We start from the raw sequence: 57,671 nt of genomic DNA on the forward strand, positions 1-57,671 counted from the left end.
GTTGCTCTAGAAGCGATGGCCTGCGGAGTGCCTACCGTCGGCTCTACGGCAGGCGGGATTCCCGAGTTGATAACACATGGCGAAACCGGGTATTTGGCTCCTATCGGAGACACCTATTCGATGGCTCAGCATGTGCTTGAAATTTTAAAGGATGAAGCGCTTAGTGAGCGGCTGCGCAAGGCTTGTCTGCATCGTTCCAAGACGATGTTCTGCAATGAATTAATACGAGGCAAGTACGAAGAAATATATTACCGAGTATTGGGACGGGAGGTTAGCGAGCTGAAGCCGGTCTGCGGCTAAGCTCGACCCTCTCGTTGTTTTTCGGGTAAAGGAACGGGAAACTATGGCAGATATGTTTAATTCAATACGATGGCGCAACGCGGATCCCGATATGGCCGAGCGGAGTGCGGACGTGATCCGGACTCTGCTTCGGCATGGACATGAAGCGTATTGGGTCGGAGGCTGTGTCCGTGATGAATACATGGGACGCAGGGTCAGTGATATGGATATTACGACCTCCGCCTTGCCGGAAGTCACCTGTTCCGTCTTTCCCAAGGTCATTCCTACAGGAATCAAGCATGGGACCGTAACGGTGCTGATGGAAGGCCAGTCTTTCGAAGTGACGACTTATCGGGTGGAGAGCGGTTATGAGGATCACCGTCATCCAACGGAGGTCGCTTTCGTCAGAGAAGTAAAGGAAGATTTGAGACGGCGCGATTTTACGATGAACGCAATGGCTAGGGGGATTGATGGATCCTGGGTGGATCCGTTTGGCGGACGAGCGGATATTGACAGGCAGGTAATCCGCTGCGTAGGCGATGCGCGTCTCCGTTTCCGTGAAGACGCCCTGCGCATGGTTCGCTGCATCCGTTTCGCCTCTGTGTTCGGTTTCTCCATCGCGCAGCATACATGGAGAGGGATTCTCTCGGAGAGAGACACCTTAAGCTGGATTGCGATGGAGCGCATCCGCAGTGAATTTGAAAAGATATTGACAGGGCCGGCCCCCTTACGAGGATTGGAGATGTTTGTCCGCAGCGGCTTGTACACCCGAATGAAAGCGCCGTTTCCGTATACCGGGCATGACACGCAGGCGATAGAAGCAATGAATCGGATCGAGCCGGAGCAATCTACGATCCGCTGGACGCTGCTGCTGCTTGCCTGCGGCATTTCAGCCCAGGCAGCAGAGGGACTGCTGCGATCATGGACGTTCTCCAATAAGCAGCGGGAAGCCATCGTTAAGCAGCTGGCGCTTCATGAATCCTATCTGCAAGAGAAGGAAGAGGAAGATACCAAGAGCGCTAGGCTCCAGTGGATTAAGCTGGTTCTTTTCCACGGAGCCGAGGCAGCTCAAGGCTGGCTGCATTTGCAGACGGCGTTGAACCAAACGGGAGCGGCGTCTGCCTCACTTAGCGTAATCGAGCAGCTTGACGGTTGGCTCCGGGAACTCCGAATTCGGAGTTTGAAGGATTTGGCCATCACCGGAAACGAACTGCTTGAAGCGCTGGACAAGCGCGGGGGCCCATGGCTAGGCGAACTTCTCGGGCAATTGCTGGAGAAATCGGCAGCAGGTTTAATTAACAACGATAAGGAATCGTTGATTGAAGAAGCAAAGCGGGTGGTAATTCATAATGAAGGATTATGATCAAGACAATGCACTTCTGAAAATGTTCCAGGAGCATTCCGGCCAGTTTTTGTCCGGAGAAGAGATCAGCCGTAAATTGTCCATCAGCCGGACGGCCGTATGGAAGCAGATCAATAAGCTTCGTCATTTGGGTTATGATTTCGAGGCCGTTCCACGGCTTGGCTACCGCATGATGGATGAACCGGACAAACTGAGCGTGGAACAACTGACAGCGGGGATGACCAGTCAAACCTTCGGGAAACCGCTGAAGCTGCTTGACAAAACGGCGTCAACGCAGGAAGATGCCCGGCAATTGGCGGAAGAAGGGGCAACCGAAGGCACGCTTGTGATCTCGGAAGAGCAGACGGGCGGCCGCGGGAGAATGGGCAGGAAATTCCACTCCCCGAGAGGCAAAGGCATATGGATGAGCCTGGTGCTCAGACCGAAGCAACCTCTGCATTTAACCCAGCAGCTCACCTTGTTGACAGGCGTAGCGGTATGCCGTGCGATCACGAAGTGCGCCGGTGTGCAAACCGATATCAAATGGCCAAACGACATTCTGTTTCAAGGCAAAAAGGTGTGCGGCATTCTGCTGGAGTCTGCAACAGAAGACGAAAGGGTGCGCTACTGCATTGCCGGTATCGGCATCAGCGCCAATCTGAAAGAGTCGGATTTTCCGGAGGAGCTGCGCAGCGTTGCGACTTCGATTCGCATGGCTGGCGGAGCAACCGTTAATCGGACAGAGCTGATCCAGTCCATCATGGCGGAGATGGAGGTTTTATATGAATTGTACAACGAGCAGGGCTTCGAGCCTATAGCCTCTCTCTGGGAAGCTTTATCCGGCACGGTGGGCAGGGAAGTTCAAGTGCAGACGGCCCTTGACCGTTTTAGCGGGATTGCCACAGGACTCAACCGAGATGGTGCGCTGCTTGTCCGCAATCAAGATGACGAGCTGATCCCCGTATATTCCGGTGAAATTCTTTTTTAATACCAGGTAAATGAAACATGGTGAAATCGTAGTTGGATTTTGTTATACTATGACCAAGAGGCGGTATCGCCATGAGCGAATTGCACTCTACAGCAAGTGGTATTGAACAGCATTATTTTTTAAGAACACCTTCATAACTGTTATGCCGGTTACGTTGGATTCTGCTCTGAGCCGAAAGGACCGAGACAGAAGGGACGATCGCGAGTGACTCTTTTTTGCCTTTCGGACTTTTTAGCAAGTATGTGCTAAAAGGTTTTTTTTATTGTGTCTAACTTATTTACACAAAGGAGGCTGTGTCACAATGACAGGCAAACAACCACTGAACATCGTGAAGATGAAGAACATGAAGAAGAAGGGTATACCGATCACCATGCTGACCGCGTACGATTATCCTTCCGCCAAGCTGGCGGAGGAAGCGGATATTGATATGATATTGGTAGGCGATTCCCTCGGCAATGTCGTGCTCGGCTATAACTCCACAATTCCGGTAACGCTGGACGACATGGTATATCATACCCGTGCCGTCGCTCGTGGAGCGGAAGAAACTTTTATCGTAGCGGATATGCCGTTTATGACCTATCACGGAGATATTGATGAAAGTCTGCGCGGGGTGCGGAGATTGATGCAGGAAGGTCATGCGCATGCCGTGAAAATGGAGGGCGGCGAAGAAATCGCCGGCACCGTGAAACGGATCGTACAGTCCGGCGTACCGGTACTGGGTCATATCGGGCTGACGCCTCAGTCGGTGAATCAAATTGGAGGCTACCGGATCCAAGGCAAGGATGCCCAAGACGCTCAGCGGCTCATGAATGATGCAAAGGCACTTGAAGCGGCTGGAGCATTCGCAATTGTATTGGAGCTGGTTACAGAAGAGGCTGCGGCGGAAATATCTAAAGCGCTGAGCATACCGACGATTGGCATCGGAGCGGGTCGTTACTGCGACGGTCAGGTTCTGGTATTCCATGATTTAATCAAATATGCGTCTCCCTATCGGGACAAACGCTTCGTGAAAACATACGCTGATGTAGGCTCCGTCATCCGTGAAGGCATTACGCAGTATGTGAAGGAAGTAAAGGACCGCTCATTCCCGGCAGAGGAGCATGTCTTCAAGGCCGAGAAACATGAGGCTTCCGAAACGACAACAACATTATATGGAAGCAAAAAGGAAAAGGTGGGCACGACATCATGAAAGTGATTCGCACCATTGCGGAATTAAGATCAGAACTTAAGGACCGCTGGGAATCCGGCAGTGGTTCGGTAGGACTTGTGCCTACGATGGGTTATTTGCATGAAGGACACGCCAGCCTGATGCGTAAGGCGCGAGAAATGGCAGGTACGGTGGTTGTCAGTATCTTTGTCAATCCGATTCAATTCGGACCGGGTGAGGATTATGAGACCTATCCCAGGGATGAGGCACGCGATCTGGCGTTGGCGGAATCCGAAGGGGTGAATGTGGTTTTTATTCCCACGGTTCAGGAAATGTATCCCCAGCCGACCAAAACCAAAATCACTGTATCGGAAATTACGTCTTTGTTGTGCGGGGCCTCCCGTCCCGGGCATTTTGACGGTGTTACCACCGTTGTTAACAAATTGTTTAATATCGTAAAACCTGACTATGCTTTCTTCGGAATGAAGGATGCCCAGCAGGTAGCCGTCATTGAGCAAATGGTTCAAGATTTGAACATGGACGTAACCATCGTGCCTTGTCCGATCATCCGCGAATCTGACGGCCTTGCTCTAAGCTCACGCAACGTGTATTTGAAGCCGGAAGAGCGGGAACAGGCACTTGTGCTGTCGGGCTCTTTGCGGACCGCTCAGGAGATGATCCAGCAGGGACAAGCGACAACGGCAGGAGAGATCCGTGTTCATCTTCGGGATTCTATATCCCAGTCCCCGCTCGCTGATATTGATTATGCAGAATTGCTCACTTTCCCGGAACTTGTTCCCGTGGAAGATTCATATCGCATTGCGGATGAAGGCAGAACCGTCATTATGGCGCTGGCCGTACGATTTGGCCGCACCCGTCTCATTGACAATGCGTTACTTCAACCAAAAGTAGGGGGATCCCATGTTTAGAACAATGATGAAATCCAAAATCCACCGCGCAACGGTGACGGAAGCCAATCTGAACTATGTGGGCAGCATTACCATTGATGAGGATCTAATGGAGGCTGCAGACCTTTTGGAGAATGAAAAAGTTCAAATCGTGAACAATAACAATGGCGCCCGTTTGGAAACGTACGTGATCAAAGGCGAACGCGGCAGTGGTGTGATTTGTCTGAACGGGGCAGCTGCAAGGCTTGTACAGCCTGGCGACAACGTCATTATCATTTCTTATGCCATGATGTCTAAAGAGGAATACGACAATCATACCCCGACGGTTGTGATCGTTGACGAAATGAATAAGCCGGTTAACACGGAATATCGTGAGGTTCACGCCGCGGTTCTCTAAACGGTCTCCTAAGAGCCAAAATGTGTCGGGACCTTAAAGGGATGAAAAGACCGACTTCTACAGAAAATGAGTTCAGGTCGACGCACTGATCTCATTTTTCCGCTAAGGGTGGGATGCAGCTATGTTTCAACATGTATTCGCTGAAATGAACAACATGTTAGATGAAATTGTGAAGCATTACCCTTCTGCTCAAGGTCCCCAAAAACAGGCGCTGGTACAAAACTGGAACATGCTCAAAAGCATGAGCGAGGGCATTATCGAGGAATGGCTCCATTTTGAAGAGAAGATGGCTATCTTCCGCGAGAGTGCCGCCTCACCTCCTGTTTTTCCACCGACCGAAGCGCCTGAACTGCAGCTTGATGCATTCATTCGCGGCCAAGGTTATTACAAGTTGTTGATGTTCCAGCCGGCTATACAGCAATTTGAGGTGGCCGCCACGGTATTTCCGGATAGCCTTCTGATCAAGCTGTATATTGCGATGTCCCATCTTTATTTGGGGCAAACCATACCAGCGTCCGATGTATTGGTGTCCATCCTGCCCCTGGCAGACAACAAGAAGATGCGAGCGATGATTTACAACGCGCTTGGATGCATCGAGGTGTTGAATGGACAACAAGGGAAAGCCGAGGAGCATTTTGCACTGGCGATTCACAGCGACCCGACACTTCCTGACCCCATTATCAATTTGGAGGTCTGCAAGCAGAATCGCGGTGAGCTCCAATACGGCAGCCAATTGATCTCTTTGCTGTAGAAATCAAGCCATTACAAGAAGCGATGCCAGAGCTCATTACTGAGACTTTGGTATCGCTTCTTGCCGTATGGAGCGATGGAGGAGAAACGGGGGATTTTTTACCCGGAATGTTCAAAACCCGCAACTTCTGGTATGCTGTTAATTAGTCTGGAGGAAAGGGATTTTATCGAAATGAAATTTGCCGTATTGGATTTTGAAACCACGGGCAACCAGTCAGCAGATGAGATCATTCAGGTTGGACTGGCCATCATCGAAGAGGATCGAAGCATCTCCCGCGTATACGGCACCTATGTCAATCCCGGGATTCCGATCCCTCCTTTTATTACCGGTTTGACCGGCATTTCCGACAGTGATGTAGCGGATGCTCCGTCATTGGAAGAAATGATGATGGAACTCGTGCCCATGCTCGACGATGTCGTATTGGTTGGGCATAATGTCGCTTTTGATTTTAACTTTTTGCAAAATGCACTCGATCGCTGCGGCTATTTACCGTTCAGCGGCCGAATTCTAGATACGATGCACTTCTTAAAAATATGTTTTCCCTCGCTGCCTTCTTATCAGCTCGGGATGGTCTCTTCTCATTTCGGTCTGGAGCATGACCGTCCGCATCAGGCGGACAGCGATGCGCTTGCCACAGCCTATGCGCTGCTGAAATGCCTGGAGGAGATCGATGAGCTTCCTCTCCTTACCGTGCAGCGGTTAAGCGACCTGTTTGCCGACGAGGACAGCGACTTGGCCTGGTTCTTTGACGGCATCCGTGCTGACAGGGAGTTCCAGGCTGTACAAGCCGGAGACACCCATACGTACTATCGTCAATTTGCCCTGGCCGTTGACGATTGGAACGATATTGCGCCTGCCAGGGATGAGTCGGAGCCTAATCCGCTGGCGGATGTAAGCTTCGAGCAATACATGAATGATGTCCGTGAACGTCTAAAGGAAACGCTGCCTCATTATGAGAGCAGGGATGCCCAGGACATGATGTTTCAGGAAGTGATGCAGGCCCTCGATGACAATAAACATTTATTGATCGAAGCCGGCACGGGAACAGGCAAATCCCTCGGGTATTTGCTGCCGTCGATTTATCAAAGCGTGAAGCAGGAACAGAAGGTTATGGTGAGCACGCATACAATCAACCTTCAAGAACAGCTGCGTGACCGGGATATTCCCCTGCTCACCCAGGTTGTTCCTTTTCCTTTTAAAGCGGCTATTTTCAAGGGAAGAGGCCATTATTTGTGTTTGAGAAAATTTGAACATAAAATAAATAGAAGAGATTTTCATTCCCCGAAGGAAGATGTGATCACCGCGGCGCAGATGCTGGTCTGGCTGACCCAGACGGAGAACGGGGATGATGAAGAACTGAACTTTGGCGGTCGCGGAGGGGATTTCTGGGAGACGATCTCCAGTGATTCGGATTCCTGCCTTGGCCGTGCCTGCCCATGGTTCCGCAAATGCTACTATCACAGGGCCAAACATGAAGCGGGCATCGCGGATGTTGTCATTACGAACCATTCGAAGCTGTTCACTGACGTAAAAGCGAATCATCAGCTGCTTCCGAGTTATGAGCGTCTCGTCATTGATGAAGCGCATCATCTGGAGGACGTCGCTGGCAAGCACCTTGGCTTGCAGATGAAATATTTTTCGGTGGTCCATACGTTGACTCGTATGTACAAAGACAGCCGCAGCGGTCAGCTTCCGGCTCTTCGCCAGCTGCTGCAAGCATCGTCGCATGAGAAGGCTGTCGAGTGGTCCTCCATCATAGACCGGATTTATCCGGATCTGATCACCGCAAAAGAGAATTGGGACCGGCTCAGCGATCAATTGTTCGGACTACTTCCGGAACGCGGAGACGCGACTCCGGGGGATGCCGGTCAATTCTCGCTTCGCTTATCGCCTCTGAAGAAGCCGAAGGATTGGGATTCGCTGGCCGAGTTGGAGCATCAAATTCATGTGACGCTGGGCGATGTCGTTCGCAAGGGTGACAAGCTGATCGCCGAGATGAAGGAAGATCTGGACGATTACAGCGCGGACAGTTTGTTAACAGACCTATCGGGTCTGTTTAAGGACCTGGCCGCACACCGCGAGGACCTGAGGTCCTTCATGGCTCTGAATGATGAAGGCACGGTATACTGGATGGAGGCTAACGGGAATTTCCGCGGCAAATCGCTGCAGCTTTATGCAGTGCCTGTCGATGTTAGCACCCACTTGAAGGAATTGTTTTTTGACAAGAAACAAAGCGTGATCCTGACATCGGCGACCTTGTCGGTGGATAAATCGTTTCAGTTCATGATCGAGAACTTGGGTCTTCAGGAAGCGGCAGATAGCGGCAACTTGAACACGGTTCTGCTGCCGTCCCCGTTTAATTACAGGGAGCAGGCCCTCCTTGTCGTGCCGCGCGATTTTCCGAGCGTGAAGGGCTCGGTCGGGGATGCACTCTTTGTGAATACACTTGTGCAATCATTGGCCGATACGGCAATCGCTACGCATGGCCGCATGCTTGTGCTGTTCACTTCGTACCGCATGCTGCGTCAGGTTCACGAGCCGTTGAAGGAGGCGCTGGCATCCAGCGATATTACGGTACTGGGACAAGGGATGGACGGAACCAGCCGTACCAAGTTAATCCGGAGATTCCAGGATAGCAGTGCTTCGGTCCTGCTGGGTACGAGCTCCTTCTGGGAAGGGGTAGACATACCCGGGGAGGCGCTCACTTGCCTTGCGATCGTCCGGCTGCCGTTCCAGCCGCCGAATCATCCCTTGGTCGAAGCCAAGAGCGAATTGCTGCAGCAGCAGAATAAGAACCCGTTCATGAAACTTTCGGTTCCGCAAGCGGTCATTCGCTTCAAACAGGGATTTGGCCGACTGGTGCGGACCGCGCAAGATAAGGGGATTGTCATTGTCTACGATACCCGGGTCATTGAATCCTATTACGGGAAATATTTCTTATATTCTTTGCCGGGGCCGAAGATGGAGCATATGCCGACAGAGGGGATCGTTCCCCGAATTTCGGAATGGCTGCAGGAAGAGGCAGGCATAGAGAACCAAGCTGAATAAAAGTGAAACAATGAACGAAATGATCTGTCACAAAAAAATGTAGTTATTAACCTATTATTAGGGGGAGCATGAATGAAATCGGAAAAAATTTCGGAAGCCGTGGTCCGCAGATTACCTGTATACTTGCGCTATTTGAATGAGCTTCAGAAAAGGGAGGTCTCCACGGTTTCCTCCCAGGAACTGGGACAAAAACTGGACCTCAATCCTGCTCAAATTCGTAAGGACCTAGCGTATTTCGGTGATTTTGGACGGAAAGGGATCGGATATGACGTATCTTATCTGATCGAGAAAATTCGCCAGATTCTAAAGCTGGACCAGAAGATCAATGTCGCATTGATTGGGGCCGGTAATCTTGGACATGCATTATCGAATTACAATGCATTTCTGAAGGACAATATGAAGATTGTGGCGGTTTTCGATTCGTATTCTCCCAAAGTTGGTATGAAAATTAACAATTTGGTTGTACAGCCGATGGAGGAACTGGAGAAGACGGTTCATGAGTACGGCATTCGTATCGGGATAATCACCGTTCCGGATTTTGAAGCGCAGAATGTAGCCAATCAGCTTATCGCCGCAGGCATCGAGGCTATCCTGAATTTTGCGCCAACCATCCTGAAAGCCCCATCCCATATCCGGATTCATACGGCTGATTTCACTACGGATTTGCAGAGTTTGGCCTATTATTTGGATAACGGCAAGGAGGATGCAGCACATGACGACAACGAAGTGGATGGTTAAGAACGGAACGTTTGCGGTACTAGAGGAAGGAAGATCCGTGCTACGCGGATATATGGTTGTGGAGAATGACCGGATAACCTATCTGGGTGAAGAAGAGCCAACCGTCCAAGAGGGAATAGAAGTTATCGATGGAACTCATCTATTTTTCCTACCTGGGTTGGTGAACACGCACGGACATGCGGCGATGTCGCTGCTCCGCGGTTATGGCGACGATCTGGCACTGCAGGTATGGCTTCAGGAAAAAATGTGGCCTATGGAAGCCAAATTCACGGCCGACGATGTATACTGGGGAACCGCACTCTCCGTGCTGGAGATGATCAAAGGCGGAACCACGACATTTGTGGATATGTATGATCATATGGATCAGGTTGCCAAGGTTGTGCAGGACTCAGGAATGCGCGGCGTCCTAATGCGCGGCGTCATCGGATTGTGTCCGCCTGAGGTGCAGCAGCAGAAGCTGGATGAGGCGGTGGCATTCGCGAAAGACTGGCATGGCAAGGCTGACGGGAGAATTACGACGATGATTTCACCGCATGCACCTTATACGTGCCCGCCGGATTTCATCGAAAAATTCGTTCAGGCATCCCATGATTTGAATCTGCCTTTGCATACGCATATGTCCGAAACGGAAACGGAAGTAGCTCAGAATGTAAAAGACTACGGACTTCGCCCTGTTGCCCATTTGGAGAAGCTTGGCATGTTCTCCCGGCCAACGCTGCTTGCGCATGCCGTCCATCTGACCGATGAAGAAATCGAAATCCTGGCCAAGCATCAAGTTATGGTGTCGCATAATCCAGGCAGCAATTTGAAGCTTGCCAGCGGCATCGCTCGCGTGCCTGCACTGCTGAAAGCCGGCGTAACGGTGTCGCTGGGTACCGATGGACCTGCGAGCAATAATAATCTGGATATGTTTGAAGAGATGCGTCTGGCGGCATTGATCCATAAAGGGGTAAGCGGGGATCCAACCGCAATTCCTGCATCCGAAGCGCTTCGCATGGGTACAGAGTATGGAGCCAAGTCAGCCTTCCTCAACGATATCGGCACACTTGCGGTAGGAATGAAAGCAGATATGATCGCACTGAACACGGATCAAGCGCACTTCCTTCCACGGACCGATTATATTTCACACGCTATCTACTCAGCCAGTGCGAAGGATGTAGAGCATGTATGGGTTGACGGCAAGCAGGTAGTGAAGAATGGCGCGAGTCTTACTCTTGATGAGGAACGTATCCGCCGGGAAGCGCAGCGTGCATTTGAGCGTCTTACAACCCTCTAGGGAATAATCAAGGGGAGCGAGGAGACGGATTTGAAGAAAAAAACGAAGTGGATATTGCTGAGTGTGTCCAGCGTGCTGCTGTTGCTGCTTGGTTTACAGCTCTATTATTCATATGTTATGAAAGATACTTGGAATGAAGAAAGAATGGCAATTGTTGCCGCGAAGCAGCATGGCCAATTGGTTACATCCGGGAAGACCTATAAATCGGTGTGGGGCGAGGATAATAACTATTGGGTGGTAAGCGGGAAAGATCAAGACAATCAAGATCGTATGGTATGGGTGAAATTTACGGATGACAACGTACCTGTTGAAGGTGCTGACGCTGTCCAGTCCGTTTTATTGAAAACGGGAATGTCAGAAGCCCAGATGCGGGATCAGATCTATAACGAATTGCCTGGCGTTGAAATTAAGCGGCTGCTGCCTGGAATGTATGAGGGTGAGTATGCATGGCAGCTGCAGTATGAACACAACGGTCAGCGCGGCTATCGGTTTTATCGTTTTCAAGATGGTAACACCATCGGGAATGACATTATTCTTCCAAATCAATAAAAATGCAGTAAGAGAGGCGCCCTTTATAGGGTGCCTCTCTTTTTCTCCAACATGTAAGCGCATTCAGAAAAAATATGGAAAAACTGTTCTAAATATTTTCACAGACATGCATGAAAAAGTATATAAGATGTGATATACTCGTACTTGTACAAAACGAGCATATAAAATACATGCATCGCAATATATCGTTGTTATATGTATTATTGTGTTACAGAATGATAGACAAAATTTCATATAGGAAATGAAGGAGGAACTTCATGAAACTACGCATTGTACCTATCATGCTGACTGTCGTGATCTCAGCATCGGTTCTCTTTGGCGGATGGTTTCTGTATCGGCAGATGGCTTTGCAAAATCCGCTGGCAAATGTTGTGTCGCAATATGACGGCGTGAAGGATTCTCATATAGATATTAAACAGAATACCGTTACTTTGAATCTTGATTTGGCTCCAGATACAAATTTACAAGGTTTGGTTCAGCATATTAAGAAGGAAGGCAAGTCTGTGATTGGCAAGCGGGAATTGAAAATCCAGGTGGAGGACCATTCCTCGGAAGCACTGGATCAATGGTGGGAGAAGGCCATGCTCTCAGTCGCCGAAGCAATGGATAATAAGCAGTATACTGATATTCAATCATCGCTCGAGCAGCTTGCTGCCCAGTCGCCGAATTTGAAAGCAAAAGCAACCATCGATGACACCAATGTCTATGTCAGCTTGTCAGACGGCAAGTCTGGTAAATTTATAATCTTGCCGCGTCAGCCTGGCAGCATGGAGGTGTGGAATCATGCCTAAATTAGCTAAAGAAATCATGTTAGGCTTTATTCCCGTATTACTGGTATTCCTTGTATTTGCCGGTGTGAACATCGTGCCCTTGCTCATCGCTGCAGGACTTGTAGGCGGCTTGTTGTTTATCGCTAAAATGAAAGGCGGTATTGCTGTAGGCGCAGGGAATGAGCGCAAGCGGAAAAAGAGCGGACCTGCCAAGCTGACTTTCGAAGAAATCGGCGGGCAGGATAATGCTAAACAAGAACTGCGAGAAGCATTGGATTTTCTGATTCGTCATGAAGACATTAAGAAATTTGGCATTCGTCCATTGAAGGGCATTCTCCTAACCGGGCCTCCGGGAACAGGGAAGACGTTGATGGCGAAAGCCGCTGCCCATTATACGGATTCGATCTTTGTTGCTGCATCCGGCAGTGAATTTGTTGAGATGTACGTCGGTGTTGGTGCGGGGCGCATCCGGGATTTGTTTAAGGATGCCCGGAATCGTGCGACAAAAGAAAACAAACAAAACGCCATCATCTTCATCGATGAGATCGATGTCATTGGCGGTAAACGCGAAGGCGGCCAGCAGCGCGAGTATGACCAGACACTGAATCAGCTGCTAACCGAGATGGATGGCATCTATTCACAGGATACTCCTCGCATTCTGGTTATCGCCGCAACAAACCGGAAAGAAATGCTGGATAGCGCACTGCTGCGTCCAGGCCGATTCGACCGTCATATTCAAGTAGATCTTCCGGATAAGAAGGGACGCACTCATATCTTGAATCTGCATGCTGGTAATAAGCCGCTGCATGAAGATGTTGACTTGGAGAAAATCGCCGAGGAAGCTTACGGCTTCTCGGGTGCACAGCTTGAGAGCGTCATGAATGAAGCGGCCATTTATACGATGCGTGAGAATGAGCAGTTTATCCATCAGCGTCACTTGTCCATGGCGATTGACAAGGTCATGATGGGTGAGCGTTCTGATCGCGAATCGAATTTGGAAGAGAAGAAGCGCGTTGCCATCCATGAATTGGGACATGCTATCATGGCAGAGCTGGTGCGTCCCGGCAGTGTGAAACAAGTTGCCCTCAGCCCGCGTGGTAAGGCACTTGGTTATGTTCGTCATAACCCGCAGGAGGAACAATATCTGTACACAAAATCCTTCCTGGAAGAGCAAATTATGATCGCGCTTGGCGGTGCGGCCGCCGAAGAGATCTTTTACGGGGGTCGAAGCACAGGTTCAAGCAATGACTTTGAGCAATCGCTGAACATCGTGGAGACGATGATGAAGTCGGGTTTGACGTCGCTGGGCATTGTTAACATGAATATGGTAACAACTGAAGAGTTAATGAAAGAGAATAATGTGATTTTGGAAGAGTTAATGAACCGCACTAAGAATCTCTTGGGACAAAAACGGCCAATATTCGACAATTCTCTTGATATCCTTTTAAAGGAAGAAATCCTCTCTGGGGAACAATTTCGTTGTCAATTTCGTGAAAACGCGCTTTTACCAGCATAAATTGTTATGCTGGTTATTTTTTTTTACTTTTTTGTCGTGCTAAGATATTATTATACTTTGTGCTCTGAAAATGTATTTTTCGACAAATGGGGTACAATAAAGTATAGAGATAAGGAAAGGGTGGAGTAGAAACCATGTACTTCAAAAAAATCGGCGTTGTAGGCGGCGGGACTATGGGGCAGGGCATTGCGGAGATGCTGGCAGCCAAAGGTCTTGACGTACTGCTCGTAGAGAAAACTCCAGAGAAACTGGACTATTCATACCGAATGATCGAGACCAGTCTAGATAAACAATTGGAGAAGTGGGGAATTACCCAGGCAGAGAAGAAACTTATACTGAACCGGATTCAAAAAGTAACTCATTTTGCCGAGCTTAGCACCTGCGATATGGTGATTGAGACCATAATAGAGGACTTGGAAGCGAAGAAAGAGGTATTTTCACAGCTTGATCAAGTATGTCCGAGCCATGTGATATTAGCAAGTAATACATCCACGCTTAGTTTGACGGAGCTCGCCAGCTCTACCAAATATCCTGAGCGTGTTATTGGCATGCACTTCATTCATCCTGTTTCCAAGGTAGACCTTGTTGAAATCATCCGCGGCCTGAAAACTTCGGAACATACGTTTACAGAAACAAAACGCTTTGTTGAAGAAGTTTCGGATAAAAAAGGCATCATGGTGTATGAGTCTCCAGGTTTTGTTACAACCCGCATGATTACCCTCATGATCAACGAAGCGATGCATCTGCTGCAGGAAGGCGTGGCTTCGGCGGAAGATATCGATGACGCGATGAGAATCGGATATAACTTCCAGCATGGACCGCTAGAGATGGCCGACCGTTTCGGCCTGGATTCCATCCTCGCTGCGCTGGAACGCATGTTCCGCGAGTACGGCGAACTGAAATACCGTCCATCGATTGTCTTGAAGAAACTGGTCCGCGCAGGGCAACTGGGCGTCAAAACCGGAGAAGGCTTTTTCAAGTACGATAAGGATGGTGACCGGGTATGAATATTCTCGTAATTAATGCAGGTAGTTCTTCACTGAAGTATCAACTGTACAACATGACGGATGAATCCGTATTGGCAAAAGGCTTGGTTGAGCGGATCGGTATGGATTCCTCGATTCTGACGCATAAGCCGACGGGAAAACAGGATGTTACGGAAGTCAGCGAAATTCTGGAGCATACCACGGCGATCCGCAAAGTGCTGGGCATGCTTACAAACGAGGAGCACGGTGTGATCGATTCTATCGAAAGCATTCAGGCCGTTGGACACCGCGTAGTGCACGGCGGGGAATCTTTTAAAGAATCCGCGCTCGTTGACAGTGATGCCAAAGCGGAAATCCGTCGCTTGTTCGATTTGGCTCCGCTGCACAATCCCGCATCGATGATGGGGATTAAGGCAGCAGAAACCAATATGCCGGGCGTTCCGCAGGTCGTTGTATTTGATACGGCGTTCCATCAGACGATGCCGGAGAAATCATACCTGTACGCTATTCCGAGAGTACTTTATAATAAATATAAAGTACGTCGTTACGGTGCGCACGGTACATCTCACGCCTATGTCAGCCAGGCAGCGGCAGAATTCCTGAACCGGCCACTGGAGGATCTGAAGATCATTACCTGCCATATCGGTAACGGTGCTTCCCTGACAGCAGTAAAAGGCGGGAAATCCATCGATACTTCCATGGGGATGACCCCGCTGGAAGGGCTCATGATGGGTACGCGCAGCGGTGATTTGGACCCGGCAATCGTACCGTTTGTAATGAACAAGGAAGAGCTGACCGTCAATGAAGTGAACTCCATGCTGAACAAGCATAGCGGACTATTGGCGATCTCCGGAATCAGCAGTGATATGCGTGAGATTACGGAAGGCATGGAAAAAGGCGATCCGAGCTCCACGTTGGCCTTTGAAATGTATGAGTATCGTGTTCGTAAATACATCGGGTCTTACGCTGCTGCCATGAATGGCGTGGATGTTATCGTATTTACTGCGGGCGTCGGCGAGAATTCGATCGTCCTTCGTCAAAGAGTGCTTGAGCAGCTTACCTATCTCGGAGTAGAATTGGATGAGGAGCTGAACAGCATTCGTTCCGGCGAGCCACGCCGTATTTCTGCGGCGAATTCGAAGGTCGAGGTACTTGTGGTCCCTACCAACGAAGAACTGGTTATTGCTCGGGATACGCATCGTATCGTACAAGCTTCCAACCGTTAAATAGTAGTGATATAAGGGAGAGATTTAAGCATGGCCACCAAAAGTGTGATTCGTAACGTCAACCAGCATGTCGGTGAGACCGTCACGATCGGCGCCTGGATCAACAACAAGCGTTCCAGCGGGAAGATTCAATTCCTGCAGCTTCGTGATGGCTCCGGATATATCCAGGGTGTTGTTGTGAAGAGCGAAGTATCCGAACAAGTATGGGATGACGCGAAAAGCCTGACACAAGAAAGCTCTTTGTATGTGACGGGTGTTATACGTGAAGAGCCGCGGAGCCAATCGGGTTATGAGATGACGGTTACCGGCATTGAAATTATACATCTTACGGAAAACTATCCGATTACGCCTAAAGAGCATGGTGTCGATTATTTGATGGACCATCGTCATCTGTGGCTTCGTACACAGAAACAACGTGCGATCATGGTGATCCGTGCTGAAATTATCCGTGCGGTTCAAGATTACTTTGATACCAACGGATTTACGCTTGTGGATCCGCCGATTTTGACCCCAACGTCCGCGGAAGGTACAACCAACCTGTTCCACACGAAGTATTTTGATGAGGATGCCTATTTGACCCAGAGCGGACAGTTGTACATGGAAGCTGCCGCCATGGCGCTCGGTAAGGTATACTCCTTCGGGCCGACGTTCCGTGCCGAGAAGTCCAAAACCCGCCGTCACCTGATCGAGTTCTGGATGATTGAGCCTGAGATGGCCTTCACAGACCATGAGGAGAGTCTTCAGGTGCAGGAGCAGTTCATTAGTCATGTGGTGCAATCCGTGGTTAAAAACTGCCGCCAGGAGCTTGAAACGATCGGTCGCGACATTTCGAAGCTGGAGGCGATCCAGGCACCATTTCCGCGGATTACGTACGATGAGGCTATTGAATTCCTGCATACGCAAGATTTTGATATTCCTTGGGGTGAAGACTTTGGCGCGCCACACGAAACAGCTATTGCTGAGAAGTATGACAAACCGGTCTTTATTACGCATTACCCGGCGGGAATCAAGGCTTTCTATATGAAGCCGGATCCGAATCGTCCGGAAGTCGTACTTTGTGCGGATATGATCGCTCCGGAAGGTTATGGCGAGATTATTGGCGGATCGCAGCGGATAGACGATCCACAGCTGCTTGAAGAGCGTTTCAAGGAGCATGATCTGTCGATGGAAACCTATCAATGGTATATGGATTTGCGTAAATACGGCACCGTGCCTCATTCCGGCTTCGGTTTAGGTCTTGAGCGTACCGTTGCCTGGATTTGCGGCTTGGACCATGTGCGTGAAACGATTCCGTTCCCACGGACCCTGTACCGGTTGTATCCGTAAGCCGTGAGAGGTAAGTCTATGGACCACGACGGTAACGTGGACACGGATGTGAATGGCTGGACGGCCGGCGCCGCTGCCGGCATGAGCCAAGGAATGGCGATCATTCCTTACGCCTTGCTCCGGCATTACCGGTCACTTGGGTTAAGCGACCGTGAAGCGATGCTGGTGATCCATTTGATTGGTTATCAGCAGGTGGAGTTCAAGACGTTTCCTTCGCTGGAGGAGCTTGCGGAAGTGACGGGGGCTCCCACCGGACTCATCGCTACCAGCTTGCAGCGCTTGATGAAGGTAGGGCTGATCGGAATTGATGAGTATGTGGACGAAACACAGGGGATTCATTACGAGCGCTACAATCTCCACGGATTGTATGAAAAGCTTGCTTCGTGCCTGGCTGAAGAGCACAAGGAAAAGACCCCTGATGGAACCAAGTTTGCGTCTCCGCTGTTGAATGCCCGTCCTGCTACCGACAAATCAACTGCATCGGGGAATCCCCTTCCTGAGAAGGAAGAGCGGAATTTGTTCACCATTTTCGAAAAAGAGTTTGGCCGTCCGTTATCGCCCATGGAGCTGGAAACGATCTCCGGCTGGGTTGATGCGGATCGCTATCCGGACGAGTTGATCCTCTTGGCTCTGAAAGAAGCGGTGTTTGCGGGCAAACTGCATTTCCGCTACATTGACCGGATCCTGCTTGAATGGAGCCGCAATCGGGTGCGTACCGCACAGGATGCCAAGGCCTATACGCAGAAATTCAGAAATATCGGAAGATAGATGAGAAGCACGTCCTTATGGGCGTGCTTTTTTATGTGTAATATCTATTCTATATGTAACGCAGTTTAAGTCCCATGATTAGCAGGAGAACCTTTCCGGATTAGCGAATGCATATAGTTGCAGCATCGGCCGGAAGGGGAGTTGGAGATGAGATACAAGGCCATTATTTTTGATCTCGATAACACATTGTTGGATTATAGTCAGAGTGAAAGGACATGTATGCAGCAGGCTCTGGAACAATACCGTCTGCATGAGGATTTGACGTGGGAGGAATTCTGGAGCACGTTTGGACCGATTAATTTTAATTATTGGATGAACCGAATTCAGAACAATCACGATATCAGGCAGGTGCTGGAGCATTCCTTCACGGACACATTCCTGAGGTTGAAGCGGGAATTTCGTCAGTTCCGGGAGATCTCAGAAACCTACTGGGGGTTGTTTTGCAGTTCCAACCATATGGAGCCGAATGCCGATCTTATTTTAGAACACCTGCATGGCGATGTTACGCTAGGGGTGATATCTAACGGCATTGGCGAAGCACAGCGTAAACGCCTGACAACAGGAGGATTGTTTCATTATTTTGACTCCTTTATCATTTCGGATGAGGTGAAGTGCTGGAAGCCGGACCCGCAGATCTTTGAACTCGCTTTGCAGGAATTGGAGGTGGGTCCAGACGAAGTGTTGTACATAGGGGATTCGCTTACGGATGATTATGAAGGAGCAACGAGAGCCGGAATTGATTTTTGTTATTATAATCGCCGGGGGGCCGTTTTAAGTGATTATCATCGACCTGCTTATACGATCAGGGATCTCCTGGAAATCAAGGATCTGGCTTAGGAATCATGTTTGAAGGAGAATGATCGAATGAGATACAATCATATTCTATTTGATTTGGATGGCACTTTGACGGATCCGCGTGAAGGCATTACGAAAGCCGTGAAGTACGCACTCGGTAAACATGGGATTAATGTAAGTGATCTTTCCGAGCTGGAATGTTTTATCGGTCCCCCGCTCCAGGCGTCATTCATCGAGAAATATCATTTTAGTGAAGCCAAGGCATGGGAAGCCGTTCTTAGCTACCGTGAATATTACAAGGACACCGGCCTTTATGAGAATGAGGTGTATGGCGGCATACGCGAATTATTGGATTTGTTGTTATCCCAAGGGCGCCGCTTGTATGTCGCTACCTCCAAACCTACGGATTTTGCCGAAACGGTTCTAGAGCATTTTCAGCTATCCGCTTATTTTTCCATGGTGTGTGGAAGCGAGTTGGACGGCACCCGGTCCGCCAAGACCGAAATCATTCAACATGTTCTGGATACGTGCCGTATTCAGACGCCTGGAGCCGTTATGATTGGAGACCGGAAGCATGATCTGATTGGAGCCCGGAACTGCGGGATACACAGCATCGCTGCAGGCTATGGTTATGGTTCCGAGGAAGAGCTGGCGGCATGCCAGCCAACCTATTGTTTCAACACTGTGGAGGAGATGTTTCGGTCGTTTGCCAGCTTGGCGGTTTGAAATCGGCTTGTAGATGAGACAGATCACTTCGATTTTTCGCGTAACATCGGTTATAATGGTCATAACCAGTCGGAATGTCATTATTTTGAAGGGAGGGCCTGAACATGAAGGGAAGATTGACAATGAGCTCTATGCAAAGTCTATTTGATGAACAACGGCGGTTGTTTGCATGGAGCGATGAGAAAGTTACCGCCTGATTACCTCGTGTAGAGAGGCCGTTTATCTAAATGGACTTTGCATCCTTAAAACCTTTATTTTAATTTTAAGGAGCAGAGCTACCATGAAATATATAAACGCGGATATTATACTTCCAGAGGAACTGTTGAAGGAAGTACAGAAATATGTACAGGGCGGGATGGTGTACATCCCTAAACCTGAAGGATTGCGCAAGAAATGGGGAGAAAACTCGGGCAGCCGGGTGTATTTGAAGAAAAGAAACCTGGAAATCCGGCAGTTGTTTGCGTCGGGCGCTACGATTGATCAGCTTTCTTCTCAATTTTGTTTATCCTGCGATTCCATCAAGAAAATCGTATATACCAAAAACAAGTAATACAAAGTCACATTGGAACGATTCTGATGTGGCTTTTTCTTATGTATAAAAGTCATTTTAAATCAATCCTTATATAGGAAGGGCAGATGCTGGGGAATTATAATCATTGGAAGAACGTTCAAACGATAGAGCAGAGGTGAGTTCATGAATGATTTTTTTCAACTTGCAACAGAAGAACAACGGTGTGCGCTGCTCGCTAGGGCCAAGAAAGTTGCGATATCGGCACTTCAGCAGTATAACCTGAGATGGGTTGAGATTGAGTTTATCGGTATTTCGGACACGATTACATATCAAGTAAGGAACAACTTAAATGAAACATACTTATTGAGAATTCATTCGGATCGACGGTCCAGTAATGAAATAGACCTGGAGCTTCAATTCCTGGATGCCCTTATTACCGCAGGTATCAAAGTGCCGTCAGGTATAACCACTCCAAATGGATTAAGAATGTTGAAAATCGGTACGGAGCATGGATTCAGATCTCCTTATGTCACCGTGATGAAGTGGGTGGATGGTCTGCATGCCCATGAAAGACTTACAGAAGATCAAGCATATCAGGTAGGTGTCTTGATAGCCAGACTACATGAAGTGGCACTTGGCTTCGAAAGTTCATCTGATTTCCGGAGACCCATATGGGGGATGAACAGCTATAGAGAAGCACTCGCCAAGTTGGAGCGATATGCAGGAACTTTTTTGTCAGAAGTCTCATGGTCACTGTATCAACTCGCAGCTGAAAAGGTTTTATCCCAGCTTGATCAGATGAAGACTGATGATTGCAATTATGGCCTCATTCATGCCGATTTACATCTGGGGAATGTGGTGTTTGAAGGTGGCCTTCCTCACCCGATTGATTTCGGTAGGTGTGGCTACGGTTTTTTTCTTTACGATCTGGCAGCGGTGATGTTGTCACTTGTTCCGAACCAACGATTTAAAGTGCTTCAAGGATATGAAAGCGTACGGAAGTTGGGCTCGGATTATATTCAGTCTCTGGAGTGCTTTTTCATCATGATTATGATGGAGAACTACAGCCACCATGCCTCCAATCCAAGAGAGACAGAAAGTCTGAAGAGTGAGCAAATCTATGCGCTAGCCTATATCCGTGAATATTTGAGCGGGCGTTCGTTTCTGCTAAATGTGGTGGAGCCATTAGAAATAGATGAGGTGCAAATCTCTAGTTGATCCGGTCATTATAGAAGGGTATCATGATATCATAATACGTATTACAGAATGGGTGAGAAAAGCTTGCAAGTAACGAATCGCCCAGGTGGGTTTATCACCAGCTTCATCATCATGATTGTCACCATCGTATGGGTTCAATGGACTTCATTCCATCTATCTATGGCGTGGCTATTCGTTCGAAAGGTCTAGTTCCCGTGATGGTTATGCATTTTGTGATGAATGTTCTATTTGTTATTAGCGGCATGATCCTGTCAATTTCCAAAGGGCGTCGATAGACGTTCTTTTTTTGTTTTCGCCGGTATGGGCAGACTATGGGACAGGCTGTATTGGTCTTTTTTTTATATTATCCAAAATTTTTTTTCGAAAAAAGTGCAGGGGCAGCTTTCAAAGCTGACGTCTATGTATTTGGGAAGGAGGGGAGAGTTATTGATGCTGAAACGTTAATCACGCGCATCCTGCAAGGGGATCAAGAAGCCTTTCGGGAACTGGTGAACCACTACAGCCAGCACGTGTTCCATACGGCATACTCGGTCCTGCGGGATGCCAAGGAAGCGGAAGATGCGTCGCAGGAAGTGTTTATTCAAGTATACAAAGCTCTCCCCCAGTACCGATCTGAAGGGTTTAAAACCTGGATTACACGCATCACGCTAAATAAAGCGATTGATATGAAGAGGAAGCTTTCCCGTAAACCGCCGGAGCAGCTGCACGGCGAACATGATGAAGTGCTGGATAAACTCCCTTCCCGGGACGAAGACGTGGTTTCTCTGCTCGTACAGAAGGAGAGAAGAGAGGAACTTCGAGAGAAAATTAAACAATTGCCGGACAATCACCGCGCCATTATAACGGCTTTTTATTTGGAAGAGAAAAACTACGAACAAATCGCAGCCGAGATGGATGTCACGGTCAAGACGGTGGAATCGAAATTATACCGGGCCAGACAATGGATTCGGAAATCGTGGAAGGAGGAGGAATGGAAATGAACGTAAAGGGTAACGAGCTTAAGATGCTGACGGAACGATATGTTAGAGGAGAAGGCTCGGCAGAAGAACGGTCTTCTTATGAAGAGCTCATGTTATTGGATGACAGCGTGCTGGAGATCTATATGCAGGTACTGGCGGAGCTTGATTCCGAACTCCCTAGCCTCTCAGACGTGGAAGCATTTACCCAGCAGGTGGTGGAACACGAACAAATTAAGCCTTACACCCATAAAGCACCGCTGCGGATTCAGGAACGTCCAAAGCGATGGTACGAACGCGCGATCGTTCACTACACCATTGCCGCTTCCATTACCATGCTGTTCCTCTTCACCGGGGCATTTGACCGACTTCTTCCCGGCGATATGAACAGTGAGGTTCCATTATCCGAAACACCTTCTTACAGTAAACAATGGGTGGAAAAAACAACAGGCTGGCTTGACCAGCTATTATCCCGATAAGAAAAATGAAAGGAAGATGCCTTGTGCAACCGCAAAAAAGTAAAGGGTTTGCCTTTATATTAAATATCCTTCCGGGCCTCGGCCATTATTATTGGGGGAGAAAGGGACGTGCCCTGCTATATCCGTTCTTGTTCTTCGGTAGCTTGTTTGGCGGATTTGTGCTCGGGATCATGACGGCTTCCGATGCGGCATTTGCGCTCGGAATTCTCGGAGCATTAATGATCTGGGGGATTAGCATGCTCGACCTGCTAATTGCCTTAATCCGATATACGCCTGTAACGATTATACACGATGAATATGGACGGCCGATGGAGATTCGCCAGGATAAGAGTGATGAGTCTGAACGCTTTTATACCATACTGCTGTCCTTCATTCCCGGTTTAGGGCATTTTCAACTGGGATTGATGCAGCGCGGGTTGTCGTTCCTGATCGCATTCTTCGGACTTGGGACGATTCTGCTGTTCTTGACGGGCTTGACTCACGAATCGGTATTCCTGCTGTTCCTGGGCATGCTGCCCATCATTTGGCTCTATTGTATGTTTGATGTGGTTCAGCTGGTTCACCGCAAGCAAGCTGGAGAATTACTTTTCGATCGCACGCTGTTTGATGAGCTCGAGAGCGGCCGGGAGAGCGGACGGCGGAGTAAAGTGTTTGCCACCTTGTTATCGGCCTTCCCCGGAGCGGGTCAAATGTATTTGGGGTTGCAAAAACGCGGACTGCAGCTCATGGTCCTATTTCTTGGCAGCATCTATGTGCTGGATGTACTCAAGCTGTCGCTGTTTCTGTTCTTGATTCCGCTGATCTGGTTTTATGCATTCTTTGACGGTCTGCAGCAAGTAAGCCGTTACGGCAGGGAGCCGCTGCGTGATCGACCGATCATCTCAGGCCTTGGGAATCAGCAGCGCTGGCTCGGGCTTGGACTGCTCGTACTTGGTATCTATTTCGTATTTACCAGCGTGGTGATGCCTTATATCGATACACATTTCCCTCAATTGCAGCTGGATTACCGCATTCGTTCCTATTTGAAGACCGCGATTATCGCCGTACTTCTCATCGGAGGTGGAATCAAGCTGATGACTGGCTCGAAAAAGGATGCATTGAGAGGAGGGCGTTCATATTATGATACCGACAACGAATGATATGTCCATTTATGATCTGGGAAGCCCTCCATCGAAGTCTGCACGACAATGGAGAGTGGGTACACTCTCGATGGGACTCTCCTTGCTCGTGCTTGGCTTGCTTGTCTTGTCCTCCGCCTGGAAAGGGGTAGAGGTGTACAGCTCCGCCGCAAGATGGTGGCCGATCGTATTTGTTCTGTTAGGTGCCGAGATCGTCAGCTACTCGCTGATTTTTCGGAGACGCGGTTGGGTCAAGTATGATATATTCAGCATTCTTCTCATCGGTTTTCTGGCTTTCTGCTGTATCGGCATGGGAGCGCTAAGTGCGACGGGTTTACTGGATCAGATTCGCCGTGAGACGATGTCCGTGCAGCAAACGATTCCGTTACCGGATCAGAAGATAACAATCCCGGACGGGGTTAAAAAAGTCATTGTTCAGGGCAGTTACAACCACAATATCCAACAAGATGCTTCGAGTTCGAAGGAGATGCTGATTTTTGGCAGCCTGCGGACGGAAGATATCAAAATGTGGAGTACGACCGAGTTGCCGTCGATGATTCAGATTAAACAGTCGGGAAACATTCTATATGTCCAGCTGAATGATCCCCCGCGCTATACTTTTCGGGGATCCTTCTCACAACTTGATGTGACGTTATCCGTGCCTTCTGCAGTTAAAGTGATCATTAGAGACCGCAGCAGTTAGGCGAGTCTGCCTGCTGTACATATGTATTGCTAATAACATTCATTGGATCAAGTGGATCCGATCTAATCAAAATGGATATGAACGAGATATGGAGGGAGATATCGTGGCCAAGAATCTGTATTACCTGTTGTACATTACTCTATTTGTTGTGACATGTTTGTTTATCTTCAATGTTTATTCATCACCGGATCAGGTACCTGCGCCTTCGATCTCTTTAAAGGAGCATCAGCAGAATCGGCTATAATCCATATAAAGAAAAAACCTGTAAACGATTTGGAATCGTTTTACAGGTTTTTTAGTTTTCGTTCAACGAGTATGTATATTAGGATAAAGACGATCACGGTCGCAATACCGGTGGTCATGAAATGGCCGGTAAGCCTGGCGATCAGCAGCAGGATGACCCCAAAGATCATCAGCAGCAAACTGACATAGGCATTGGCAACTTTAAAGTTTCGTTCATTTTTGAGAGATGACGTAGTTTTATAAGCATAAACGCTCTTGGAACTTTTAGGCGGAAGTAAAAAGAGGACCAAACCATACAAAATAAAGACGATGCCAATGGCTAAACTTTCGAGCATCCCTATACACTCCTAACGGAAAGATAACGCCGGATGCACACTGAAGACGTTGGATCACGGTGCATCCGGCTGATCAAGCTCTGTATCTGCAAATATGGATTTAATTCACCTTGGAACCGGCTGCATTCAAGAGCAGACGACGGTAGGAGTATTCGAATATAAACTCAAAAGCCTCCAGATGTTTCTTTGCTTCGAACGCGTTTTTGCCCCAGGCATAGATGCCGTGGTTGCGCAGCAAAATGCCGGGTACCGCCGGATCAAGCGCATCCGGAACGAGTTCCGCAATCCGCGGAATGTCTGCATAGTTCGGCAGGATCGGAATGCGAATCGCCGCGTCCTCATCCCAAATGTTAAAGGCCTTGATCAGCTCGATTCCTTGGGCAGGGACATAGCCTTGTTCACCATACCAGTCGCTGATCAGATTGTTATCGATGGTGTGCACATGGAAAATGGCGCCGCAACCGGTTTTGCGATAAATTTCGCAGTGTATCAAAGTTTCCGCACTAGGCTTTAATCCGGTGGCTTCACAAGGTACGCCGTTCTGATCCACAAAAAGATAATCTTCGGGCGTATGTACCGACTTGTCTTTACCACTGGCTGTCACCGCAAAATAAAACTGCTCTGGGTTGAACTCGCCAACACGGACAGATAGATTACCGCTGGTACCCGGGAACCAGTTTCTAGAAGCAAACAGTTCCTTAATTCCTCTAAGATCCCGCAGGGCAGCCTGTTTCTGTTCAAGCTGGATATCTGAAAATGCCACTTACAGCACCTCCTGTTTAAACTTGTCTCTCATGTCGTTCTGAATATCGGTAAATGTCTCGAAGGGTACATGATGAACGCCAAGCTTCTTGCACTGCTCAGTGAGCGAGGAACGGGAATAAACCAGATCCGCCTGTTTGGCGCCTTCGAAGTCGGTAAGGCTGTCCCCGATCAGAATCCGGTAATACCGATCGGTCGGAAAACGGCCCATCACCGTAACCTTGCACATGCCGCAGTCGTTCTGGCAGGATTCCTTGCAAGGATGAGGCCAAGTTATCTCGATGTGATCACCTTCGAAATTGGAACCGTTGCAGAAGATATGGTCTGCAGGAATGCCAAAGGGCTTCAACAGAGGATCGACAAAAAAATCGATGCCGCCGCTTGTAACGTAAAATTCAATCTGTTCGGATTTTAAATAATCCAGGAATGCACTGAAGCCTTCCCGAATCCCTGCATGGCTTAGAACATAATCGGTAATTTCTTCTCTCATGGAGGAAGGGAAGAGGGCGAACATGCGGCCTACGCCTTCCCGTATAGAAATAGTGCGGTCTAGTGTATCCTGCATGATCGACTCAAAGCCTTCCGGCTTGAAGTGCTTCATGATGGCTACAATATTATCGTTGTTCGTGATGGTTCCGTCGAAATCGCAAAAAATGATCGGCTGTTTCTCTCCAGATGTCATACTTCTCCTCCCCAGATGTCCAGTGCGGCTTTCAACGCTTCGTGTTCTTCGGCAAAGTGAGCGAGCGGCACGGATTTCATCGTTGCCTCAATCGCTTGTACAAAGGCTTTGCCGCCAGCTTCGGTTCCCATTGGATGCCCGTGGATTCCACCGCCTGCGTTAACGACCACATCGGTGCCGAAGTCCCGGATAATGCGTGGAACGAGTCCCGGATGAATTCCTGCGGATGGTACCGGCATGCTTCGTTTCACGCCAAGTTTAGCGCTATGCAGCTCGTCGCGTATGGCCAGATTCTCTTCTCTTGGCATCGTTACAGATCCGTAAGGAGAAGGGAAGAGCACCAGATCCGCGCCGGCGATCCGCATCAGCTGGCCGAGCAGCACCGGAGCCGTTATTCCATAGTATGGAGAAGGATAAATGGCGCCGGCAAGTGCAGGATGAGCCGCGATAGGCACGATGATATCCGGATCGCTGCTTAGCTCATGCAAAACGTCATACCCATAGGACAGCACGTTAAAGAGCAGGGCGTTAGCGCCAGCATCAATAGCGCGCAGCGCTTGCTCACGCAGCTGTGACGTCCGGCCGGTTAGATTGGCTGCATAGAGCAGCTTTTTGCCTGTTTGTTGTTCAACGTCAGCAGCCGCCTGGATGCACATGCTTACCCGTTTTTCAATCGGGGTGAGGTCGTTCTCGAACAGGATTTCATCATCTTTGATGAGATCCACGCCACCAAGCGCCTGACGGATAAATTGGGCTCTAAGCTCGTCCGCATTCAGTCCGATCACCGATTTGAAGATGCTCATGAGCAGCGGACGGTCATGGACGCCAAGAAGATCGCGAATACCGTCGATGCCATACTTCGGTCCGGGAAACGCACTCAGGAAGTCGGGAGACAAATCCAGGGATGTCAGTTTAATGCGTCCGTCCATGGAAATTTTGCCGAATACCGTCACCAGTAGGGCAGGAATATCCCGGCTGAAATTAATATCCGGATAAGCAATGCTGACATCCGCATAACGACTGCCTGGCTCCCAGCCCTCGTGAACCTGAATGTCAACCACTTCGCCAAGATGCTTCTGCATCGCTTCACGCTTGGCTTGCGGCAGCTCGGTCCAGCTGCCAACCGTCATGCCAACGGCGATGGAAGTTGCTTTCTTACGAAAATCCGCCTGGTCGTCATAGATTCGGTACGTTGCGATACAGCGGCTCATGAGATCTGCTCCTTCAGCATGGCGCCCATTTCTTTGGAGCGCTCAGCGCAGCGGTTTACGGCGGCAATGACGGTTTCGAAGAAATCGCCTTTGTCGAGCGTTTCGAGGGCCGCTTGTGTTGAACCGTTCGGCGATGTGATTTTCGCGCGAAGCGATGAAGGCTGTTCTCCGGTCTGCTGCACCATCCGGGCCGCGCCCAGAATGGTTTGGAGCGTCAACTCGCGACTTTGCTCCTGCGTCAGGCCGCCGCGGATCCCCGCGGCAGTCATGGCTTCCATCATGTAATAGAAGTAAGCCGGTCCACTGCCGGATATACCGGTCAGGATATCCATCTTCTCTTCTTCAATGACCGTTACATTGCCAACAGCTTCGAACAAAGTCATGACCAGTTGGCGCTGTTCTTCGCTGATTTCCTTCGAGAACGCGATTCCTGTGGAACCAAGTCCGATAGAGGCAGATGTATTCGGCATTGTGCGTGCAATGGGTTGATGGTTTCCAAGCAGCGTCTGTGTCGTATAAATCGATAATCCGGCGATTACGGAGATGATTAATTGATCGCTTGAGAGCTTCGGTCCCAGTTCTTTCAGCGCTTTAGCGGCATCCTTCGGTTTCATGGCAAGCACGATCAACGGCGAAGTTTTTAGAATTTCGATTTTAGCGGCATCGTCATTGTTGATCTGGACGCCGTACCGCTCACTCAGTTCCTGAAGGCGCTGAACATTGCTTCGGTTGAGCATCGTAATATTCTCCGGAAGCACGACAGAACGGCTCACTAATCCTCGTACGATCGCTTCGGCCATCGAGCCGGCGCCGTAGAAGGTAATTGCTTTATCTATTAAAGGTCGGTTCTGCGGGGATTGGCACATCGTTATTTCCTCCTTCATGGCTTTAGATGAATGATTTATTCGCGTATTTGACCACTACCGATAATAACATATTTGGAGGAAGTAAGCGCGGGTAACCCCATAGGTCCCCGGGCATGCAGCTTCTGGGTACTGATCCCGATTTCGGCGCCGAAGCCAAATTCAAAGCCATCGGTGAAGCGGGTCGATGCGTTATGATAGACAGCGGCTGCGTCTACTTCCTGCAAGAAGCGCTGCGCATGATCCTTATTCTCCGTAACGATACATTCCGAATGCTTGGTGCCATAAATCGAAATATGCTCAATGGCCTCATCCAGGTGATCCACAATTTTAAGGTTCAAAATATAGTCGTTATACTCGGTAGCGTAATCATCAGACGTAGCTTTTGCAGCCCATGGAACGTAATCCAGGGTACGCTGGCATCCGCGCAGCTCGACATTACGCTCACGGAATGCTTCGGCCAGCGCAGTCAAATGCGATTTGGCATAATCCGCATGGACGAGCAGGGTTTCCATGGAATTGCAGACCGAAGGGCGCTGCACCTTGGCATTGATACTGATGGCGGCCGCCATGTCCGGGGCTGCCGAAACATCCAGATAGGTATGGCATATCCCTGCTCCGGTTTCGATGACTGGTACCGTGGCGTTCATCACAACATTCTGGATCAGCGAGCTGCCACCGCGCGGGATGATGACATCCAGCAGTCCGTTGAGCTTCAGCATTTCATCCACGGAGGAACGGTTCGGATCCTCGATAAGCTGTAGCGCATCTTTAGGCAGTGTGGTGCGCTCCATAGCTTCGTGAAGCACCTCGATAATTTTGCGGTTGGAGGAGAGGGCGGATGAACCACCGCGCAGCACGACCGCATTGCCCGTCTTCAAGCATAGCCCGGCTGCATCAACGGTCACGTTGGGACGTGCTTCATAAATGATGCCAATCACGCCAAGGGGAACGCGCTTCTTGACGATGTTCAGACCGTTCGGGCGGTCGATCGTTTCCAGGGTGTCGCCGATCGGGTCCGGCAGCTTAACGATTTGGCGCAATCCTTCGGCAATGTCCTCGATTCGAGCTTCATTCAGTGCCAGCCGGTCCAGCAGGGAGGCAGAGGTGCCGAGCTCTTTCCCACGGCGAAGATCCTCCGCGTTCGCTTCCATGATATCTGCTGTCCGCTGGATCAGGGCGTCTGCCATGATCAGCAAAGCCTGGTTTTTCTCCTCCGTGCTCAGTCTGCCAAGACGAAATGCTGCCTGCTTGGCGAGTTGTGCTTTGTTGCGTACCTCACTCATAATAAATCCTCCTTATTTGAGTTATCAGTAAATATCTAATTGGTTTATGGCAATCCGGTTATTTTAACGTGATCCATTCGTCGCGGTGAATGACCTCAAGTCGATGGATTTCCCCGATGATGCCGATCACTTTACTGCTTGGCATTCCGAGCACGGCCTGCAGCTGGTCCTCATCGTAATTGACGATCCCTCTGCCGAGCGTTTCGTTGTTCATATTAACGACTTCCACCACGTCCCCTGCATGGAAGCTGCCTTCGATCCGTTTAATGCCAACGGGAAGGAGGCTGTGACCTCCATGAATCAGCGCTGTCTCGGCGCCCGGATCAACAACGATCCGGCCTAACGGCGAGGACATAAAGCCGAGCCATTGCTTTTTCATCGGAAGGGAGGAGAGGTGGGTGGCAAAATAAGTTCCTTTGCCTGCATGCTTAAACGCCTTAAGCAAATCCCCGGTCTCGTTGGCTTTTCCGATGAAGACGGGGACACCGCCGCGGGTGGCGATTTTGGCAGCATCGATTTTTGATCGCATGCCGCCTGTACCTACGCTGGAGCCAGCGCCTCCTGCCATGCTGTAAATCTCACCCGTGATTTCATCAATTTCCTCATATTTTGTTGCATTCGGCGACTTGCGTGGATCAGCCGTGTACAAACCGTCCGTATCGGTCAGGATGATTAATTGCTGGGCGCGGACCAAGTTCGCTACCAGTGCGGATAACGTATCGTTATCACCAAATTTCAGTTCGTCAATCGAAACGGTATCATTCTCATTAATAATCGGAATAACGCCTTGCTTCAGAAGCTCCGTAATCGTCATGTTGGCATTGTTCATGCGTTTGCGGTTCGCGAAGTCCATTCTCGTTAACAGAATTTGCGCGGCCTTCAATTGATGGGAGGCCAGCGCATTCTGGTATGCACGCATCAGCAGCGCTTGGCCAAGGGCTGCTGATGCTTGCTTCTCATGCAGTAGCTTGGGTCTACTCTCGTAGCCGATCTCCCGAAAGCCTGCTGCGACGGCGCCGGATGTTACGAGCAGTACCTCATGACCAGCCTTGCGGAGCGCGGCAAGTTCTCCGGCAAAGAAGGCGACAGAATCAAGATTAAGTCCGCCTTCATCTGTCGTCAGGGAGCTGCTTCCAATTTTTACGACGATGCGGGATAGCATCGTGATCACTTCCTTGTATATATGATTAGTTGGTATAGCTGTAACGAATCCATTTCCTGAAAATAAAAAAACTTTCGTCCTGTATGAAAAAGGACGAAAGTTTAACTTCCGCGGTACCACCTTTGTTGATGAGCGCAGCTCATCCGGCTTTAACCCTGTAACAGAAGGCACTGTCCTGGCAAGCCAGGCCGCTCGGGGGTAGGATTCGGAAAGGGGGTCACGGCAAATTCTTTCAGCCCATGGAATTCGCTCTCTGGTCATCGTGCCCTATGCTTTCGTACTGGTCCCGTCTTTGCGTTTTTGAAAACTGCATTCAATTGTTACTGCAAGAATAGCACATCGTTTTTGTTTTTTCAAAAGGAATTAGATTAACCGAACAGGTTCAGCTTGCCGATTCGGGAGGCGGCTTCCCGCATTCGTTCTTCGCTGCTTAACAGGCCGACGCGGACATATCCTTCGCCGTGATCGCCAAAGCCGACACCAGGCGCAACAGCCACCTTGGCCTCCTCAAGCAGCAGGTCGGCAAAAGATACCGAGGTAAAGCCCTTCGGGACGGGCAGCCAGCTAAAGAAGGAGCCTGCTGGTTTTTGGGCTTCCCAGCCGATTTCGGACAGGGCGCCATAGAATGTGTCTCTTCTCGATTGGTAGCGTGCCACCAGCTCTTCAACGCAGTTTTGCGAAGATGTGAGAGCAGTGGCCGCTGCAGCCTGAATGCCGCCGAACAGGCTGACGTAGATGTGGTCCTGCAGCATATTGATCAGCGAGATGATTTTTTTGTTCCCTAGGGCAAAGCCAACACGCCATCCGGCCATATTATAGGTTTTGGAGAGGGTGTAGAATTCTACGCCAACTTCTCTGGCGCCTTCTGCCTGCAAAAAGCTGACTGGACGATCACCATCAAACCCAATCGCTCCATAAGCAAAATCACTGGCTACCACGATCCCGTGTTCGGCGGCGAATGCCACCGTATCCTCGTAGAAGGACAGGGGAGCGACGGCGGATGTCGGATTATTCGGGTAATTCAGGAACATCAGCTTCGCTTTTGCTCGGTCTGCAGATGAGATCGCACCATAGTCGGGAAGAAACCGGTTAGCTGCGGTTAACGGCATGAATTTCATTTGGGCACGGGCCAGTGCAACGCCTGACCAGTAATCCGGATAACCGGGGTCCGGGACAAGACATACATCGCCCGGGTTCAGAAGCACTTGCGGCAGCTGTACGAGACCTGTTTTTCCTCCAAACAGGATCGCTACCTCTGTCTCCGGATCGAGATCAACATTGTAGTCTTCCTTATATCGATGCGCAATGGCTTCTTTAAGGAAGGAAAAGCCGGTAAAAGGCGAATATTTGTGAAACTGCGGATTGTCGGCCGCTTCTTTCAAGCTGGATATGATATGAGACGGTGTGGGCTGATCGGGATTTCCCTGCCCCAGATTGATTACATCGAGTCCCTGCGCCACTTGGCGGTTTACCTTGGAGACCAAGGTCGCGAAAAATTGCGTGGGCAGCTGGGACATGATCTCGGCCGGCTCTATTTGGAATTCGTTTAATTTTTTGTTCATTGCAGTTTCATCACTCCGTTATCTAATTACACTCGAATGCAGCTGATATTGAAAACAATTAGGATTAATTTAACACGATTTATCAGGGGTGTATAGAGGGAAATGGAGCTTGGGTATTGCGGCACCAGGCTTGAGGAGGCTATGATGATGACATAAGGAGAATGGATGAAACCTGTAAAATAGCCCGTTCGTTGATATATTGATCACAGCGGCGCCGATGCTGGATTCAACCGGAATAACAGGAGGCTGCAAGATGACTGGAGAAGCAAAGGCTCAATTGAATATCGCACTTATCCAAGCTGATATTGAAATAGGAAACGTGAATGCTAATATGAATAAAATGCTCGGCATGATGGAGCAGGCCGCAGCGGCTGATATGAAGCCGGACGTCATAGTACTACCGGAAATGTGGAATACGGGGTATGCGCTGGACCGGATTCAAGAGCTTGCCGATCCCATGGGGCAGGAAACCTCGCGGATGCTGAGTGAATTTGCGCGAAAACACCGCATCCAAATCGTTGGCGGATCTGTAGCCGAACGAATCGAAGATCGGATTTATAACACCATGTATGTGTTTAACCGGAGCGGGGAGCAGATCGCCAAATACTCTAAAATTCACTTGTTCCGTCTGATGGATGAAGAGAAGCATTTGCAAGCCGGACAGCATACCGTAACCTTTGAGCTGGAACAATTGAAAGCGGGCGCGTCCATCTGTTACGATATACGGTTCCCGGAGCTGTCCCGCACCCTTGCACTCAGCGGCGCTCAAGTGCTGTTTGTGCCTGCGGAGTGGCCGCACCCGCGGCTGCATCATTGGAGAACGCTGCTCATGGCCAGAGCGATCGAGAACCAAATGTATGTCGTTGCGTGCAATCGAGTAGGAACCAGCGGAGAAACGGACTTTTTCGGTCACTCCATGATCATCGATCCGTGGGGTGAGGTCATTGCCGAAGGGGATGAGCAGGAAATGATCCTGACCGGTACGCTGGATTGCCGTCTTACGGATGAAGTCAGAGGACGTATTCCGGTTTTTGAAGACCGTCGTCCGAATTTGTATTTTCAATAAAGTGTTTATGGTTAAACTCCTCTAAAAAATGAAGTTTCATCTGGGCAGAGGCGGGTATACTATGGGTAATCCGTCTGAGAGGAGGCTTTGAATGATGGCAGAGAACAACCAATTCGACAGCCAAAACCATGAGCAGGAAGAAGAACAGAAACAACAGTTCCGCAGCTTTGTTGAGAATGTTGCCGGAGGCGGCAACGGGAAGAATGAATCGATTCAGGATCAGTCCCGTACTTCCGATGAACAGAACCGATTGATTGATCAGCATAATTTGCGCAAATAAACCTCCGTCTATGATGAAATGGGTAACCGTTTTACTTTCAGGAGAAAAAGAGGCATAGCCACTGTCATTCGACGATGGTTATGCCTCTTTATTTGTATAGGGGCTGCATTCATTTGCGTTTATTAATCTTGAACGCTTTCCACAACCAGCTTGTCCATAACCTGCTTGAACGTATCAATGAACGCATCCGCGGCTTTGGACAGATACCGGCCGTTACGGTAAGCCACGACCAGCGTACGGCTCGGAACCGGATCAGCGAGCGGCAAGTAGACCGGAATAAACTCGCTGCGTTTCGCACGGGCGATAAAACGAGGCACCAGCGTTATGCCCATTCCGGTTGCGACCAGAGATTGGAGCGTCTCGATGTTGTTGCTCTCGAAGACAACGTTCGGTTCAAAGCCGGCCTCCCGACATATATCAAAGGTAAGCTTTCGGAAGCCCTGTCCTTTTTTGAGGACAACAAATGCTTCGTTCCGGATTTCGTCGATCGTAATGGGCCGAACGGGATCAGAGGCTGCCCGCTGCGCAAGCGGATGCTGCGGAGGAACGGCCAAATCGATCATTTCCTCACCGATCGGAATCCAGGACAGCGAAGGCTCGGACAGCGGCAGCGCAAGGAGGCTAAGATCGGCCTTGCCGCTGGCCGTCAGCTTCTCCAGGTTCATGGAGGAGTCTTCCAACAAGGTGATCTCAATATCCGGATATCCCTTTTTAAAGGCTGGCAAAACCCGTGGCAGCAGGTGAGAACCTGTAATCGGCATGCTGCCGACTACGACTTTGCCCTTACGAAGCTGGGAGATGTCCGACATCTCCTGTTTCAGCTGCTCGACGGCGTCCATAATCTTCTGTGCATGCTCGACAAAGCTGGCTCCGGCATGGGTAAGCTCAACGTTGCTCGTATTGCGCTGGAACAGCAGCACGCCGAGCTCTTTCTCCAGCTTGGAGAGCTGCTGGCTCAAGGAAGGCTGGGCGATATGAAGCTTCTCCGCGGCACGGGAGAAATTTTTATCCGCCGCGATTTGCAGCGTATATTGCAGTTGTCTCAGTTCCATTTAAGCATCACTCCGTTATAGCTGAATCCTATTACATCTATAGATATTATATCTTGGAACAATGAAGAAGGAAATGATATATTACTATCAACGTAAAGATGATGCGTTGTAGATCTTCCTTAAAAGAAGATAACAAGCAATTATCTTCTCATGGACGTAAAGAACAATGGGGTGATGATGATGAGTAAGAAGACAATGTTCGAGAAAATTTGGGATAACCACGTTATTCATCAAGAAGAAGGTAAACCGGGTATTTTGTACATCGACTTGCATTTGGTTCACGAGGTAACTTCCCCGCAAGCATTTGAAGGTTTGCGTCTTAGCGGCCGTAAAGTACGCCGTCCTGAACTGACCTTCGCAACGATGGATCACAACGTGCCAACGAAAGACCGTTTTAACATTACGGATCCGATTTCGAAGCAGCAAATTGATACCCTGACCAAGAACTGTCAGGATTTTGGCGTTACCCTGTATGATCTCGATACGATTGATCAAGGCGTTGTGCACGTAATGGGGCCGGAACTTGGTTTAACGCATCCAGGCAAAACGATTGTGTGCGGAGACAGCCATACATCCACTCACGGTGCATTCGGCGCACTTGCGTTCGGTATCGGTACGAGCGAGGTTGAGCATGTGCTGGCAACCCAATGTTTGCAGCAGGCGAAAGCGAAGACCATGGAAGTGCGTTTTGTCGGTCGCCGCAATCCGGGCGTAACGGCTAAGGACATGATCCTTGGCGTGATCGCGAAATACGGTACTGATTTTGCAACAGGTTATGTTATTGAGTATACGGGTGAAGCGATCCGCGAACTGTCGATGGAAGAGCGCATGACTGTATGTAACATGTCCATCGAAGGCGGAGCTAGAGCGGGCATGATCGCTCCGGATGAAACGACATTTGAATACTTGCGCGGACGTCAACATGTTCCGCAAGGTGAAGCTTTTGATGCTGCAGTAGCAGCTTGGAAAAACCTAGTGACAGACGAAGGCGCCGAGTTCGACGTGGTGGTTGAGTTCGATGTAGAATCTCTGATCCCACAAGTGACCTGGGGAACGAGTCCGGGAATGGGTACTGGCATTTCCTCAACGGTTCCTAACCCTGCGGATTTCAAGACCGAGAATGAGCGCAAGGCAGCGGAGAAAGCTCTGGAGTATATGGCCCTCGTGCCAGGGACTCCAATATCCGAGATTCCGATCGATTATGTCTTTATCGGTTCTTGCACGAATGGACGCATTGAAGATTTGCGTGCAGCAGCAGCTGTAGCGAAGGGACATAAAGTGTCCAGCAATGTAACGGCCATCGTTGTTCCAGGGTCAGGCCGAGTGAAGATCCAGGCTGAACAAGAAGGGCTCGACAAAATTTTTGTTGAAGCGGGTTTCGAATGGCGTGAAGCAGGCTGCAGTATGTGTCTCGCGATGAATCCGGATGTACTGAAGCCGGGCCAGCGCTGCGCATCCACGTCCAATCGTAACTTCGAAGGACGCCAAGGCCGGGGCGGCAGAACGCATCTCGTATCGCCGGCAATGGCAGCGGCAGCTGCGGTTAAAGGGCGCTTCGTGGATGTACGTGACTGGAACTTTGTAGCCGAAGAAGTTGTGAGCTAAGAAGGACGGAGGAGAAGTTTATGCAAGCATTTACGAAATTACACGGTATAGTCGCACCTGTGGACCGGGTGAATGTAGATACGGACGCCATTATTCCGAAACAGTTTTTGAAGCGGATTGAACGTACAGGATTTGGACAGTTTCTGTTTTACGAATGGCGGTTTGATGAAGAGGGAGGCAATATCGACACCTTCTCGCTGAATCAGCCCCGCTACCAAGGCTCAACCATCCTGATTTCCCGTGCCAACTTTGGCTGCGGCTCTTCCCGTGAGCATGCCCCTTGGGCGATTCTCGACTACGGATTCCGCGTGGTCATCGCTCCATCGTTTGCTGATATTTTCTACAATAACTGCTTTAAGAACGGGATTCTTCCGATCAAACTGTCGGAGGAGCAAGTGGAGGAACTGTTCCAGCGCACAGAAGCTACAGAAGGTTATAAGCTGAACGTCGATCTGGAGAGCAAAACGATTACAGATGATCAAGGACTCCATATTGACTTTGATCTCGACGAGCACCGCCGTCAATTCCTGCTTCAAGGACTGGATGACATCGGATTGACACTGCAGCATGAAAGTGCAATCGATGCTTACGAGAAGAAGCATGGGGAGCGTCTGTTCGCTTAATCTCGTAATTACACGGCAAAAGGTTACAAGATTATTAAACTTCCATTTCCTGTGTAGGAAATGGAAGTTTTTTTTGGTATTATGGAATTAATATGCAGCGATAGCCAAGAGAAACCACTGTTTTATGTCAGTATTTGTCCGGCGGCGTGTTGTCGGGAATGTGCTGATTTACATATTTTTAGTTTTTTGCTAGATTTGCTTTTCAAATTTAATCATGGGATGATCGAGGTGGATTCATGAAGAAGTTAGGGTTTGTAATGATGTTGATAGTCTTCTTGCTGGCGTTTCCGAAAAGTGGCGAAGCCAGTTCTTCAAATGCAAGCATTTTTCTTGACGGAGAACCATTGAATTTGTCTTCGGGCGTTCAGGTAGCCAACATGAAAGGTAACGTGATGATTCCGATCCGCGTGGTATCCGAGAATCTCGGGTTCAAGGTAGGTTGGGAGAAGGCCAGTCAAACGGTAACGGTCGAGAACAGTGAGAAGGCTGTTCGTATGGTGGTCGGCAGCCAACAGGCTGAGATGAACGGTGCCCAGGTTGAACTGAACTTGGCCCCTGTCTTAAATGGGCAGAACACGCTTGTGCCGCTCCGGTTTGTGAGTGAGCAGATGGGGCTTGATGTGAAATGGGACAACCAAACAAAGGCTGTGTTCCTCTCCAGCTCCATTCCAACGGTTTCTGAAGGAGAGGTTGATCCTGCTGACGGAAACCATTCGGGCAGTGAAACGCCCCCGCCTGTCGAATCAGGAAACCAGGCTGCAATGACAGGGCTTAGCTTTAGCGACAACCGGTTGATGATTGCTACAGATGGTACGGTTACGCCGAAAGTATCCAGCATAACGGGACCGGACCGGATTGTGATCGATCTTCCAAATACCGTCTTCTCTTCTTCGTTCTTGGATGGACATGCAGCGAATGCACAAAGCGGCGGTTCGATGGCAATCACGGATTATCCTGACGTTATGAATGTACGATATGCCATGTTCAGTGACAATCCGTCAACCGCGCGTATTGTCATCGACCTGACAGGTCCTAAAAGTTATGGGGTAACCCAAGAAGCGGGGCTCATTATTGTTGATCTGAACGCCGAAGGGGATATCCTCGTGCCTCCAGTTCCGCCGGTAACCGCCAACGGCAAGAAGACGGTTGTCATTGATGCCGGTCATGGAGGAATCAAGCCTGGCTCGATTAGTATTTCAGGAAAGACGGAGAAATCTTTCAATTTGGATCTTTCTCTGAAGGTTGAAGCACTTCTGAAGAATGAGAAAGATCTCAATGTCGTGATGACTCGCAGTGATGATTCTCATCTTGAACTTAGTGATCGCACTAAGATCGCGAATAATCTGAATGCAGATATATTCGTATCCATTCACGCCAACAGCAGCACGACCAGCAGTCCGAATGGTACCGAAACTCTGTATACGAGAGATTCAAGCAAATCCTTGGCGAATATTATGCATAAACATCTGATCAAAGCGACAGGTTTGAAAGATCGCAGCGCTAAGTACAGCAATCTTCATGTTACGAGAGAAACGAAGATGCCAGCCGTCCTGCTCGAGATTGGCTTTTTGAGCAACAAGGGTGACGAAGCCCAGTTGTTTAATGACGATTTCCAGAATCGTGTTGCACAAGGTATTGTAGCGGGTATTAAAGAATATCTTCAAGTACAATAATGTGTACAAGATTTGATGAACCTAGAGGGGGACGAAAGTCATGAACAAAAAATATTGGATGACAGGATTGCTGGCGCTACTGCTTGCATTTAGTGCCGGCTGTGGACAGAAGCCGACAGCAGCCCCTGCCGACACAAATCCGGAGACAGAAGCAGGAGAAGTACAAACGCCGCAGGATAATCCGGGGGGGACGGCTGCTGATGATCATAAGGAAGATGACGCAACATCAGTAAACGCGGGCGAGGGAGCAAGCACACCGCCGCAGAATACAACCGGTGAAAGTACTGGAACGCCTGTGGATACAAAGGATGTGAATGCAACGGAGGACCAAGCGAAGAAGGCCAATATTAAACTCTATTATACGGACCCCGAGATGATGGATCTGAAAGAGGCAAGCAAAGAAATCACGTACTCGGGTGAAGAAGATAAATATAAGAAAGCCTTTGAAGGACTTCAAACGAGCAGTGATGCCGAACTAAGTCCACTATGGTCGGATAAGATTACGCTGAAGTCACTTAAGTTTGATAAAGGAGCTTTGACGCTGGATATCACCAAACCAGCCGAAGCCAACCTCGGATCCGGAGGGGAAATGTTTGCGATTGATGCCTTGCAGAAAACCTTCTTCCAGTTCGATGAGGTGCAGTCTCTGGAATTGCTAGTAGACGGTAATCAGATCGAAAGCTTAATGGGACATGTTGAGCTAGAGCATCCAATGACCCGGAAATAGACATAAAGAACTATTTGTGAAATTCATACGAAGGACTAAACACCTATTTCGGTTTTTGAAATAGGTGTTTTTTTGGTAAAAAGGGAACAATTTCGCAACTTTCAGTGTGACTTTGCGTCTATAGGTTGTCAGGTAATGTCGGACAGGCCGAGTGCAGGAACGCCAATCTATGGCAAAATAATAGGATGGTAGGGGTGAAGGATGAAGAAGTTCGGTTTTTTAATGTTTCTTGTTGTCATCATGATTGCGTTTCCTAAAATGGCGGATGCGAGTTCGTACAGCGCAAAGATTTACCTGGATGGCCAACAAATCAATCTGTCATCTGGCGTGAAGGTCGAGAACAATAACGGTACAGTCATGGTTCCGATCCGTGTCATTTCCGAGAATCTGGGATTTGACGTGTACTGGAGCAAGGCAGCCAAGACGGTAACTGTACAAGACGGCTCGCAGACAGTAACGATGGTGATTGGAAGTCAGCAAGCTGACATCAACGGTCAACGTATACAAATGACCAAAGCACCCGTTCTTCGCGAAGGAACAACACTGGTTCCCCTCCGTTTTGTAAGTGAGCAGATGGGTCTTCAAGTAAGATGGGATAACGCGCAAAAGGCAGTTTATCTGACCTCGTCTTATGACGGGAGTAACCCTGGTGAAGAACCCGGCGTAACTACGTCGACCGTGGACGGTATCAGTTTCAGCGAAAACAGGCTGATGGTCGCCGTTACGGGCTCTGCGAAGCCGAATGTATCAAAGCTTAGCAATCCGGACCGTATAGTCATCGATATGGTGAACACGAATTTCTCGGATACGTTCAGCAGTAACGCCAGCTTTGATGACGTGATGAAGACCGGTCAGATGGACGTAACGGGATATCCGGATGTCAAATCCGTACGTTACTCCTTGTACAACAGCAATCCGATGACCGTGCGCATTGTCATTGATCTCAACTACGCCAAGAATTACACCGTTTCAGGCCTTGAGAACGGATCGGGCCTGTTCATTGTGGATTTGAATACGGGCTCTAACCCGGTACCTGGTACAGGTGGTAAGAAACTCGTGGTCATTGATGCGGGTCATGGAGATCACGACCCGGGAGCAATCGGGGTAACGAAGAAGAGGGAGAAGGATTTCAACCTGGCAATGGCGCTGAAAGTTGAGAAACTGTTGGCCAAAGAACAAAATATCGAAGTCGTTTTAACTCGCAGTAACGATACTTTCCTCGAGCTGAAGGAACGCGCAAAAATTGCGAATGATCTGAAGGCTGATGTTTTCATATCGATACATGCTAATAGTGGCCCTTCCACTGCAAGCGGAACCGAAACGTATTACTACCATGAATCTGACAAGGCGCTGGCGAATGCACTCCATAAAGAGATCGTCAAGGCCATGGGATTAAAGGATCGCGGAGTGAGGTATGGTAATTTCCATGTTATTCGTGAGACGAAAATGCCCGGTGCCTTGCTCGAAGTCGGATTCGTGAGCAACAAGACCGATGAGAGCAAGCTATTTGATCCGGCAACGCAGGATCGCGTGGCAGAGGCCATTGTCAGAGGCATCAAAAATTATTTGAAGGTTGATTAACGATACGACAGGTATCGTGATTGCAGGAGGTGGCTACTTTTGAATAAAAAAATATGGTCGGCTGGCCTACTGGCAGCCGTAATGCTGATTGGTGCTGGTTGTGGACAGAAACCCGGAGCGGCCCCGGACAATACGCCTGGGCAAGTAACGCCTGCACCTGATGATCAGACAGGACAGAGTAATAATGGAACGTCGAATGGATCAGGTGGATCGTCTACGGGCAGCGGCAGCGAAGTGACAACGCCGGAAGCGAAAACCGAGAGCATCAAAGCCTATTACACGGATCCTGATATGATGGAGCTGGTAGAAGGTACGGCAGAAATTTCGTATAAAGAAGATCAAGAAAAATACGAAGCGGCTTATCAAGCATTGCAGAAGAGTGGTAATGCCGAAATGATTCCTCTGTGGGACAAAATCGGGCTGAATTCCCTGAAATTTGAAAACGGGGCGTTGACACTCGATGTGACGGTCCCGGACGAAGCCAACCTGGGTGCAGGCGGAGAGTCGTTTGCTGTCGATGCGATCAAAAAAACTTTTTTCCAGTTTGAAGAAGTAAAATCACTTCAAATTCTGGTGGATGGTCAGCAGACCGAATCGTTAATGGGTCATGTCGATTTGGAAAATCCAATGACTCGGTAATGATGGTTGAAGGAGATCACGATCTGCTGTCGAATAGTAGTATATGATGAAGCAGTAGTTATTGAGAGGGGAAAGAAAATGGTACTTAGACACAGCAAACATGTTCATTCCAAAAAAGTGGTCTCCGCCGTCATGGCCGGACTTATAGCATTCGGAGGCGGGGCTTCGATCGTCTCGGCAGATGAAGAAACGGCAAATGCGACAACGGCAAATGTCGGCCAAACGGCCATTAACGGATTCAGTGACGTTAATGCCGGATATTGGGGAGAGAAGTATATTTATCAATTAGCAGCACAGGGGATCGTGACCGGAAATAACGGAAAGTTTCGTCCGAACGATCCAGTAACACAGCAGGAAGCTGTAACCATGGCGATCCGTTTCTTAAGCAAGCAGGATCAATTAAGCAGCGGCGCTGCGACATTACCGACAAATATTAAAGTGAATGATTATTTTACGAAGTATGTTGAACTGGCTTTTCAGCAAAACCTGCTCGACAAGCAAAAAGAATCCGGATATACGGATGAGAAAGTCATTTGGGGCGCGCAGAAAGCATCCCGGGAATGGATAACCGAAGTGCTTGTCCGTTCCATTGGACGTACCGCGGAAGCCAACGCAGCCAATAATAAAGCGACAGGCTTTGCGGATAACGCCAAGATATCCCCGGATCGTCTGGGTTATGTGAATGTAGCGGTTGAGCTTGGACTTGCAAAAGGCGTGAACGGCAACAAGTTCGATCCGCAAGGGGCCGTTACCCGTGCCCAGCTTGCAACGTTCCTTAGCCGGGCTCAAGCCTATATTACTACAAATTACGAGAACCAATACAAAGGCTCCATCGCTGCGATCGAGAACGGTAAGTTGGAGCTGTACGCCGATGGCAAGCTGAATTCATTCAAACTGGATAATTCCACAGCGTATTTCACCTCCGATTCGGAGAAGAGATTGCAATTCTCGGAGATCAATCCTTACACTCAAGCGGTGGTTGTCGTGAATAACGGAACGGCTGCTTACGTGGAAATTACGGATCCAACCCAGCAAGTGGAGCGGTTTGACCGCACGTATGCACGCTTATCGCCGGACAACCTCATTTGGCTGGATACAGGCAGCACCTTTGAAGAGCTGAGTTACGACCCAAGTACAGTGTTCCTGGATCAGAACGGTACGAAGATCGATCCAAAGACGCTTGCAGCCGGCAGTCTGCTTACGATTGAACGTGAAACATACAGCCCGCAGAAGAAAATCGTTTCAATCCGCGTAAAGAGCGGCTTGGTTAACAAAACGGGAGCAGGCATCGTTCAGAACGTGGATACGGCCAACAAAAGAGTAACCCTTAAGGATAGCACCGGTTATGAGGATACGTACACGTGGGATGATGCAACCGTTATTCGCTATCAGAATCAAATTTTGGCTCCGGCGGAGCTCAAGAATGGCTACACCGTGAACTTTTCGGTAAGAAACAGCGTTATTCAGTCGTTGGAAGTCACGCAAAGCGTCGATCGTACCGTGCAGGCGACTCTGTACTCTGTTGAAGAAAACGGAAAGACAATCACTTACAAGCGCAGTGGAAGTACACAGCTCGAAACGAAGTATTTGGCAGAGAAGCCGGAAATCATCATGGGTGGCGTGGCAAAACCGGTTCTGTCCGATTTGCTCGCTGACGCGGTATCCGGGGACCAAGTGACACTGACCATTAACGGTGAGGAAAAGATTTCGAAAATCGAAGTAACGGGGCGTCAAATTGAGCAGTTGGATGCCGCTACCGTCGTAAACTACGATGCCAAGACGAGGTGGCTGACTGTTAAGGATGCGAACAACCTGCCTCGTGTGATCGTTTTGGATGACAAGACAAAGCTGGAATCAAGCTACGGAACGACGCTGGATCGAGTGGAACCTTTGCTTGTCTCAGGACGCAAAGTAAGTGTCTCTCTGATCGGTACCCGCGTACTTTCATTGGAAGTGGTATATAAAGTTGAAGGTAAAATCAGCAACATTAACACATCCAAGAGAGTGATTTCGATTGTGACCGCTAGTGGAAAAGTGGAGGAAATCTCATACTACAATAGTCCGGTTGTGGAAATCTTCGGCAGATCAGGCGTAACCCTGGCGGATTTACGGATCGGTGACGAAGTGTCAGCCCAGCTGTCGAACAATCAGGATTACTTGCAGAGCTTAAAACTCAAAACTTCCGCCCAATTCGAGGTGGTATCTACGGAACCAACAAGGAATCGGATTCGAGTGAAAGCGAACGGTTCTACAAGCGATATATATACCGAAAAAACCATATTTACCGGTGAAAGCGGACAAGCAATTCTGCTCAATGACTTGCGTCCGGGAGCACTCGTTAATATAACGTTCCAAGGCTTAACGCCTGTCGCGGTTGCCGAAGTTAAATTGACGCTTGGCGAAGTGACAAGCGCAGATGTTTCCGGAAATGCACTGACCGTGAAGGATTATTCAGGCAACAGTCAGACGTTAGGCGTGAGCGGTGGGGTCAAAGTCGTTAAGAATGGTTCGACGGCTTCGAATTTAAGCACATTGACCGCTGGAGATCGCGTTGAGATTCGAAAAGATATTCAAGGCGTAACGATCGTGCAGGTTCTGGAGAAGGTTGAACGTGCATTCTGGCAGGCAAGCAATACGGAAATTCAAGTGAAGCGCAAATCGATTAACGATAATTTCCGGTATGCATTATCCGATAAAGTATTTGTTCATCAAGGTGACACTACTTTGTCCGTGCAATCCCTTAAGGAAAATGATAATATTGTACTGTACTTAAACAACGGTGTCGTTGTTGAGATCGTAAAACAGTAAATTATCGACCTGGGATTGCTCGAGAAACACCGTCTTGATGCGGGGATTTCCGCATCAAGATTTTTTTTTGCGGGAGGGAAACATATGAATGCGGCAACGGTACGGCATATTTTGGACACGATGGAGAGCATGTTTCCGGATGCACATTGCGAGCTGAATCACAGCAATGCGTTTGAGCTGACCATCGCCGTGCTGCTGTCCGCTCAGTGCACGGATGAAACGGTTAATAAGGTGACAAAGGATCTGTTTCAGAAATACAAAACGCCTTTGGATTATGTATCGGTACCGATCGAGGAACTTGAGCAGGATATCAGACGGATCGGATTATACCGGAATAAGGCCAAACATATTCAGAATTTGTGCAGGATTCTGATCGAACAGTATGGCGGTGAGGTGCCGGAGGCTCATGATGAGCTGGTTAAATTACCTGGGGTTGGACGAAAGACAGCTAATGTCGTCGTTTCCAATGCTTTTGGTGTGCCTGCCATCGCGGTTGACACGCATGTGGAGCGAGTTTCCAAGCGACTTGGACTGGCCGCCTGGAAAGATTCCGTGCTGGAAGTGGAGAAAAAGCTGATGAAGCGGGTACCGCGTGAAGAATGGACGCTGACCCATCATCGGATCATTTTTTTCGGACGGTATCACTGTAAGGCTCAAAATCCGCAATGCCCGGTATGTCCATTGCTGGATGTTTGCCGTGAAGGAAAGAAACGTATGAAAACCTTAGCAGTCAGGAAGAATAAGGAACAATTGTAAAACCAGCAAGAAATAGACAAAAAAGAGGTTCATCTGATTCATCGGGAATACGGCACTTTAATGAATAGCTAGCGAAATGGACATAATTGTAAGCAAGCGCAAAGCTTGCCTTTGTCTCCGGATTTCTATCTTTAGCCGCATGGGAGAATGGAGATCTGGAAACAACAGTATCAAAGGTCGGTTTTCGCGAGGTGAAAGAGGACGGTATCCTGGATCGGCATGAGCTAAATTTAAAAGAGGATGGGATTACACATGAAATGCATCTCTGTTTACACCGACAATTTTGAATTGTTCTCAGATATTTTTGAACATGTGGTGGAGAGCCAAAACCAACTGAGTGAGAATGAAGAGCAAGAAGTCGAAGGCGTGACGTTCAGTCATTCCGGGGATGCTCCTGAGCATTATTTGGAGCGTATGTCACAGAAGCCCGAAGTCGTGGTCATGCGCGATAAATCACGCGGATTAACTATTCTGCAGCACGGAAATGTCTTCGAAATTTTGATTCCGGCAGAAGAAAACACCGTTGTATCTTAAGTTCTTCAAATTTGATGTTTTAAAAAATGAGATAAACCTGGTGCTTACAGGGTAATCGAGTGTGAACTCTCACCTCATTCCTTCCGTATGTGTCGGTTTATGAAGCTTTGGATTAATGGCAGGCAAGGAAGATCACTTCCTTGCCTGCCATTTTGCATAGATAAGGACTGTCATATCAAGAAAGGCGCCCGAAAATGAAATGCAATGATTCCTTTACGGCACAAGCGGTGATAAAATAAAATGATGTGAATGGATAGTGTCAAAAATTGAGAGATCAATGGACAGGAGCGAGAAATACATTGAAGTTGATGGCTGATCATGAAATCGGATACAGTGTGACGGAACTAACCAGAGTTCGAGATCGTTTCTTGGAGTGGAATGACGAATCTTCCTCCGCTTTGACTGAGGATTTAATACGCAAGGGTACAGGCGGCGAGCTAACGCTGGCTTTCTGCGGGCATTTTTCCGCCGGGAAGTCGAGCATGATTAATGCGCTTTGCGGCAAAAAGGTGCTGCCTTCAGGTCCGATACCGACGAGCGCGAATGTGGTTACGATCCGAAGCGGTGAGCCGCGGGCGTTGATTCACCGATCTGCTGGGGAGCCTGGTGAGCCCATAACGGTAACGATTGACGAACTTGCCGAATACTGCAAGGAGGGCCGGGAGTATTCCGCGATTGAAGTGTGGGATGATGTGCCGTTGCTTGGCGAAGATGGCGTCTTGATGGATACCCCCGGGGTCGATTCAACGGATGACGGGCACCGGCTTGCCACGCATTCCGCCCTGCATATGGCTGACATCGTTTTTTACGTCATGGATTATAATCATGTACAGTCGGAGAGTAATCTGATGTTTGCCAAGAGTTTGTCGGATTGGGGGAAACCGCTGTACCTGATCGTCAATCAGATTGACAAGCATCGTGATGATGAATTAACGTTGTCTTCTTATCTAAACGACGTGAAGAAGGCGTTCGTCCAGTGGAAGATCACATATAAAGGGCTGCTATGCACTTCGCTTAAAGTTCAGGACCATCCCTATAACCAATGGGAAACGCTGAAAGCTTTGATCGGTGAGTTGATATCCCATAAGGAACCGTTGCTGCGCTACAGCGTATCCTGCTCTATTCGCCATGCTGCTGATCAGCATGTAGAAGCCTATACCCGCAGCCATCAGGAAGAGAAGGAGCGGCTGCTGGAGGAAATGGGTGGCGAGGAGGCAGCTGCGGCGATGAAAGCACGGCTGCAGGAGCTGGAGGAGAAAAAAAGATCCGCCCAGCTGCTGCCGGAATCCGTTCGGACGGAACTCCGCAAAGAAGCGGATGCCCTTCTGGCAAATGCCAATTTGACGCCGGCGGATGTTCGGGATTTAAGTCTCTCCTTTCTGGAAAGCCGCAAGAGTGGTTTTAAAGTCGGATTTCTGTTCACAGGCGGCAAGACGGAGGAGGAGCGTCGGCGTCGTCTGGAGTCATTCCATCATCGATTGGAGGAACAGACCGCATCGCAGATCGATTGGCATCTGCGTTCGCTGTTTCGTAAAAGCGTAGAGTATCATACGGAATGGAATACCGAATGGGAAAGCTTGATGGACGCTGAACTTCCCGGTGTGCGGGAGGATATGATTACGCGGACCGTGAATCCGGAAGCGACGGTGTCCGGCGAATATGTATTGAACTATAACCGGGAGCTGGCCGAGGAAATCAAGGGCAGCTACCGCCGGGCCGTGTTGGTGCTTGCCGACCGGCTGAAGGCGGTATTGACGGACGCTGCGACTGTCCGTCTGCAGGAACTGGAGCGCCAGCGCGCCGAGCTCCTGGCGCAATCTGCGGCTTCCGCCAGCTACGATAGCCTGCAGCAGGCGGAAGCCGCCCGCGCGGCCGAGCTGGCGCAGCTGCTCCCGCCGCGCACCTCCCTCACCCCCGGCCTCCTGCCGGAGGTGAGGGAGCCGGAAGGGCAGCCCGCGCAAGCGGCTGCCCAGGGCGGCGCCCCGGCGGCGCAGCCGGGGCAAGGGCGCACGGCGCCCCGCCCCGCCGCTGCGCAGGCGGCGGCACCGCAGCGGCGCCAGCGGCTGGATGCCGCGGCAGCCGAGCTGCGCGCAGCGGCGGCGCTGCTGGCGCCGCACCCCGCGCTTGTCTCGGCCGCGCGGGATCTGACCGCCCGCGCGGATGCGCTTGCGGGCGGCGCGTTCACGTTGGCGCTGTTCGGCGCGTTCAGCGCCGGGAAGTCCTCCTTCGCCAATGCACTCCTTGGCGAGTCGGTCCTGCCGGTGTCACCGCACCCGACAACGGCGGCGGTGAACCGGATTTTGGCACCGGCTGAAGGGAAATCCCATGGTACCGCAGCCGTACGCATGAAGAGCCGCGATATGTGGTGGGACGATCTGAAGTACTCCTTCAGCGTGCTGGGTCTCCAAGAACCGAATCCGGGGAATTGGCGAAGCGTGGCTGAAGAATTGAATCCGGCCGGTATTCACCCGGCCGGCTTGCCACATTACGGGTTTCTGAAGGCCGCCGCCGCGGGCTTTGATGTGATGGAGTCCAAACTGGGTACGACAGAAACAGTAGAATTGGCGGAATATCGAGGCTATGTGGCGGACGAAACCAAATCCTGTTTTGTTGACGGGATTGATCTGTATTACAGCTGTCCGATGACAGAGCAAGGGATCGTGCTGGTGGATACGCCTGGAGCCGATTCCCTGCATGCTCGGCATACGGGCGTAACGTTTAATTATATTAAGAACGCGGATGCCATCGTATACGTAACGTATTACAACCACGCCTTCTCCAAAGCGGATCGGCAATTCCTGTCCCAGCTGGGCAGGGTTAAAGACAGTTTTGCTCTGGATAAAATGTTTTTTATCGTCAATGCCGCAGACCTTGCACAATCCGAAGAGGAGCTGGATGAGGTGGTGAAGCATGTTCGTACCAACTTGACATCCAGTGGGGTAGGCAGCCCGCATATCTTCCCTGTTTCCAGTCTGGCAGCGCTGGATAGTAAGCTCTATGGGGATGAAGCAAAATTGAAGGAATCGGGGTTCCCTGTATTCGAAGGAGCGCTTAGTCGATTTGCGGTTGAAGAGCTGCCAAGGCTTTCAGAGCGCGCGGGTTATGATGAACTGGCTTCGGTGAGGGATCGAATCAGGGCATGGGCCGATATGGCAGCCCAGGATGAGACCACGCGTGAGCGTAAAATCGTGGAGATGGAAGAGGTTCATCAACAAGCCTTATCCCGCCTTGCGGCTTTGACGGAGATTAACATGTCCCGCGATATCGCGCAGGAAAGCAGCGAACTGTTGTTTCATGTACGGCAGCGGCTGGATTATGCCATGAACCGTTTCTTTCAGGAGTCGTTTAATCCTTCCGTGCTCCGGGAGGATGCAGGTCACCTGAAATCGGCCTTTGCGGCATGCGGACGTGATTTGATGCGGACGCTATCCTTGGAGCTGGATCAGGAGCTATGGGCAACAACGCTTCGATTAGAGATGGCCGGTCGCAAATTAACCGAAGAAGCAGCGCTTAAAGCAGCAGCGGATATCAACGGTATGGGCGAAGGCTTGTCTCTTGCTATCCGGCGGGAGAAGGACTGGTCACCGCCGGAGCTGGAGGAAACGGAATTGCATATACAGGGGGACTGGTTGTCCTTCTGGCCGACCTTTAAGAACCCGAAACATTTCTTTGAGGGCAGCGGAAGCTCCAAGCTTCGTGAAGCAGCAGAGCCGAAGGTGAAGGAAGCCGTGGCGAGTGTGGTGAGCATTCGGGAAGAGCAGCTGACGGACCACTATGTTCGGATGAGTGAGCGTTCATTGCAGCATCATGGATCGGTGTTGGAGGAACAGCTGAAGGAATCCATGGCTGCCATCCTCGGTTCGCTTCAGGACGGTCAATCTCCGTTGATGTGGAGTAAGCTGGCAGATGAGCTGGATGTTATGATTCAGGTAGCTCGGTAATGGCGGATTTTATGCCGTCAAGAGCATGTATGCATAACGAATAGTATAGATGTTGGAGTCTGGAGCTCCTAGACGCATAACGATTTTATGCAGGTGAACTCCAATCATACACTCCTCAATCCAAAGGCGTTCCCTATGCCATCATGGCGGGGCGCCTTTTTTCCTATGCTTATCCGGGCTAATGAAGGTCAAGAGGATGGTATGACGTATTTTAATCCGCTACAACGTTCGTGACTAGGATGAAATCAGCTTAGGATATTACCCTTTTGTAAGCATGTTCAAAAAAGTCGAATAGAGTGGATGAAGCCTGATGGTTGAAGGGACTGACAATGTGATTATATCCCCTAGTATTAATGAGAATTCCCGATGATTTCATTATGAAACAAAGATAAGTTCTACTATTTGCCCCCTTTAGGTCCTTTTGGCTCATTTATGACGGTTTTCCCTCTTTGCCGCGGGTTCAGCTCGATGATAAACTTCATAAATGCTACATAACCTGAACGAAAATAATCCAAAGGAGGATAAACATGAATGTTCTCAGGCAACTGCAGGGCTTCTTTTGGGAGAAACGAAGTTATCTTTTTCTTTCCATGCTGTGTCTGGCGATTGCAACCGCTTTAGGACTTGTCTATCCGCAGCTGTTGAAAGTGCTGATTGACGATGCAATCAAGCTGGAGAATTACGGCATCGTACCGCAGCTGGCGCTCACTGTGCTGGGTGTGGTCATCCTTAAAGCTTTCATGCAGTTTTTGCACGGATTTTTTGGGGGGAGGCTGGGTAACTACCTGGCTTACGCGTTGCGAAACGCCTGCTATGAAAAATTGCAATTTCTATCGTTCCGTTACTATGACACGGCTCGGACCGGGGATTTGATGTCACGGCTGACAGGCGATTTGGAAGCCATCCGAATGTTTATCGGCTTCGGTTTCGCTCAGCTGCTCAATCTGGTACTGATGGTGACTTTCGGTTCCATCATGATGTTTACCATCAGCTGGCAATTGACGCTGGTAACTTTGGTAGCGATGCCATTTTTGGTTGTGGCAGCTCTAAAATTCGAATCCAAGATCCATCCGGCTTTCCAGGAAATGCGTCTGGCACTAAGCTCGCTGACGACCGCGGTTCAGGAGAATATTACGGGTGTTCGTACCGTTAAGTCTTTTGCTCGCGAGCCGCACGAAGTGGAGAAATTCTCTGAACGGAATGAGCGTTACAAAACCAACCAGATTTTTGCCTCTTCACTATGGGCACGGTACTTCCCGATGATGGAGCTCTTTGCGAATATCAGTGTCGTCATTTTGCTTGCCATCGGCGGAGGGATGGTTATCCAAGGCTCCATGACGGTAGGGGAACTGGCAGCTTTCTTTACTTTGATCTGGTACATAATCGGCCCGCTTTGGGGGATCGGGTTTCACATTAATAACTACACGCAGTCCAAGGCATCGGGTGAACGGGTGCTGGAGCTGCTGAATCAGCCGATTGATGTTGAAGACCGTGAGCGTGCGGTAGATTTGGTGCCAAACGAGGTGAAGGGCCATGTCGTATTTGATAATGTCACCTTTGCTTACGGTAACAAGATGGCAGCAGTCAAAGATATTAATCTGGATGCTCGTCCCGGCTCCGTGATCGGTTTGCTTGGGGGAACGGGGTCCGGTAAGTCGACCATTATTCAACTCTTGATGCATGCCTATAATGTGAATCAGGGCAGCATCAAACTAGACGGCATGAACATTAATGATATTAAGATCCGGAGTCTGCGCAGTCAGATTGCCACCGTCTTCCAGGAGACCTTCTTGTTCTCGTCCAGTATCCGCAACAATATTTCTTACGGCATGAAGGACGTTAGCATGGAAGAAATCATCCGTGTTGCCAAGCTGGCCAAAGCCCATGAGTTTATTATGGAAATGAAGGATGGTTACGATACCATTGTCGGTGAACGGGGGATGGGACTCTCTGGCGGACAGAAGCAGCGGATTGCGATTGCACGTGCCCTTCTGAAAGATCCGAAAATCCTGATCCTGGATGATGCCACCAGTGCAGTGGATATGGAAACCGAGCATGAAATTCAGTCCGGCTTCCAGGAAGTCATGAACGGCAGAACGACTTTTATTATCGCTCACCGGATCTCTTCCTTGCGTCATGCGGATGAAATTCTCGTTCTGGATGAAGGAAAAGTCGTGCAGCGCGGCAAGCATAACGATTTGATTGCGGTGCCGGGGCCTTACCAGGATGTATACAAAATACAATATGCGGACCTTATTGCGAAGCAAGCTCAAGCAGGAGGTACGCAAGGGCAGGTGCAAGCATGAACGCCAATGTAAATACTGAACCGCATCAGAAGCAAAAGATTCCGAGGCCGCGGAAGCCCTCGGAAGAAACCAATGAACGTTTTGTATACAAGGACGACGATGCAATTGAGAAACCGTTTAACTGGATGCAGCTGACACGTCTGATCTCGTATATGAAACCATACGCGAAACAGATTCTTCCTTTGATCGGGCTTATGATGGTCATCGGTACCATTACGAAGCTGGCCATTCCGTTCTTGACCAGTTTGGCCATTGACCGGGCTATCGAACCGAAGAGTGGGAATCCAAGTCTGACCTTGTTGTATCAGATTACAATCGCGGTTCTGGCGATGTATATCATTCAATGGGTTGCCGGGATATTCCGTATCAAGTTTACGAATATCATCGGTCAGCGGGTCATTTATGACCTGCGAGCGGATCTGTTCCAGCACATCCAGCGCCTGTCCTTTAATTTCTTCGACAAGCGTCCGGCTGGATCTGTGCTGGTCCGGGTTACGAATGATGTTAACTCCCTGCAGGATTTGTTTACTAATGGGGTTGTCAACCTGATCATCGACTGTGTGCAGTTAGTAGGTATTGTGGTCATTCTTCTATTAATAAACTGGAAGCTCGGTCTTGCTGTTATTGTCACGGTACCGATTATGTTCTTCATCTCGACCAAACTCCGTGTACGCATCCGGCGTGCATGGCAGGATGTACGGATTCGGAACTCGCGGATTAACTCCCACTTGAATGAATCGATTCAGGGGATCCGCGTGACCCAAGCTTACACCCAAGAAGAAGAGAATATGAAGTTCTTTGACAACATGAATTTGGACAGCAAAAAGTCCTGGGATAAGGCGTCTGCCATGAACCAAGGGTTTGGGCCTCTTATCGAAATTACCGGTGGTTTTGGTTCACTGATCTTGTTCTGGCTTGGTGCCGTGTTGATCCAACAAGGCGAACTTACCATCGGTCTGTTAATTGCCTTTACCCAATATGTAGGGAACTTCTGGGAGCCGATCAATCGGCTTGGCCAAATGTATAACCAATTGCTTGTCGCCATGGCTTCCTCTGAACGTATTTTTGAATTTATTGACGAGAAGCCGAGCATTGATGATCAGCCTGGGGCGAAGAAATTGCCGACGATTAAAGGGGACATCAAGCTGGAGAATGTGGTGTTTGAATATGAAAAAGGACGCCAGGCTCTCAAAGGCATCAATCTGGACGTGAAGGCAGGTCAGTCAATTGCGCTGGTCGGTCATACCGGATCGGGCAAGAGCACCATCATTAATCTGCTCAGCCGATTCTATGATATTACCGAAGGTAAATTAACCATCGACGGATACGATATCCAATCGGTAACGGTTGAAAGTCTTCGAAATCAGATTGGCATCGTGCTGCAGGATACCTTCATATTCTCGGGCACGATTCGGGATAATATCCGGTTTGGCCGTCTGGATGCGACTAATGAGGAGATTGAGGATGTAGCCAAGGCGGTCGGCGCACATGAATTTATTGTCCAGATGCCGGGCGGTTACGATACGGAGGTTGAGGAACGCGGGAATATGTTGTCCATGGGCCAGCGGCAGCTGTTGTCCTTTGCCAGAGCGCTCCTTGCCGATCCGCGGATTCTGATTCTGGATGAAGCAACGGCGAGTATCGATACCGAGACGGAGTTGAAAATTCAGGAAGCTCTTAAAGTGCTGCTTAAGGGCCGAACCTCCTTCATCGTAGCCCATCGTTTGTCAACGATCCGCCATGCCGATCATATCGTCGTGTTGGATCATGGCAAGATTATCGAAGAAGGAAATCACAGCCAGCTTATGCAGAAGCAGGGTACGTACCATGGGCTGATTGAAGCACAATACCGATTTTTGTAAAAACGGCTTAACAAAGGTTTAACAAAACCGACACAAATGTAAAAAAAATGTCGCTTGATACTTGCAATCTTCTTCATAAACTTACAAAATAGAAGTAGAGTTTACTCAGAATTCATAGAAGAAGGGAAGCATGAGGGTATAATGAGCATCGAAAGCGTATTATCTGCGCCTGCACTGCTGATTCGAAACTTTGAGAAGAATGATTTGGAAGCTGTCACATCCTTGATGCGCGAACTGAATTATCCGACCACGCTGAATGTCATGCGGGAACGGATGGAAGCCATGAACGACAATCCATTATACGGCAATCTGATTGCTGAGGTTGATGGTGTTGTTGTAGGTATGATCATGCTTCGTCAAGTCAAATCCTTCACTATGACCGAACCGGTCACTCAAATTACTTCGGTTATTGTAACCTCAAGCTGCCGCGGCCAAGGGATTGGCAAAAGATTGATTCGCGGTGCAGAGACATGGGGAAGACAGCATGGTAGCCACCTCTTGTTTCTCACAAGCGGCAACCGGGAAGAACTTGCTCCCGCACATGCATTTTATGAGCATATTGGATTTGAAAAGGCTGGATACCAGTTTAGTAAAAAGCTGTAGTCTTGGTCTTTTCATTAACCCATCCCATTTTTTGGGGTGGGTTTTTTCTTGTTTGGCCTGAAAGCCGATTGGGGCTCTTTTATATAAGTAGGTAGGAATTCAAGGACGCTTTTCCAACAATTGCAGGATGGCCGAAGATATCAAATGTGTTACAATGTGTTCGTACGAGATTACAAAAATGTAACTATTGTTTGATCGTCCAGCACCCTAGAAATTCATCTTAGAACGGGCGGTCAAGCAAACTCACAACTATGAGCATAGGAGATGAGCATTCATGAACAACCATTGGATAAAGAAAATCGCAGGCGGCAGCATCGCTGCTGTACTGGCTGTCGGTATCATGCTGCCAACGACGGCGTCTGCTGCACCTGCCGAGAGCAATAATTATGTAAACTGGCAACAAAAGATCCAGGAATTCCTGGAGAGCCAAGGCTTGGAATCACAGTTTAAATGGGTGGTTCAGCAGCCGCAAACCGAAAAACCTCAGGCAGACAAACCTGTTGAGACTCCGCAAACCAGCAAGCCAGAAACGACTAAACCAGAAACGACTAAACCAGAAACTACTAAACCTGAAACCAGCAAACCGGAAACAAGTAAGCCTGAGACCAGCACTCCATCTAAAACTCCGTCCCAGCCTTCCGAATCTGCGGGTACAACGGAGAAATCGAATTTTGCTTCCGAAGTTGTCACATTGGTGAACAAAGAACGTGCGAATGCAGGTCTGAAGCCGCTAACGGTCCATGCTAAGTTGACAACCGTGGCGCTGGATAAAGCGAAGGATATGAGTGATAACAATTATTTCAGCCACACTTCGCCGACGCATGGTTCTCCGTTTGATATGATGAAAGCGTACGGTATTTCATACGGCTATGCCGGTGAGAATATTGCTAAAGGGCAACGTACACCACAGGAAGTCATGAACTCCTGGATGAATAGCCAGGGTCACCGTGAAAATATTCTGTCTCCGAACTTCACCAAAATCGGCGTTGGATATTACAACGGATATTGGGTTCAAGAATTCATCAGTGAATAAGCACTTATCTTGTTTCAAATGAAAAGGGCTGCCCCGGTCACGCATCGAAAGACTGCGTCCGGGGCAGTCTTCTTTGCGTGTTTTGATTTGCAAATTTTTTATAGAAGTCTTAAGGTAATGTACATGAGGAATTTTGTAGGGGGAATGTCATGAAATCATCTGCATGGATATGGCGAATCACTGCCTCCGTGTCGGTTATAGTAACGATTGTGCTTATCCTTGGTTTTGTGTATGCGTTTAAGGATATTAATGATCCGCAAGGACAGCCCTTGCTGACTGGTGGGGGATCCGAGTCGTCCAAAGAAAAGACAGCGCCGGAGAAGCCGGAGAGCGCTCCGTTACAATCGGTTTTGCCGAATGATTTAAAGGTAACTGCGATTGGAGATTCACTGGCCAAGGGAACGGGGGACAATACCGGGAGCGGTTTTGTCCGCCGAAGCGTGGATCAATTAAATGGCGATGGACGAACAGCGAGCCTGCTAGCGAATCTGGCCATAAACGGAATGACTACCGAAGGACTCCTTCCCAAGCTCGACGACAAGGGGATACAGTATGCCTTGAAGCAAGCCAATGTCATTATGCTTTCGATTGGAGGCAATGATATCTTTCAAGGTAGCGGGCTGATGGAAGGGGCGGCGGATTCCGGTGAATTGGAGCTCGAACCTGCTAAGCTGATGGCTGCATTGCCGGAGGCATCTGAACGCCTGCAGGCGATTCTGGAGAAAATTCGCCTCATTAATCCGGATGCGCGAATCGTTTATATCGGTCTGTATCATCCTTTTTCCGATTTGGAAGACTTGTTGATACCCGGCAATATTGTGGTCTCTGCATGGAATCATGCGGTCATGGAGATCGTGAACCGGGATCCCAATATGACATTGGTCCCCACGTTCGATCTGTTTCAGCACAAGCTGGGCGAGTATCTGTCCTCGGACCATTTTCATCCGAACGGGGCAGGATATCAGGCGATAGCGGATCGAATTGTAGAGGGTATGCTGTAGGCATGATGAGGATGTCATATGGGGAGTTGGAACTCGATGAATGAACAAGCTCAAGAAATCGTACTATCTGTCCAGCATGTAAAAAAGAAAATCGGTCGAAAATGGATTATACATGATGTGTCGTTCGACGTGCGCGCAGGCGAAATTTTCGGGTTCCTGGGGCCGAATGGGGCAGGAAAGACGACTACAATCCGCATGCTTGTGGACCTGATTAAACCGTCCTCTGGCAGGATCGAGGTCTGCGGTTATGATGTGAATCGCCAGCAGGAGCAGGCGCTGCGTTATATTGGGTCCATCGTGGAGAATCCGGAAATGTATTCGTATATGACGGGATGGGAAAATCTTGAGCATTTTGCACGAATGCAGCCCGGCATTGACCAGCAGCGAATACAGGAAGTTGTGGATACGGTGAGATTGGATCGAAGAATTCATGACAAGGTGAGCACATATTCACTGGGCATGCGGCAGCGGCTCGGGATAGCCCAGGCCCTGCTCGGCAGACCGAGGCTGCTCATTCTGGACGAGCCGACGAACGGTCTTGATCCGAAAGGGATCAAAGAGATGCGACAGTTCATACACCAATTGGCCAAAGAAGGGCTGGCTGTTTTTGTCTCCAGCCATCTACTGAGCGAAATTCAGCTGCTATGCCATCGCGTGGCGATCATCAGCAGCGGAAGAGTGCTTGCGGTTGGCGAGGTCGAAGAGTTGATTGCCGGCAGCAGTGATCATGTTATCTGGGATCTAAATCCTGCCGCGCAAGGGAAACGTATATTGCAAAAGCTGGATTATTGCCAAATTGTCGACCGCCCTGAGGAGGTGCTCGACGATAATTTGCTTGCAGGCATGTCTTCGGACGCTATTGTAACTCGTATGAGCGCTACATACACGTCTAGAGCTGTGGAACGGCTGGTAGCCGCAGGAGTACAGGTCCGGGAGGTTCATCGGATCAATCCT

At 49.3% G+C, this 57,671-nt stretch carries 52 protein-coding genes (2 of these 52 cut by a window edge); 43 read left to right on the plus strand and 9 right to left on the minus strand.

Annotated elements, in window-relative coordinates:
* From bshA to MKY48_RS12235, 25 genes are all read left to right on the plus strand, one after another.
* On the plus strand, positions 1-300 hold the 3' end of the coding sequence (bshA, locus tag MKY48_RS12115) for an N-acetyl-alpha-D-glucosaminyl L-malate synthase BshA (protein ID WP_076320991.1). Its footprint begins 864 nt before the window's first position; 300 of the gene's 1,164 nt are visible here — the last part of the coding sequence; its start codon lies off the left edge, out of view; its stop codon occupies positions 298-300.
* A gap of 43 nt (positions 301-343) precedes the next feature.
* Positions 344-1,642, plus strand: a complete 1,299-nt coding sequence (locus tag MKY48_RS12120; RefSeq protein ID WP_339272182.1) for a CCA tRNA nucleotidyltransferase — start codon at positions 344-346, stop codon at positions 1,640-1,642.
* Positions 1,629-2,609 (plus strand): biotin--[acetyl-CoA-carboxylase] ligase, encoded by a 981-nt coding sequence (locus tag MKY48_RS12125; RefSeq protein WP_339292988.1) that lies wholly within the window; start codon positions 1,629-1,631, stop codon positions 2,607-2,609. Before MKY48_RS12120 ends, MKY48_RS12125 begins: the two co-directional genes overlap by 14 nt.
* Before the next feature lie 301 nt (positions 2,610-2,910).
* Positions 2,911-3,798 carry a 3-methyl-2-oxobutanoate hydroxymethyltransferase gene (panB, locus tag MKY48_RS12130; RefSeq protein ID WP_339272186.1) on the plus strand — a complete coding sequence of 296 codons (888 nt, stop codon included), beginning with the start codon at positions 2,911-2,913 and terminating at the stop codon, positions 3,796-3,798.
* The gene (panC, locus tag MKY48_RS12135) at positions 3,795-4,685 is read left to right on the plus strand and encodes a pantoate--beta-alanine ligase (protein WP_339272188.1); all 891 of its coding nucleotides are present in this window, start codon (positions 3,795-3,797) and stop codon (positions 4,683-4,685) included. Before panB ends, panC begins: the two co-directional genes overlap by 4 nt.
* Positions 4,678-5,061, plus strand: a complete 384-nt coding sequence (panD, locus tag MKY48_RS12140) for an aspartate 1-decarboxylase (protein WP_076320996.1) — start codon at positions 4,678-4,680, stop codon at positions 5,059-5,061. Before panC ends, panD begins: the two co-directional genes overlap by 8 nt.
* Positions 5,062-5,182: 121 nt before the next feature.
* Entirely contained in the window at positions 5,183-5,812 is a 630-nt protein-coding gene (locus tag MKY48_RS12145; protein ID WP_076320997.1) for a hypothetical protein, read from the plus strand.
* Positions 5,813-5,983: 171 nt separating this feature from the next.
* Positions 5,984-8,860: an ATP-dependent DNA helicase DinG gene (gene dinG / locus MKY48_RS12150; RefSeq protein WP_339292989.1), complete on the plus strand. Its 2,877-nt coding sequence runs from the start codon at positions 5,984-5,986 to the stop codon at positions 8,858-8,860.
* Positions 8,861-8,932: 72 nt separating this feature from the next.
* On the plus strand, positions 8,933-9,598 hold the full coding sequence (locus MKY48_RS12155) for a redox-sensing transcriptional repressor Rex (protein ID WP_076320998.1): 666 nt from the start codon (positions 8,933-8,935) through the stop codon (positions 9,596-9,598).
* Positions 9,573-10,874 carry an amidohydrolase gene (locus tag MKY48_RS12160; RefSeq protein ID WP_339292990.1) on the plus strand — a complete coding sequence of 434 codons (1,302 nt, stop codon included), beginning with the start codon at positions 9,573-9,575 and terminating at the stop codon, positions 10,872-10,874. The genes MKY48_RS12155 and MKY48_RS12160 overlap by 26 nt, the downstream gene beginning before the upstream one ends.
* A 30-nt stretch (positions 10,875-10,904) precedes the next feature.
* A complete protein-coding gene (locus MKY48_RS12165; RefSeq protein ID WP_076321000.1) occupies positions 10,905-11,423 on the plus strand; it encodes a DUF5590 domain-containing protein in 519 nt (172 codons plus the stop codon).
* A 257-nt stretch (positions 11,424-11,680) separates the two neighbouring features.
* On the plus strand, positions 11,681-12,214 hold the full coding sequence (locus MKY48_RS12170) for a hypothetical protein (protein WP_076321001.1): 534 nt from the start codon (positions 11,681-11,683) through the stop codon (positions 12,212-12,214).
* On the plus strand, positions 12,207-13,709 hold the full coding sequence (locus MKY48_RS12175) for an AAA family ATPase (RefSeq protein ID WP_339292991.1): 1,503 nt from the start codon (positions 12,207-12,209) through the stop codon (positions 13,707-13,709). Before MKY48_RS12170 ends, MKY48_RS12175 begins: the two co-directional genes overlap by 8 nt.
* 134 nt (positions 13,710-13,843) lie before the next feature.
* Complete coding sequence (locus MKY48_RS12180) at positions 13,844-14,716, plus strand: 3-hydroxyacyl-CoA dehydrogenase NAD-binding domain-containing protein (protein WP_076321003.1); 873 nt, start codon at positions 13,844-13,846, stop codon at positions 14,714-14,716.
* Complete coding sequence (locus MKY48_RS12185) at positions 14,713-15,921, plus strand: acetate kinase (RefSeq protein ID WP_076321004.1); 1,209 nt, start codon at positions 14,713-14,715, stop codon at positions 15,919-15,921. Before MKY48_RS12180 ends, MKY48_RS12185 begins: the two co-directional genes overlap by 4 nt.
* A 30-nt stretch (positions 15,922-15,951) precedes the next feature.
* Positions 15,952-17,247, plus strand: a complete 1,296-nt coding sequence (gene asnS, locus MKY48_RS12190; RefSeq protein WP_215155839.1) for an asparagine--tRNA ligase — start codon at positions 15,952-15,954, stop codon at positions 17,245-17,247.
* A gap of 18 nt (positions 17,248-17,265) precedes the next feature.
* The gene (locus tag MKY48_RS12195; protein ID WP_339292992.1) at positions 17,266-18,015 is read left to right on the plus strand and encodes a DnaD domain-containing protein; all 750 of its coding nucleotides are present in this window, start codon (positions 17,266-17,268) and stop codon (positions 18,013-18,015) included.
* A gap of 147 nt (positions 18,016-18,162) precedes the next feature.
* A complete protein-coding gene (locus tag MKY48_RS12200; RefSeq protein ID WP_339292993.1) occupies positions 18,163-18,852 on the plus strand; it encodes an HAD family hydrolase in 690 nt (229 codons plus the stop codon).
* A 27-nt stretch (positions 18,853-18,879) separates the two neighbouring features.
* Positions 18,880-19,536: an HAD family hydrolase gene (locus MKY48_RS12205; RefSeq protein WP_339292994.1), complete on the plus strand. Its 657-nt coding sequence runs from the start codon at positions 18,880-18,882 to the stop codon at positions 19,534-19,536.
* 280 nt (positions 19,537-19,816) lie between these two features.
* Positions 19,817-20,086, plus strand: a complete 270-nt coding sequence (locus MKY48_RS12210) for a CD3324 family protein (protein ID WP_071218363.1) — start codon at positions 19,817-19,819, stop codon at positions 20,084-20,086.
* Positions 20,087-20,230: 144 nt separating this feature from the next.
* Positions 20,231-21,265, plus strand: coding sequence for a phosphotransferase (locus MKY48_RS12215; RefSeq protein WP_339292995.1), 1,035 nt, complete (start codon positions 20,231-20,233; stop codon positions 21,263-21,265).
* A 326-nt stretch (positions 21,266-21,591) separates the two neighbouring features.
* Positions 21,592-22,245, plus strand: coding sequence for an RNA polymerase sigma factor (locus tag MKY48_RS12220; protein ID WP_339292996.1), 654 nt, complete (start codon positions 21,592-21,594; stop codon positions 22,243-22,245).
* Entirely contained in the window at positions 22,242-22,700 is a 459-nt protein-coding gene (locus MKY48_RS12225; RefSeq protein ID WP_076321012.1) for a hypothetical protein, read from the plus strand. The genes MKY48_RS12220 and MKY48_RS12225 overlap by 4 nt, the downstream gene beginning before the upstream one ends.
* A 23-nt stretch (positions 22,701-22,723) precedes the next feature.
* Complete coding sequence (locus tag MKY48_RS12230; protein WP_339292997.1) at positions 22,724-23,839, plus strand: hypothetical protein; 1,116 nt, start codon at positions 22,724-22,726, stop codon at positions 23,837-23,839.
* Complete coding sequence (locus tag MKY48_RS12235; RefSeq protein WP_083659546.1) at positions 23,820-24,521, plus strand: hypothetical protein; 702 nt, start codon at positions 23,820-23,822, stop codon at positions 24,519-24,521. The genes MKY48_RS12230 and MKY48_RS12235 overlap by 20 nt, the downstream gene beginning before the upstream one ends.
* A gap of 284 nt (positions 24,522-24,805) precedes the next feature.
* On the opposite strand, the gene MKY48_RS12240 is transcribed toward MKY48_RS12235, so the two are convergent.
* The 8 genes from MKY48_RS12240 to MKY48_RS12275 form a co-directional block, all read right to left on the minus strand.
* Complete coding sequence (locus tag MKY48_RS12240) at positions 24,806-25,099, minus strand: SdpI family protein (protein WP_339292998.1); 294 nt, start codon at positions 25,097-25,099, stop codon at positions 24,806-24,808.
* A 100-nt stretch (positions 25,100-25,199) separates the two neighbouring features.
* Positions 25,200-25,862: a methylthioribulose 1-phosphate dehydratase gene (locus MKY48_RS12245; RefSeq protein WP_339272209.1), complete on the minus strand. Its 663-nt coding sequence runs from the start codon at positions 25,860-25,862 to the stop codon at positions 25,200-25,202.
* Positions 25,863-26,543 carry a 2-hydroxy-3-keto-5-methylthiopentenyl-1-phosphate phosphatase gene (locus tag MKY48_RS12250; protein ID WP_339292999.1) on the minus strand — a complete coding sequence of 227 codons (681 nt, stop codon included), beginning with the start codon at positions 26,541-26,543 and terminating at the stop codon, positions 25,863-25,865. It abuts the gene before it with no gap.
* Positions 26,540-27,754, minus strand: coding sequence for a 2,3-diketo-5-methylthiopentyl-1-phosphate enolase (locus tag MKY48_RS12255; RefSeq protein WP_339293000.1), 1,215 nt, complete (start codon positions 27,752-27,754; stop codon positions 26,540-26,542). Before MKY48_RS12255 ends, MKY48_RS12250 begins: the two co-directional genes overlap by 4 nt.
* On the minus strand, positions 27,751-28,620 hold the full coding sequence (gene proC, locus MKY48_RS12260) for a pyrroline-5-carboxylate reductase (protein ID WP_339293001.1): 870 nt from the start codon (positions 28,618-28,620) through the stop codon (positions 27,751-27,753). Before proC ends, MKY48_RS12255 begins: the two co-directional genes overlap by 4 nt.
* 35 nt (positions 28,621-28,655) lie before the next feature.
* Positions 28,656-29,903, minus strand: a complete 1,248-nt coding sequence (locus tag MKY48_RS12265; RefSeq protein WP_076321019.1) for a glutamate-5-semialdehyde dehydrogenase — start codon at positions 29,901-29,903, stop codon at positions 28,656-28,658.
* A 58-nt stretch (positions 29,904-29,961) separates the two neighbouring features.
* Positions 29,962-31,065, minus strand: a complete 1,104-nt coding sequence (proB, locus tag MKY48_RS12270; protein WP_339293002.1) for a glutamate 5-kinase — start codon at positions 31,063-31,065, stop codon at positions 29,962-29,964.
* A 368-nt stretch (positions 31,066-31,433) separates the two neighbouring features.
* A complete protein-coding gene (locus tag MKY48_RS12275) occupies positions 31,434-32,627 on the minus strand; it encodes a pyridoxal phosphate-dependent aminotransferase (RefSeq protein ID WP_339272221.1) in 1,194 nt (397 codons plus the stop codon).
* Between the two features lie 253 nt (positions 32,628-32,880).
* Between MKY48_RS12275 and MKY48_RS12280 the strand changes: the two genes are divergently transcribed.
* Together MKY48_RS12280 and MKY48_RS12285 are read left to right on the plus strand one after the other, a co-directional pair.
* Positions 32,881-33,693, plus strand: coding sequence for a carbon-nitrogen family hydrolase (locus tag MKY48_RS12280; RefSeq protein ID WP_339293003.1), 813 nt, complete (start codon positions 32,881-32,883; stop codon positions 33,691-33,693).
* A gap of 94 nt (positions 33,694-33,787) precedes the next feature.
* Positions 33,788-33,973 (plus strand): hypothetical protein, encoded by a 186-nt coding sequence (locus MKY48_RS12285; protein ID WP_339293004.1) that lies wholly within the window; start codon positions 33,788-33,790, stop codon positions 33,971-33,973.
* Between the two features lie 122 nt (positions 33,974-34,095).
* Here MKY48_RS12285 and MKY48_RS12290 read toward each other — a convergent pair whose 3' ends face one another.
* Positions 34,096-35,025 (minus strand): LysR family transcriptional regulator, encoded by a 930-nt coding sequence (locus MKY48_RS12290; RefSeq protein ID WP_339272226.1) that lies wholly within the window; start codon positions 35,023-35,025, stop codon positions 34,096-34,098.
* A gap of 180 nt (positions 35,026-35,205) precedes the next feature.
* Here MKY48_RS12290 and leuC point away from each other — a divergent pair, with 180 nt between their 5' ends.
* The 16 genes from leuC to MKY48_RS12370 form a co-directional block, all read left to right on the plus strand.
* Positions 35,206-36,630, plus strand: coding sequence for a 3-isopropylmalate dehydratase large subunit (gene leuC / locus MKY48_RS12295; RefSeq protein WP_076321329.1), 1,425 nt, complete (start codon positions 35,206-35,208; stop codon positions 36,628-36,630).
* Positions 36,631-36,650: 20 nt separating this feature from the next.
* Positions 36,651-37,253: a 3-isopropylmalate dehydratase small subunit gene (gene leuD / locus MKY48_RS12300; RefSeq protein ID WP_076321023.1), complete on the plus strand. Its 603-nt coding sequence runs from the start codon at positions 36,651-36,653 to the stop codon at positions 37,251-37,253.
* 236 nt (positions 37,254-37,489) lie between these two features.
* On the plus strand, positions 37,490-38,926 hold the full coding sequence (locus MKY48_RS12305) for an N-acetylmuramoyl-L-alanine amidase family protein (RefSeq protein WP_339272230.1): 1,437 nt from the start codon (positions 37,490-37,492) through the stop codon (positions 38,924-38,926).
* A 40-nt stretch (positions 38,927-38,966) separates the two neighbouring features.
* Positions 38,967-39,653, plus strand: a complete 687-nt coding sequence (locus tag MKY48_RS12310) for a GerMN domain-containing protein (protein WP_339272232.1) — start codon at positions 38,967-38,969, stop codon at positions 39,651-39,653.
* A gap of 201 nt (positions 39,654-39,854) precedes the next feature.
* On the plus strand, positions 39,855-41,234 hold the full coding sequence (locus MKY48_RS12315; RefSeq protein ID WP_339272233.1) for an N-acetylmuramoyl-L-alanine amidase family protein: 1,380 nt from the start codon (positions 39,855-39,857) through the stop codon (positions 41,232-41,234).
* A gap of 39 nt (positions 41,235-41,273) precedes the next feature.
* Positions 41,274-41,873 (plus strand): GerMN domain-containing protein, encoded by a 600-nt coding sequence (locus MKY48_RS12320; protein WP_339272234.1) that lies wholly within the window; start codon positions 41,274-41,276, stop codon positions 41,871-41,873.
* A gap of 78 nt (positions 41,874-41,951) precedes the next feature.
* Positions 41,952-44,681, plus strand: coding sequence for an S-layer homology domain-containing protein (locus tag MKY48_RS12325; protein ID WP_339272236.1), 2,730 nt, complete (start codon positions 41,952-41,954; stop codon positions 44,679-44,681).
* An 84-nt stretch (positions 44,682-44,765) separates the two neighbouring features.
* Positions 44,766-45,437 carry an endonuclease III gene (nth, locus tag MKY48_RS12330; protein ID WP_076321029.1) on the plus strand — a complete coding sequence of 224 codons (672 nt, stop codon included), beginning with the start codon at positions 44,766-44,768 and terminating at the stop codon, positions 45,435-45,437.
* 252 nt (positions 45,438-45,689) lie between these two features.
* Positions 45,690-45,971 carry a hypothetical protein gene (locus MKY48_RS12335; RefSeq protein WP_015734596.1) on the plus strand — a complete coding sequence of 94 codons (282 nt, stop codon included), beginning with the start codon at positions 45,690-45,692 and terminating at the stop codon, positions 45,969-45,971.
* Between the two features lie 308 nt (positions 45,972-46,279).
* Entirely contained in the window at positions 46,280-49,912 is a 3,633-nt protein-coding gene (locus MKY48_RS12340; protein WP_339293500.1) for a dynamin family protein, read from the plus strand.
* 527 nt (positions 49,913-50,439) lie between these two features.
* Positions 50,440-52,218, plus strand: coding sequence for an ABC transporter ATP-binding protein (locus MKY48_RS12345; protein WP_076321030.1), 1,779 nt, complete (start codon positions 50,440-50,442; stop codon positions 52,216-52,218).
* Entirely contained in the window at positions 52,215-54,080 is a 1,866-nt protein-coding gene (locus tag MKY48_RS12350) for an ABC transporter ATP-binding protein (RefSeq protein ID WP_339272239.1), read from the plus strand. The genes MKY48_RS12345 and MKY48_RS12350 overlap by 4 nt, the downstream gene beginning before the upstream one ends.
* A 141-nt stretch (positions 54,081-54,221) precedes the next feature.
* A complete protein-coding gene (locus MKY48_RS12355) occupies positions 54,222-54,683 on the plus strand; it encodes a GNAT family N-acetyltransferase (protein ID WP_053493894.1) in 462 nt (153 codons plus the stop codon).
* 274 nt (positions 54,684-54,957) lie between these two features.
* Positions 54,958-55,716 (plus strand): CAP domain-containing protein, encoded by a 759-nt coding sequence (locus MKY48_RS12360; RefSeq protein WP_339293005.1) that lies wholly within the window; start codon positions 54,958-54,960, stop codon positions 55,714-55,716.
* Between the two features lie 149 nt (positions 55,717-55,865).
* Positions 55,866-56,717 carry a GDSL-type esterase/lipase family protein gene (locus tag MKY48_RS12365; RefSeq protein WP_339293006.1) on the plus strand — a complete coding sequence of 284 codons (852 nt, stop codon included), beginning with the start codon at positions 55,866-55,868 and terminating at the stop codon, positions 56,715-56,717.
* A gap of 36 nt (positions 56,718-56,753) precedes the next feature.
* Positions 56,754-57,671: the 5' portion of an ABC transporter ATP-binding protein gene (locus tag MKY48_RS12370; protein WP_339293007.1), read on the plus strand. It continues 51 nt past the right edge of the window; the window shows 918 of its 969 coding nt (coding positions 1-918); it begins with the start codon at positions 56,754-56,756; its stop codon lies off the right edge, out of view.

Origin of the sequence: Paenibacillus sp. FSL W8-0187, assembly GCF_037969755.1 — a bacterium.
Lineage (GTDB): Bacteria > Bacillota > Bacilli > Paenibacillales > Paenibacillaceae > Paenibacillus_AQ.

Bases quoted from the DNA above. Each gene is read 5' to 3' on its own strand.
- MKY48_RS12120 (WP_339272182.1), top strand. From the start codon at position 344: ATGGCAGATATGTTTAATTCAATACGATGGCGCAACGCGGATCCCGAT.
- MKY48_RS12125 (WP_339292988.1), top strand. From the start codon at position 1,629: ATGAAGGATTATGATCAAGACAATGCACTTCTGAAAATGTTCCAGGAG.
- panB (WP_339272186.1), top strand. From the start codon at position 2,911: ATGACAGGCAAACAACCACTGAACATCGTGAAGATGAAGAACATGAAG.
- panC (WP_339272188.1), top strand. From the start codon at position 3,795: ATGAAAGTGATTCGCACCATTGCGGAATTAAGATCAGAACTTAAGGAC.
- panD (WP_076320996.1), top strand. From the start codon at position 4,678: ATGTTTAGAACAATGATGAAATCCAAAATCCACCGCGCAACGGTGACG.
- MKY48_RS12145 (WP_076320997.1), top strand. From the start codon at position 5,183: ATGTTTCAACATGTATTCGCTGAAATGAACAACATGTTAGATGAAATT.
- dinG (WP_339292989.1), top strand. From the start codon at position 5,984: ATGAAATTTGCCGTATTGGATTTTGAAACCACGGGCAACCAGTCAGCA.
- MKY48_RS12155 (WP_076320998.1), top strand. From the start codon at position 8,933: ATGAAATCGGAAAAAATTTCGGAAGCCGTGGTCCGCAGATTACCTGTA.
- MKY48_RS12160 (WP_339292990.1), top strand. From the start codon at position 9,573: ATGACGACAACGAAGTGGATGGTTAAGAACGGAACGTTTGCGGTACTA.
- MKY48_RS12170 (WP_076321001.1), top strand. From the start codon at position 11,681: ATGAAACTACGCATTGTACCTATCATGCTGACTGTCGTGATCTCAGCA.
- MKY48_RS12175 (WP_339292991.1), top strand. From the start codon at position 12,207: ATGCCTAAATTAGCTAAAGAAATCATGTTAGGCTTTATTCCCGTATTA.
- MKY48_RS12180 (WP_076321003.1), top strand. From the start codon at position 13,844: ATGTACTTCAAAAAAATCGGCGTTGTAGGCGGCGGGACTATGGGGCAG.
- MKY48_RS12185 (WP_076321004.1), top strand. From the start codon at position 14,713: ATGAATATTCTCGTAATTAATGCAGGTAGTTCTTCACTGAAGTATCAA.
- asnS (WP_215155839.1), top strand. From the start codon at position 15,952: ATGGCCACCAAAAGTGTGATTCGTAACGTCAACCAGCATGTCGGTGAG.
- MKY48_RS12195 (WP_339292992.1), top strand. From the start codon at position 17,266: ATGGACCACGACGGTAACGTGGACACGGATGTGAATGGCTGGACGGCC.
- MKY48_RS12200 (WP_339292993.1), top strand. From the start codon at position 18,163: ATGAGATACAAGGCCATTATTTTTGATCTCGATAACACATTGTTGGAT.
- MKY48_RS12205 (WP_339292994.1), top strand. From the start codon at position 18,880: ATGAGATACAATCATATTCTATTTGATTTGGATGGCACTTTGACGGAT.
- MKY48_RS12210 (WP_071218363.1), top strand. From the start codon at position 19,817: ATGAAATATATAAACGCGGATATTATACTTCCAGAGGAACTGTTGAAG.
- MKY48_RS12215 (WP_339292995.1), top strand. From the start codon at position 20,231: ATGAATGATTTTTTTCAACTTGCAACAGAAGAACAACGGTGTGCGCTG.
- MKY48_RS12225 (WP_076321012.1), top strand. From the start codon at position 22,242: ATGAACGTAAAGGGTAACGAGCTTAAGATGCTGACGGAACGATATGTT.
- MKY48_RS12235 (WP_083659546.1), top strand. From the start codon at position 23,820: ATGATACCGACAACGAATGATATGTCCATTTATGATCTGGGAAGCCCT.
- MKY48_RS12240 (WP_339292998.1), bottom strand. From the start codon at position 25,099: ATGCTCGAAAGTTTAGCCATTGGCATCGTCTTTATTTTGTATGGTTTG.
- MKY48_RS12250 (WP_339292999.1), bottom strand. From the start codon at position 26,543: ATGACATCTGGAGAGAAACAGCCGATCATTTTTTGCGATTTCGACGGA.
- MKY48_RS12255 (WP_339293000.1), bottom strand. From the start codon at position 27,754: ATGAGCCGCTGTATCGCAACGTACCGAATCTATGACGACCAGGCGGAT.
- proC (WP_339293001.1), bottom strand. From the start codon at position 28,620: ATGTGCCAATCCCCGCAGAACCGACCTTTAATAGATAAAGCAATTACC.
- MKY48_RS12265 (WP_076321019.1), bottom strand. From the start codon at position 29,903: ATGAGTGAGGTACGCAACAAAGCACAACTCGCCAAGCAGGCAGCATTT.
- proB (WP_339293002.1), bottom strand. From the start codon at position 31,065: ATGCTATCCCGCATCGTCGTAAAAATTGGAAGCAGCTCCCTGACGACA.
- MKY48_RS12275 (WP_339272221.1), bottom strand. From the start codon at position 32,627: ATGAACAAAAAATTAAACGAATTCCAAATAGAGCCGGCCGAGATCATG.
- MKY48_RS12280 (WP_339293003.1), top strand. From the start codon at position 32,881: ATGACTGGAGAAGCAAAGGCTCAATTGAATATCGCACTTATCCAAGCT.
- MKY48_RS12285 (WP_339293004.1), top strand. From the start codon at position 33,788: ATGGCAGAGAACAACCAATTCGACAGCCAAAACCATGAGCAGGAAGAA.
- MKY48_RS12290 (WP_339272226.1), bottom strand. From the start codon at position 35,025: ATGGAACTGAGACAACTGCAATATACGCTGCAAATCGCGGCGGATAAA.
- leuC (WP_076321329.1), top strand. From the start codon at position 35,206: ATGAGTAAGAAGACAATGTTCGAGAAAATTTGGGATAACCACGTTATT.
- leuD (WP_076321023.1), top strand. From the start codon at position 36,651: ATGCAAGCATTTACGAAATTACACGGTATAGTCGCACCTGTGGACCGG.
- MKY48_RS12305 (WP_339272230.1), top strand. From the start codon at position 37,490: ATGAAGAAGTTAGGGTTTGTAATGATGTTGATAGTCTTCTTGCTGGCG.
- MKY48_RS12310 (WP_339272232.1), top strand. From the start codon at position 38,967: ATGAACAAAAAATATTGGATGACAGGATTGCTGGCGCTACTGCTTGCA.
- MKY48_RS12315 (WP_339272233.1), top strand. From the start codon at position 39,855: ATGAAGAAGTTCGGTTTTTTAATGTTTCTTGTTGTCATCATGATTGCG.
- MKY48_RS12325 (WP_339272236.1), top strand. From the start codon at position 41,952: ATGGTACTTAGACACAGCAAACATGTTCATTCCAAAAAAGTGGTCTCC.
- nth (WP_076321029.1), top strand. From the start codon at position 44,766: ATGAATGCGGCAACGGTACGGCATATTTTGGACACGATGGAGAGCATG.
- MKY48_RS12335 (WP_015734596.1), top strand. From the start codon at position 45,690: ATGAAATGCATCTCTGTTTACACCGACAATTTTGAATTGTTCTCAGAT.
- MKY48_RS12340 (WP_339293500.1), top strand. From the start codon at position 46,280: ATGGCTGATCATGAAATCGGATACAGTGTGACGGAACTAACCAGAGTT.
- MKY48_RS12345 (WP_076321030.1), top strand. From the start codon at position 50,440: ATGAATGTTCTCAGGCAACTGCAGGGCTTCTTTTGGGAGAAACGAAGT.
- MKY48_RS12350 (WP_339272239.1), top strand. From the start codon at position 52,215: ATGAACGCCAATGTAAATACTGAACCGCATCAGAAGCAAAAGATTCCG.
- MKY48_RS12355 (WP_053493894.1), top strand. From the start codon at position 54,222: ATGAGCATCGAAAGCGTATTATCTGCGCCTGCACTGCTGATTCGAAAC.
- MKY48_RS12360 (WP_339293005.1), top strand. From the start codon at position 54,958: ATGAACAACCATTGGATAAAGAAAATCGCAGGCGGCAGCATCGCTGCT.
- MKY48_RS12365 (WP_339293006.1), top strand. From the start codon at position 55,866: ATGAAATCATCTGCATGGATATGGCGAATCACTGCCTCCGTGTCGGTT.